Consider the following 42,310-nt stretch of genomic DNA (forward strand, 5'->3'; position numbering starts at 1 on the left):
ATAATATCACGTAATGATTTCTTAGTTAATACCTCATTGATATATCCAGCTGCTTCAGGTACTACTTCGTTAAATAATACTCTACCAGCAGTTGTTTGAATAATTTTATAAACTAATTCACCGTTTTCATTAAAGTCTTTTGCTCTAATTTTCACTCTAGCATTCAACTCTAATTTTCCTTCATTTAAAGCGATATTTACCTCTTCAGCAGAATAGAAAGTTAAACCTTCACCTAAAATTTTGTGCTCAGGAGTTGATAAACGCTCTTTAGTCATATAGTAAAGACCAAGAACCATGTCCTGAGAAGGAACCGTGATAGGCGCACCATTTGCAGGGTTTAAGATATTATGAGAAGCCAACATTAATAATTGTGCTTCTAAAATAGCTTCTGGTCCTAGTGGTAAGTGAACCGCCATCTGGTCACCATCGAAATCGGCATTAAACGCCGTACATGTCAATGGGTGTAACTGAATCGCTTTTCCTTCAATTAATTTAGGTTGGAATGCTTGAATACCTAAACGGTGTAATGTAGGAGCACGGTTAAGTAATACAGGGTGACCTTTAATTACATTTTCAAGGATATCCCATACTACAGGCTCTTTTTTATCGATAATTTTCTTAGCCGACTTAACTGTTTTTACAATTCCTCTTTCGATTAACTTACGAATAACGAATGGTTTGTAAAGTTCAGCCGCCATATCTTTTGGCAAACCACACTCATACATTTTCATTTCTGGTCCAACGACAATTACCGAACGAGCAGAATAATCCACACGTTTACCTAATAAGTTTTGACGGAAACGTCCTTGTTTACCTTTTAATGAATCTGATAATGATTTTAATGGTCTGTTAGATTCTGTTTTAACTGCAGAAGCTTTACGCGTGTTATCAAATAATGAATCTACAGATTCTTGTAACATACGTTTTTCGTTTCTTAAGATTACTTCTGGAGCTTTAATCTCCATTAATCTTTTTAAACGGTTGTTACGAATGATAACTCTTCTGTATAAATCATTTAAATCTGAAGTTGCGAAACGACCTCCATCAAGTGGCACTAACGGACGTAATTCTGGTGGAATGACTGGAATTACTTTTAAAATCATCCACTCTGGACGGTTTTCTCTGTTTAAGTTAGATTCACGGAATGATTCTACAACATTTAAACGTTTTAATGCTTCAGTCTTACGTTGTTTAGATGTTTCGTTATTAGCAGCGTGACGTAATTCGTATGATAATTCATCTAAATTAGTACGAGCTAATAAGTCCATAATACATTCAGCACCCATTTTAGCGATGAATTTATTAGGATCATTATCATCTAAATATTGATTTTCCATTGGAAGTGTATCTAAAATATTCAAATACTCTTCTTCTGTAAGGAAATCTAATTTTTGTAAAGATTCGCCATCAGCATTTTTAGCAATACCTGGTTGAATTACTACGTATCTTTCGTAGTAAATAATCATATCTAATTTCTTAGATGGTAATCCTAAAATATATCCGATTTTGTTTGGTAATGAACGGAAATACCAAATGTGAGCGATTGGCACAACAAGGTTGATGTGTCCAACTCTATCTCTACGAACTTTTTTCTCCGTTACTTCAACACCACATCGGTCACAAACGATTCCTTTGTAGCGGATTCTTTTATACTTACCACACGCACACTCGTAATCTTTAACTGGACCGAAAATTCGCTCACAGAAAAGACCATCTCTTTCTGGTTTGTGGGTACGATAGTTGATTGTTTCAGGTTTTAAAACCTCACCTCTAGATTCTGCCAAAATAGACTCTGGAGAAGCTAATCCTATCGTGATTTTATCAAATCTTTTGATGGTATTTTTATCTTTTAATCTTGTCATGATATGAATACTTTCGATTTATGAAAAGCGTTGTAAAGGGAGCAACCAAGGTTACTCCCGGATAAATTTATTCTTCTAATCTGATGTCTAATCCAAGACCTTTTAATTCATGCATTAATACATTGAACGATTCAGGTAATCCTGGTTCTGGCATAGTTTCACCTTTTACGATAGCTTCGTAAGTTTTAGCTCTACCAATTACGTCATCCGATTTAACAGTTAAGATTTCTCTTAGCGTACTTGATGCACCATATGCTTCAAGAGCCCAAACCTCCATCTCTCCAAAACGCTGACCTCCGAACTGAGCTTTACCTCCTAATGGTTGTTGCGTAATTAAAGAGTAAGGACCAATAGAACGAGCGTGCATTTTATCGTCTACCATGTGACCTAATTTCAACATATAGATAACTCCTACTGTTGCTGGTTGGTGGAAACGCTCTCCAGTTCCTCCGTCATATAAATACGTATGACCGAATCTTGGAATACCTGCTTCGTCTGTTAAGGCATTAATTTGATCTAAAGTAGCACCATCAAAAATTGGAGTAGCAAACTTCTTACCTAATTTTTGACCAGCCCATCCTAATACCGTTTCATAAATCTGACCGATGTTCATACGAGATGGTACCCCTAGTGGATTCAATACGATATCTACTGGTGTTCCGTCTTCTAAGAATGGCATATCTTCATGACGAACGATTTTAGCAACAATACCTTTGTTACCGTGACGTCCTGCCATTTTATCACCTACTTTTAATTTACGTTTCTTAGCGATGTAAACTTTAGCAAGTTTTAAAATTCCAGAAGGTAATTCATCTCCAACTGTAATAGTAAATTTCTCTCTTCTTAACCAACCTTGTAAATCGTTTAATTTGATTTTGTAGTTGTGAATTAAGTCGTTCACCATTGCATTAGTATGCTCATCTGTTGTCCACTGACCTTTAGTTAAGTGAGCAAAATCTTCTACTCCTTGTAACATCTTTTTAGTGAATTTTTTACCTTTTGGTAATACTTCTTCACCTAAATCGTTCATTACACCTTGAGAAGTCTTACCATCGATGATAACAAATAATTTTTCAATTAACTTGTCTTTTAAGTCGTTGTACTTAACTTCAAATTCAGTTTCTAATTTATCAACGTCTTCTTTATCTTTAGAACGTTTTCTCTTATCTTTTACTGCTTTCGCAAATAATTTTTTATCTAAAACCACACCGTGTAAAGATGGAGACGCTTTTAATGAAGCATCTTTTACATCACCTGCTTTATCACCGAAGATAGCTCTTAAAAGTTTTTCTTCTGGAGTAGGATCTGATTCACCTTTTGGGGTAATTTTTCCAATTAGAATATCGCCAGGTTTCACCTCTGCACCAATTCTAATCATACCGTTTTCATCTAAATCTTTAGTAGCTTCTTCAGAAACGTTTGGAATATCATTAGTTAATTCTTCGTTACCTAATTTAGTATCACGAACTTCTAATGTATAATCATCAATATGTAATGATGTAAAAATATCATCACGAACTACTTTTTCAGAGATTACGATTGCATCCTCGAAGTTGTAACCTTTCCATGGCATAAACGCCACTTTTAAGTTTCTACCAATTGCTAATTCTCCGTTTTGAGTAGCATAACCTTCACATAATACTTGACCTTTAGTAACTCTGTCACCTTTTCTAACGATAGGCTTTAAGTTAATACAAGTACTTTGATTGGTTTTTCTATATTTGATTAACTGATATGTTTTCTCATCTGTATCAAAGCTTACCATACGCTCTTCTTCAGTTCTGTCATATTTGATGGTAATCATATTAGCATCAACATACTCTACAGTTCCGCTACCTTCAGCGTTGATTAATACTCTTGAATCAGAAGCAACTTGTCTTTCTAAACCAGTACCTACGATTGGAGCCTCAGGACGTAATAATGGAACGGCCTGACGCATCATGTTAGATCCCATCAACGCACGGTTCGCATCATCATGCTCTAAGAAAGGAATCAATGAAGCTGAAATCGAAGCAATCTGATTTGGAGCAACATCTGTATAATGAACAACTGTTGGTTCTACTACTGGGAAGTCACCTTCCTCACGAGCAATAACTTTATCAGCCGTAATTTTTCCGTTAGCATCCATTTCAATGTTTGCTTGCGCAATCATTTTACCTTCTTCTTCCTCTGCACTTAAGTAAATAGGTTCAGAAACTAAATCAACTTGTCCGTTTACAACTTTACGGTAAGGAGTTTCGATGAAACCCATTCCGTTAACTTTTGCATATACCCCTAAAGATGAAATCAAACCAATGTTTGGTCCCTCTGGAGTTTCAATTGGACAAAGTCTTCCGTAGTGTGTATAGTGAACGTCACGAACCTCGAAACCAGCTCTTTCTCTAGATAAACCTCCAGGTCCAAGGGCAGATAAACGACGTTTGTGTGTAATCTCTGCTAATGGGTTTGTTTGGTCCATAAACTGAGATAACTGGTTTGTTCCAAAGAATGAGTTAATTACCGATGATAATGTTTTAGCATTAATCAAATCGATAGGTGTAAACACCTCGTTATCACGAACGTTCATTCTCTCACGGATAGTTCTAGCCATACGAGCTAAACCTACTCCGAACTGAGCAGATAATTGCTCACCAACAGTTCTAACACGACGGTTTGATAAGTGGTCGATATCATCAATCTCAGCTTTAGAGTTGATTAATTCGATCAAATATTTAACAATTGTAATAATATCTTCTTTAGTTAAAACTTGTTTTTCCATAGGAATATCAAGATTTAACTTTTTGTTCATTCTGTAACGACCTACTTCACCTAAGTTATAACGTTGGTCAGAGAAGAATAATTTATCTATAATACCACGAGCCGTTTCCTCATCAGGCGGTTCCGCGTTACGTAATTGTCTGTAAATGTGTTCAACAGCCTCTTTTTCAGAGTTTGTTGGGTCTTTTTGTAACGTATTGTGAATAATTGTATAATCAGCCGCATTGTTATCCTCTTTATGTAAAAGGATAGTTTTTACGTCTGCTTCAATTATTTCTTCGATATTATCTTTGTCAAGAATTGTATCACGATCTAAGATAATTTCGTTACGCTCAATAGAAACCACTTCACCAGTATCCTCATCCACGAAGTCTTCATGCCATGTATTCAATACACGTGCAGCAAGTCTTCTTCCCGCATATTTCTTGATACCAGTTTTAGATACTTTAATTTCTTCTGCTAAGTCGAAAATTTCTAAGATATCTTTATCTCTTTCAAATCCGATCGCTCTAAATAAAGTAGTTACAGGTAATTTTTTCTTTCTATCGATATACGCATACATTACGTTGTTGATATCGGTAGCGAATTCAATCCAAGAACCTTTAAAAGGAATAATTCTGGCAGAATATAATTTAGTTCCATTTGCATGGAAAGACTGTCCAAAGAATACACCTGGAGATCTGTGTAACTGCGATACAACTACACGCTCAGCACCATTGATAACGAATGTTCCGCTAGGTGTCATATATGGTATTGTTCCTAAATACACATCTTGAACGATTGTTTCAAAATCCTCGTGTTCAGGGTCAGTACAATATAATTTTAATCTAGCTTTAAGAGGCACACTATAAGTTAAACCTCTATCAATACACTCTTCAATAGTATATCTAGGTGGATCAATAAAATAATCTAGAAACTCTAATACGAATTGGTTTCTCGTATCAGTAATTGGAAAATTTTCCATGAAGGTATTATACAGCCCTTCGTTGCCTCTTTCGTCAGATTTCGTTTCCAATTGGAAGAAATCTTTAAACGATTTCACTTGAATATCTAGAAAATCTGGATATTGTGGAATGTTTTTTGTCGAAGCAAAATTTAATCTTTCAGTCTGATTTGTTATCATCAATGGACAAAATTTTGATTTAAAAAAAGTAATTTTTTGTGTAAAAACACTGCTTTTTAATACTTCCTTTTATTTAGTAATCGATACATCTTTAAAAATAAACCAGGAAAGATTGTTTATTTTTTTTCTTCGTTATTGATTACTTTAAAACGTATAAAAAATACATTTATTTAATATACGCAAAATGGTTTAGGTCTTTGAGAACACTCTCAAGACCTAAACCTAGCTTATTTATGAGTATAAATTATTTTAACTCAACTACAGCTCCTGCTTCTTCTAAAGCTTTCTTAAGACCTTCAGCCTCATCTTTAGAAACTCCTTCTTTAACATTTGTAGGAGCAGCATCAACTAAATCTTTAGCTTCTTTAAGACCTAAACCAGTTAATTCTTTAACCGCTTTAACAACTCCTAATTTAGAAGCACCAGCATCTTTTAATACTACAGTGAATTCAGTTTGCTCAGCAGCAGCACCAGCATCTCCTCCACCTGCAGCAACTACTACAGCTGCAGCAGCAGGCTCGATACCATACTCATCTTTTAATATTGTTGCTAATTCGTTAACTTCTTTAACTGTTAAGTTAACTAATTGTTCTGCGAATTGTTTCAAATCTGCCATTTTTTCTATCTTTTAAAATGTTTTGTAAAAATATAATTTATTAAGTGCGTACGTATTATTCTGCTCCTTCTTCCTTGTTAGGTTGATTTTGTAAAGCAGCAAGAACTCGTTTTGCAGGAGACTGTAATAAACCGATAATCTCTGCGATAACTTCTTCTTTAGATTTGATAGCTACTAAGCTGTCTAATAAGTTGTCACCTATAAAAATCTCTTGGTTAATATAAGCTCCTTTAAAGATTGGTTTTTCACCTTTCTTACGGAATTCTTTAATAATTTTTGCTGGTCCATTAGCTGTATCAGCAATAAACATAGAAGTGTTTCCTTTAAGAACTGATGCTAAATCACCATAGTCGTTATCAGAAGCTTCCATTGCTTTTTCTAACAATGTGTTCTTAACAACTTCTAATTTAATACCAGCTTTAAAACAAGCTCTTCTTAAGTTTGAAGTAGTATCTGCATCTAGTCCTGAAATGTCTGCTAAATAAACAACATTTACATCCGCTAACTGTGCAGTTAAATCTTCAATAGCGATTGATTTTTCTTCTCTAGTCATACTAAAAATTTTTAACTACCAATTATACCGCTTTAGGATCTAAAGCAATAGCAGGACTTTGAGTACTTGATATATGTATAGACTTAATATAAGTACCTTTAGCTGCAGTTGGTTTTAATTTGATTAATGTTTGAACGATTTCGTGTGCATTGTCATAGATTTTATCAGCATCAAAAGATACTCTACCTATTCCAGCGTGAACGATACCTGTTTTATCAACTTTAAAGTCGATTTTACCAGCTTTCACTTCTTGCACCGCTTTAGCAACATCCATTGTTACAGTACCTGTTTTAGGGTTAGGCATTAAACCTCTTGGACCTAAAACACGTCCTAATGGACCTAATTTACCCATAACAGCCGGCATAGTGATGATTACATCAACATCTGTCCAACCGTCTTTGATTTTTTGTAAATAGTCGTCTAAACCTACGTGGTCCGCACCAGCGGCTTTAGCTTCAGCTTCTTTATCTGGAGTAACTAATGCTAATACTCTTACATCTTTACCAGTTCCGTGAGGTAATGTTACAACCCCTCTTACCATTTGATTCGCTTTTCTTGGATCTACACCCAACTTAACTGCGATATCAACAGACTCATCAAATTTTGCAGAAGCAACTTCTTTAATTAATGCAGAAGCATCTCTTAAAGAATAAAGTTTGTTCTTCTCAATTTTTGCTGCAGCCTCTTTTTGCTTTTTTGTCAATTTTGCCATTGTCTAATTTCTTTTTAGAGATTAAAAAGGAGCATTTCCTGTTACTGTTATACCCATAGATCTAGCTGTTCCAGCAATCATACTCATCGCTTTTTCGATTTCGAAAGCGTTTAAGTCTGCCATTTTGTCTTCAGCGATAGTTCTAATTTGATCCCAAGTAACGTTTGCTACTTTTTTACGGTTAGGTTGCCCTGAACCAGACTTTAATTTTGCCGCTTCTAATAATTGAATTGCAGCAGGTGGCGTTTTAACAACAAAGTCAAAAGACTTGTCTTTATACACAGTAATTTGTACTGGTAAAACTTTGCCAGGTTTATCTTGTGTTCTTGCATTAAATTGCTTACAGAACTCCATGATGTTAACCCCAGCAGCCCCCAAAGCAGGTCCAACCGGTGGCGATGGATTCGCAGCACCTCCCTTAACTTGTAGTTTAACTACTTTACTAACTTCTTTTGCCATTTTTAAAAAAATTTAGCACATCTATCAATTGGAAGCGATTGATGTGATTTATATATGTAACGAAATTTATACTTTTTCAACTTGCATAAAACTTAATTCTAAAGGCGTTTTTCTTCCGAAAATCTTCACCATTACTTCAAGTTTACGCTTTTCTTCATTTACTTTTTCAATAGTACCATTGAAACCATTGAATGGACCATCTACAACTTTAACTGTTTCACCAACAGCATAAGGAATAGCGACATTATCTACTTTTACAGACAACTCATCCACTTTACCCAACATTCTGTTTACTTCAGATTGTCTTAAAGGGACAGGATCTCCTCCTTTAGTTTCACCTAAGAAACCAATAACACCAGGAATTGACTTAATAATATGAGGAATCTCTCCTGTTAAGTTAGCTTCAATCATTACATAACCAGGAAAATAAACTTTATCCTTAGCAATTTTCTTTCCATCTCTAACTTGAACAACTTTCTCTGTTGGAACTAAAACTTGAGAAACATAATCAGCCATACCGAGCCTAGCTGTTTCAGTCTCAATGTAGGCCTTAACCTTATTCTCTTGACCACTTACAGCACGAACTACATACCATTTATTTACATTATTATCAGCCATTTGTGAGTTTTATTTTAATATATTAAAAAAACCAGCAATTGCTTTACCAAATAATGTATCAACACCCCATGTTAATAGGGCAAAAATGATTGAAAAAACTGCTACAATAATAGTCAAACGTTGAACTTCTGACCACAAAGGCCAAGTCACATTAGCTTTCAATTCATGAAATGATTCTGATATGTAATTAACTACTTTTGTCATCTTAATTTTTATTTGCACGGGCGGAGGGATTCGAACCCCCATCAATGGTTTTGGAGACCACTATACTAGCCCTTGTACTACGCCCGTTTGTTAAAAAACCAGCAGCGAACTGCTGGTTTAATTATTATTTGACTTATAATTAGTCTAAAATTTCAGTTACCTGACCAGCACCTACTGTTCTACCACCCTCACGGATAGCGAAACGTAAACCTACTGATAAAGCGATAGGACTCAATAATTGAACATCAATTGTTAAGTTATCACCTGGCATAACCATCTCTACACCAGCTGGTAAAGAAATTGTACCCGTTACGTCAGTTGTACGAACGTAGAACTGTGGACGATAGTTATTGTGGAATGGAGTGTGACGTCCACCTTCTTCTTTTTTCAAGATATATACCTCAGCTTTGAAGTGAGCGTGTGGTTTAACAGATCCTGGTTTAATGATAACCATTCCTCTTTTGATATCTTCTTTAGCGATACCTCTTAATAATAAACCTACGTTATCTCCAGCTTCACCTCTATCAAGGATTTTACGGAACATCTCAACTCCTGTAATTGTAGAAGTTAATTTGTCAGCTCCCATACCAATGATTTCAACAGCATCACCTGTATTAGCAACTCCAGTTTCGATACGACCTGTAGCAACAGTTCCACGACCTGTAATTGTAAATACGTCCTCAACTGGCATCAAGAATGGTTTATCAACATCACGAGCAGGTAATTCAATCCAGTTATCAACAGCATCCATTAAAGCTAATACTGTATCAACCCATTTTGGCTCACCATTTAAAGCTCCTAAAGCAGAACCTTGAATAACAGGACCATTATCACCATCATATTGATAGAAAGATAATAAATCTCTGATTTCCATTTCTACTAATTCTAATAATTCAGCATCATCAACCATATCCACTTTGTTCATGAATACAACCATTCTAGGCACACCTACTTGACGACCTAAAAGGATGTGCTCTCTTGTTTGTGGCATAGGACCATCTGTAGCAGCAACTACTAAGATAGCACCGTCCATTTGAGCAGCACCTGTAACCATGTTCTTAACGTAATCCGCGTGACCTGGACAGTCAACGTGAGCGTAATGACGGTTAGCTGTAGAATATTCTACGTGAGATGTATTAATAGTAATACCTCTTTCTTTTTCTTCTGGAGCATTATCAATTTGATCAAATGATTTTGCTTCTGATAAACCAGCATCAGCTAATACTTTAGTAATTGCAGCTGTTAATGTAGTTTTACCGTGGTCAACGTGTCCGATAGTTCCAATATTTAAATGGGGCTTCGAACGATCAAAGGTTTCTTTTGCCATGATTTAATAATTTAATCTTAGTTATATATTAGTGTTCAAAAAATAAACTTTCTTAAGAGCCAATGACGGGAATTGAACCCGTGACCTCTTCCTTACCAAGGAAGCACTCTACCCCTGAGCTACACCGGCTTTTGTGAGTTCAGAAGTTAGAATTCAGAATTCAGAAATTTCTAAATTCATTTTTCTAAATTCTAATTTTCAATGTGGGGAGAGCAGGATTCGAACCTGCGAAGACGTAGTCAGCGGATTTACAGTCCGCCCTCGTTGGCCGCTTGAGTATCTCCCCAAACCTTTTATATTAAGCAACTTAAAACTTTGAGCCGATGGAGGGACTCGAACCCACGACCTGCTGATTACAAATCAGCTGCTCTAGCCAGCTGAGCTACACCGGCAACTTAAATATAAAAAGTCCGCTATTTCTAACGGACTGCAAATGTATATAATTTATTTTTGAATCAAAACATTTTTTATGTTTTTTTTATTTTTATGTATTAGCTCTTAATTTTTCCTTTCTTTTTACAATTACTCTTTCTAATGAATCAACTGACAAATCTACTGCTTCCTCAAAACTTTTTGCTGTTTTTTTAACCAAAAAATCATCTCCAGGAACGATGATTTTAATTTCAGCCGTTTTATTTTCTTTATCACTCGTATTTTCAAGCCTTAAAAAAACTTCTGCTGAAACAATTTTATCATAATATTTCTCCAACTTATCCATTCGCTCTTGAATGAAATCTACCAATTTTCTGTCTACATTAAAATTTACTGCTTGCACATTAACTTTCATAATTCTGTTAATTAAAATGGTTATACAATCGAGTTATTTCTTATTTCTAGGATGCGCATCTTGATACACTTTTTTTAATTCAGCCAAACTGCTGTGCGTATATATCTGAGTAGACGATAAACTAGCATGACCTAATAACTCTTTTACGGAATTTAAATCGGCTCCATTGTTTAGCAAATGCGTTGCAAAGGAATGCCTAAGAACGTGGGGACTCTTCTTTTCTTTTTTCGAGACAGCACTAAAGTAATCATTTATTAATCGATACACAAACGATTCGCTCACTTTATGACCAGTTTTAGACAAAATTAACATCTCTTTATCATTAATTTGCTCTAAATTATTTCTTTGGGTTTTATAAATTCTATATAAGTTCAAAGTACAATCTAACATAGGAATAACCCGCTCTTTATTTCTTTTTCCAACAACTCGAATTGATTTTTGAATCTCATTAATACTACTCAGCTTTAAATTAATCAATTCAGCCCTTCTGATTCCGGTAGTATAAAAAAGCTCTAATATGAGTCGATTTCGAATGCCTTCAAAATCATTCATACAGTCATTATCCAAAAAAACATCATTAATTTCTTTTTCCGAAAATGGAATTTGAACCTTTTTTGCAGTCTTTAATGATTTGTGTTTTAGAAGTGGATTTACAGAGATTTGCTTAACTTTTAATAAAAATTTATAAAAAGATTTTAATGCTGATATTTTCCTATTAACAGAAGTAGTTGACATGTTATGTTCCATTAGAACAACTATCCAACTTCTAATATTTGGATAAACAACTTCTTCAAGATTGATAGATTGCTCTTTAAGATACTCTTGAAACGAATTAATATCATCTAAATACGCTCGAACCGTTAAAGGAGAATAATTTTTCTCTTTAACCAAATAATCTTGATATGCTTGTAGATTTGTAGCCATAAAAAAACCGCTAAAAACAAAGTTACACTTTATTATTTAGCGGTTAGTATAGTTTATTCAAAAATATTAACTTTCTAATGAGTCTCTCAATCCTTGAATATAAGCTGCTTTTTGAATTTTAGCTCTGTTTAAAACAGATGGCTTAATGAAAGCTTGACGTGCACGTAACTGACGAACAGTTCCTGTTTTATCAAATTTTCTTTTATAGCGCTTTAATGCTCTATCGATATTTTCTCCGTCTTTAATTGGTATAATTAACATAATATAGACACCTCCTCTCGTTAAGGGTGCAAATGTAGCAATTATTTTTCAATTACAAAACATCTATTTGTCAAACTTTTAAAGAAAAAGATTTTATAAAACAAGAACTCCTATCTATTTAGACAGGAGTTCAACATTATTTACTAAATTTATTTAACCGCTGGTTTGTAATTTTGATTATCAATTATCATTTTTGATAAAATTTCTTTTAAAATTTCAGAAGTTCCTCCACCAATTGGACCTAAACGACTATCTCTCAACAAACGGGCTAATGGATACTCTTCCATATAACCATAACCACCTAACATTTGCAAACAATCATAAATTGCTAAATCTGCAACTTTGGTCGATTTCAATTTTGCCATGGTTGCTTCTTTAACCACATATTCTCCTTTATTTAATCTTGCTACAGCAGCATAATTAAATATTTTACAATGTTCCACTTCTGTTGCATGTTCTACCATTGTATGTCTTAAAGCTTGGAATTTATTAATTGTACTTCCGAAAGCTTCGCGTTGTGACATATATTCAATAGTATATTCAATTGAATATTCTGCTCTTGCATGAGCATTGATTGCCATAATTAAACGTTCTAAAGCAAAATGTTGCATGATATACGGGAAACCTTTTCCTTCTTCACCCATTAAATTTTCTAATGGAATTTCCACATTGTCAAATGCAAGCTCTGCTGTATCTGATGCTCTCCATCCTAATTTATCTAACTTAGTTGCTGAGATACCTGGTGTTTTTGCATCCACCAAAAAGATACTAATTCCTTTATTCCCTAATTCTGGATTAGTTTTAGCTGCTAACACATAGTAATCCGCATAAACACCATTTGTTATAAACGTTTTAGAACCATTTATTATAAATTTATCACCGTTTCTCACAGCAGTTGTTCTCATACCGGCAACATCACTTCCCCCAAATGGCTCTGTGATGCATAATGCTCCAATTTTTTTTCCAGCAATACTTGGCGCTAAATAATCCTTTTTAATTCTTTCATCCCCTTCTGCATTTAAATGTGTCATAGCTAAATAAGCATGCGCCCACATAGCAGCCGCAAAACCAGAAGATTTTACTTTTTGAAGTTCTTCCAAGAAAATAACCGTATAAAATAAATCCAAAGCCATTCCACCATAAGCTTCTGGATAATTCAATCCAAAAAAGCCCATTTCACCGAATTTCTCCCAAATAAAACGCTCAATTGTTCCTGTTTTTTCCCATTTTTCAATGTGAGGCACTACTTCTTTATGTAAAAAATCTCTAAAACTTTGTCTGAATAATTCGTGTTCTTCTGTGAAATACATTGAATTCATAAATCTATAATTATGTAGGTTGTTTTTTGATGATATTTTTAAAAATCCAAATATAAGACGATTATATTTATTTTTTCGTTAGGCATTCCCTTAATTTTTGTTAAATCATCAATATTTTTGATTCCATTATTCATCGTCCTATAAATCACAATTTCCTTTGCTAAATTATAATTGAAATACGGAAATTTTACCAATTCTTTTTGAGACAATTCATTTATGGCGATTTTCTTAATTCCACTTTGAGTCTTTACCAAAAATCTTTTCTCTAAATCTGCTAAAGCCTCAGGGCTAATTCCCCAAATAAATTGAAATTGTTCCATGCTAACAAAGCATCCAAATTTCTCTTTCTCTTGCAAGATTTTGTCCGCTAGTTTTTCACCAATTCCATATACAGCAATTAAATCTTCTCGCGATGCCGTATTAATGTCTTTTTGAACAATCTTTTCTTTTTCTTTAGGTAAAAACTTGTGAAACTTCTCCGAGGTAAAACTTGATTTATTTTTTACCCAATCAGGAAACTTGAAGTAAGGACTCACTTTTACTATAAAATCATTTGAAACCTTAGTAACCTGTTGAAACTCTTCAGCAGAATTTACAAATTTTCCTTTTTTTCGATAAGCATGTAGGCGATCTATTTCCTGAATCGACATTCCTAATTTATACCCTCTATAATCAGTAATGTAATTTGGATTGAACGGATAAATAGTATCCTTTTTGGTAGCTTGTATATTTTTTAAACTATCAATTTCATTTTGAACCGAAAGCCAAGCCTTATCTTCTGAAGTATTGTTAGTAGAAATAAAATTATCTTTTAGAAAAAAATACCCTAATTGAACAATAATAATGATAGCAAACAACAAAAAAATCCCACTTCGGTGTTCTCTTGAAAACAGGAAGTAGGATTTTAGTTTATTCATTTATCTAAATATTATTCTGGTTGACGAACAGTTTCATCATCGTTATCTAAAAAAGAATCCGGTTCTTGTACTGGAGGAGTAGTCAAAACTTTATAGAAAAAATATAATGTTAAAACGATAACGATTCCTTGTGCCAAAATCATTGTAATTAATGCTGCTGAATTCATAATGTAGCCCTCCCTTCTTTAACACGTTTCTTATAAGCAACGTAAACAATTATTGAAATAAATATAAAAAGCGACAATAATAACACCCTACCTATAAACTTATATAAAGTATTATTTGTAAAATCACCTTTAGCAATTGCGTCACCTGGCTTGATAACATCACCTACTTTTACAATTGTTTGTTGATTTAAACTTGCATCAAATTTATATTCTTTTGTATCATTGAATTTTTCAACAAGAACTTGATTTGATACTTTATCAAATTTCTTCCTTTCGTTTTCAAATTCAAATTTGACATAATCAGCTTTTACATCAACAACTTTAGCTGAAATTTTTCCAGAACCTTCAAAATTTTCAGCAAAATAATTATCTGCAAACCATTCTTTATTTCTTGTGTCGTTATTTTGAATTTGATTCGCCCAATCAGGTATACTTGTTACCAATACTGCTCCTAATAATAAAGGTGTTATTATTAAAATAACATATTTAAAGAACTTAGGTAATTTGATATCAGCTCCTTTATTAATTTCTTCCCAGCCTTTATTGATTCCAAAAATATAAGAAAATAATACCGTTTCTAAGAAAGCAAATACAACTAAACTCACAGTTCCTGCCCAATAATCATATTGATCAAAAACACCTTGATTATAAAAAATAACTGTTGGTAAACCCATAATTAATGCTAAGGCTCCAAAAGACCATGCTCCTTTATTTTTAGACCAGCCAAATTCATCAGACATGAATCCCATCCATGGAGTCCCCATAGCTAATGAAGAAGTAATTCCCGCAAAGAATAGAAGTCCAAACCAAAATACGCCAGCTAAAATAGCTAAAACTCCACCCCATTGTTGGAACAAATAAGGCATTGTTTGGAAAGCCATACCAAAACCTGCGTTTTGAATAACCCAGTCTAATCCTAAATATCCTGCAGCAATAGGAATAACAATTAAAGAACCTAAAACCACTTCAACAAATTCATTCATGAATCCAGCAGAAACAGCATTTAACGCAACATCATCTTTTTCTTTTAAATAAGCCGCATAACAATGAATTGTACCCATTCCTACAGAAAGCGTGAAGAAAATTTGTCCTGCAGCTGCTAACCAAACTTTTGGATTAGCCAAAGAGTCAAATTGTGGTGTCCATAAAAAATTTAAACCATCCCATGCATTTGCATTTGGAAAAATATCTGAAGCTCCACTAGTTCCTAAAGTAACACCTCTAACAGCCAAAATAACACCAAATAAAATTAATAATGGCATTCCAATTTTAGCTACTTTTTCGATTCCCCCTAAACCTTTAGATAAAATCCAAGTATTTAACAACAAACAAAGAATGTAAAAAACTACCGCCTCATAAGGAATACCTGTTGTAGACTGAGAAATATCTACATATGAGTTGAAAAATCCTGCTACGTCTGCTTGACTCATTCCATTAAATGTCCCAACTATAGAATGGTAGACATAAGACATAGTCCAAGACTCAATGTAACAATAATAAGCAGCAACTGCAATATTAGTAAATATTCCAAATACCCCTATATACTTCCAGATACGGCCTTTAGCCATAGTATCTAAAATGTAAGGAGTACTGTGATTTCCAAATTTCCCACCAAATCGGCCTGTTGACCATTCAATCAACAATAACGGAATTCCCATTAATAAAAAACATACTAAATAAGGAATAATAAAAGCTCCTCCGCCATTTTGAACTGCCTGAACTGGAAATCTTAAAAAGTTACCTAATCCTACAGCGTTTCCGGCCATGGCCAAGATAAGTCCAACTCGTGAACCCCACGATTCTACTTTTGCTGTCATATAATTTTATTGGTTGTTAAAGGCTCAAAGATAAGAAAAGTATCTAAAATTCAAATAAAAGTTACACTTAATGAAATTTTATAAGTCAAAAACTGAACTTCTTTTAGTTTTTATCATGTCTTTTAACTTTAAAAGAAAAGCTAAAGTAAGATACAATCCAAATCCTAAACCTACTGTTATAAAAGAAATATAGATAAAAAACAAACGCACATTTGTTGCCCTCATACCTAATCTATCAGCGAGACGTGTAGCAACAAAAAAGCCGTGCTTTTCAAAAAAATGCAATAGGTTTTGAACCATTATTTGATATTTTTTTTCAAAAATACGATTATTTTTTAAGAATAAAATATCCAATTGCACAATCTAAGCACTTTTTATAATCGCAATAATTCTTTTTTAACTGCAATAAGGATTGAGATTCATAGACATTTTTAGAACGTATTCCAAAAGCTTCAAACTTTTCAATAATCACATTTTGTTCCGAAGGAATGGTAATTGCTAAATCGATTAATTCCTGTGTGATTTCTTTTTGTTGGCTTCTGCCGTAAGCAAATCGAAGAGGAATAATTGTATTTATAACCAATAAATCAACAAATGACTTAGATAGCCTCTTCATTTTTTTCAAACTTTCTTTATCAAAATTATAATGTGTTTCCCAATATTGACTGACACCTACATTAAAAATTTGATATAATTCATTTATTGAATCACAATTCATGATCAAAGAAAAAAGATTCTTTCGATGAAAATACAAATTAGCCAATTGTGCCAGGCGAATGGTTGGAAAATTATCAGGTCGATGTTTAAAAAACTCTACCGAACCAACCACTTTTTCATTTAGTTGATATTTCTGAACTGAGTAATCATAAGATTTCTGTAACTCTTTTGCATAACTATCTTGAAAATCATAAGAAAGTAAATTCGCTTGCCCTAACAACAAAGCTTCTAGTGAAGCTAGAGAAAAAGATTCTTTTCGAACAACAGAAAACGGAATCGACTTTGCAATTTCATAAAACATTTCACCATTGGTATTCAAACCAAAGTTTTTCGCTAATAAACAAAACAAAACCGCTTCCCAATCGTGATTAGAATCTTCAGCCAATTCAAAAATCAGTTGCGATTTTCTTTCTAAGCGTTCAAAAAACAAACGTTCTTGCCAATTTTTGAAGACAAACTCATCTACATTTTGCAGTTCATTTTCACAATAAATCCAAGATTTCTGACTGATTAACGATTGATATTTATGCAAATCTGAAAGTGAAACATACTCCTTGAGTTCTAATGTCGGAATTTCAGAATTATCTTTTCTAAAAATAGGCACATCATATTCCCAAACCACATGCAAAATCACCGAATCATAATTTGAATCTTTCTCATGATTATGAACATACCAATCTGATGACTTGAGATGAATTTCAACATTTCCAGCCCATTTTTGATTTCCAATAATAAGTTGCGCATTGAAAAAATCAGGTCCAGCAAGTTGTAAATATTGACCCGAATTGAGAATCTGAATCGATTCTCCTTTTGTAGTTTTTAAGTTGGCAATATCAAATTTCTTGAATTGCCAAACGTGGTGCAAAAAATCTTCTTTCATTCTGCATGGCGTATATAATTGAAAAACAAAGGTATAAAAATAAAAAAACCTGCAAAAATAAATTTACAGGTTAATCAAAAACAAATATCCAATTCTTATTTTATTGAACCGATAATATCATATTTGGTAATAATGTGATGTTTACCATTTCCTAAATCAATTAAAACCGCTTGGTTATCTTTATTGATTAGTTTAGAAACTTCTTCAACTGGCGTTCCAATTTTTACAATTGGAAACGGTTTCCCCATTACTTCTCGAATTGGTCGTTCAGCAGTATTTTTATCCGAAATAAAACTTTGGAATAAATCTGATTCATCAACAGAACCTACAAAACCATTTACATCAACTACTGGAATTTGAGAGATTTTATATTTTCTCATTCTTTCAATTGCGTGCGAAACTAATTCTTCTGTACGAACAATCACTAATGGTTTCTCGATATGTTCTTTGATCAAATCTTCTGCTTTGGTAATTTCTTCTTCTAGGAAACCTCTTTCGCGCATCCAATCATCATTAAACATCTTTCCAACATAACGGCTTCCAGAATCGTGAAATAAGACCACAACTACATCTTCTGGACCAAAATGTTCTTTTAACTGCAATAAACCTTTTACAGCGGCTCCAGCAGAGTTTCCAACAAAAATTCCTTCTTCTAAAGCAATTTTTCTTGTATAAACAGCTGCATCTTTATCGGTAACTTTTGTAAATCCATCGATTAATGAAAAGTCAACATTCTTTGGTAAAATATCTTCTCCAATTCCTTCGGTAATGTAAGAATAGATTTCGTTCTCGTCAAAAATTCCTGTTTCGTGGTATTTTTTGAAAACAGAACCATAGGTATCAATTCCCCAAATTTTGATGTTTGGATTTTTCTCTTTTAAATATTTAGCAGTTCCAGAAATTGTTCCACCTGTTCCAACACCTACAACAAAATGAGTAATTTTTCCTTCAGTTTGTTCCCAAATTTCAGGACCTGTTTGTTCGTAATGTGCAATAGCGTTACTTGGATTATCGTATTGATTTACGTACCAAGAATTTGGAATTTCTTCCCCTAATTTTTTTGAAACTGAATAATATGAACGTGGATCGGTTGGTTCTACATCGGTTGGACAAACGATTACTTTTGCTCCAACTGCACGAAGAATATCCGATTTTTCTTTTGATTGTTTATCTGAAATCACAAAAATACATTTGTAACCCTTTACAATTGCAGCTAAAGCTAATCCCATTCCAGTATTACCTGAAGTTCCCTCAATAATAGTTCCTCCTGGTTTTAATCTTCCATCTGCTTCAGCATCTTCAATCATTTTTACGGCCATTCTATCCTTAACGGAATTTCCTGGATTGAATGTTTCTACTTTAGCCAAAACTAAAGCATCCACTTCAGCAGTTACTTTATTTAATTTTACTAAAGGTGTATTCCCAATAGTTTCTAATATATTTTTTGCGTATTTCATCTGAAATTTTGAATTATTTTGCAAAGATAGTGTGAATTTTATAAATAAAAAACCAAGACAAAAGGCTTCTTATTATTTAAAGAAATTCCATTCTAAACCGAAACGAACCATAAAATCTCGATATGGATAATTTGGAGCGGAATAATAATTATAACCCGTAAAAGAAGAATTAAAATGTTCTGCTTTTAGATAAATTCTAGTTTGTTTAATTCTAGCATTTATGAAAAAATCAAACATTGGAAAATTACCAAACTTTGTTTCATTTTGAACATAAAATTCTCCAATTAATGGATTATAATCGTTTCCATAATATTTAGAGAAATATTGAAATGTAACTCCAGTTTGCAAGAACATTGCTTTCTTAAAAACATGATCTGAAAAGTATAAAGTGCTACGTGTAGTAAGTTCTGGAACGTTAACTATATCAGAAGCTTGATCTACTTTTTGGTATAAAACTGTGACATCTAAACCTAATTTCCAAAACTTAATGTCTTTATTAGCATTTACTGAAAAATAATTAATGGTTTTGTCATATTGCATAGGTTTAACAGTAAGTTTAGTTATATCATCAGTTATATTATCAAAATACAAATGATCGTTTAAAACTTTATATTGCACACTAGTATTTAACCATTTTGTAAAGGCAGAAAAAGAAAGTTGGTTAAGTTTTTCATTTTTAAAATTATTTAACCAATTATAATCTACATATCTACTTTGATATAATGTATAATTTAAGTTAGGTAAACTGTTTAATTTTTGATATTTAAATTCAAGTTTAATATTATCATTAGGTGTATAATTAAGCATTGCATGTACATTTGAAATTGACTGATTAGAAATCGTTTGAGCCAATTCAATTTTTGCAGTTAAATTGCTTGTAAAATAAGTATAATTTCCACCTAACATATTTATTCTATCAGAGATAGCATTTGGAACTACAATATTCCCTAAGTTATCATAAACTAAACTGTTATAATAATAATTGTAGTTGTTATCGTCAACATAAAAATTTAAACTTCCAAAATTTTTAGTTTTATAGCCAAGCCCTATTTTATTGTAAAAATTATTAAAACGTGTTTTATTATTAATACTATTTGAAAATGCATCGCCAAAACGAGTGCTTGAACTTGACTGAGTAAATTCAAAAAACTTATATTCAGTATTAAAAGTATGGGTAAAGACTAAACTATTTGGATTGTTCTTATTTAGGAAAAAAGAATGTTCAAGAAACAAACGGTTTCCTTTCAATAGTGAGGTTGCGTCTTTAAAATATACATCAAGTCTATCACGTTGATCATTTGGTGGATTACTTTGCTCGAATAATTTAGTATCAATTATACCTCCATTTTCTTGATTTGAAATATCTTGAGCGGTAAAATGAGCATTTAAAAAATATTGTTTGTTTTTAGTAAAATAACTTGTTGTAAATCTAAAATTACCCGAACTAGATATGTTATTAATGTATTTTCCATTAGATCGCAAACCTTTATAAGCAATAGAAAAATTAAAATTTGGCTTAGTGTTAACTGTTAGAAAAGCATCTAATGACTGACCTTGCTCCATCACCGTTTTATAGTATAACTCTGTTAGCGGTGTAGGAACAGAATAATATTTAATATCAGAAGCTTGTAAATAATTAAAGTGTTTAGCTGAAAATCCAAAACTTGGTAATATACTCTTTTGAATAAGTCCAAAATTTAAAACATTGCAAGTATGCCCTTCATTAGCAAAAGGAATCAATCCAAAAATATCTTTTCTAAGAAAATTATATTTATACTCATTTTTTATTGACAAAGAAGTATCCACATAAGTAGTATCTTTCTCTAAAGAATAAATTTTATAGAGTTTAATAGAAGGCTTTATTTCTTTGCCTTGTTGTAGTCCCTTTTCTAAATCACCCTCATCAACAACTTGTGAAAAAACAAAAGAAGAAAGAAACAAAAATAAAATGGATAAGTAAATCTTCATTACATTAAAATATTAGCAAATGTAATGAGAAAATAGGGAATAAAAAAAGCCCCTAAAAGGGGCTTTTAAAAGAAATACTTTTAATTAGTTAAAAAAATTACCTCTTTGAATATTTTTAACTGGTTTAGTAATATTTACTCTAGGAGCTGCTGCTCTACCAGAAGCAACAAACTGACCGTTTTTAGAGAAAGTAAAAATTCCATTTTCTACAGTTAATGTAGCAACATAAATAAACTCTTGATCATAGTTTGGAGTATTTCCAAAATCAGAATCTACAGCATCAGCAGCATCTTGAACAAAAGTTCCAGCAAAAGGTGAGTTGTATCTAGAGTAATTAATAGTCATTGGAATATTAAAAGTTGGGATACCAACTGAAGCTAGTGTTGCGTCGTCATATACATTCATATATATAGTATAAACACCATCTTCAACATCTCCTAAACTTACAGTGAATTCTTCAGGACAAGCACTGGTTGCGGCAGCATATCCTGTAATGTCATCTCCATTTTCGTCTAAAACATAAACGTCAACATCGTAACCTACATCACATAATCCAAATGGATAACCAGGAATATTTCTATCCCATGCGAACTCTAAAGTTAAATCACCGTAATCAGTAATATTGAAAGACAAATTAGTAGTAGCAACTTTGATATTAGCATCAAATTCACTACCAACTTTTAACACAAAAGTTTCAGTAGCTTCATCTTCGCTATCTCCAATGATCGTAACAGTACCAATTCCAGAAGAACTCCAAGCTGGAATGTAAACTTGGTGGTCATATTCAAAATCTACATCTTCTGTAGCAGTACCAGAAACTAAAGAAACTGTTACATAAGTATCAACTGGTTGCGGAGTAACTAAATTAACAGCAAATTCAATGGTTTTATCATATCCTCCCTCGTTGAAAGTACTCACAGAGTTAACATTCAAATATGGAGATACTGCTGATACAGATGCACTTCCATCATTTACTTCAATAACAGAATCATCTGTTGCATCATCATTACTACATGAAGTAAAAAAAGTACTTCCAGCAAATAATGCGATTAAAGCAAAAATATTTAATTTATTTTTTTTCATAAAAAATCTGTATTAACTCAATTAAACAAATTTTAATTTGTTTAATTGAGTAGTTAAATAATTAGATTATAGTGGCGTTAAAGTTGTTACAAAAGGTCTTTCAACTGTATTACCCGTAAAGAAAATTGAATAATGAACAGTAATAACACCAGTAACAGGGTTTACATTACTCAATGCTTTTTGAGCAGCACTTTGTCTTACTTCATTAGTAAAAGCGCTAGCTAAATTTTGAGTATCTAAACCAATAACGTTACAAACATCACTAAAAGTATAACCAGCTCTAGTACCTGCAGGTAATTGAATAGTATTTGCAGATCCAGGTGCTTGACCAGCACAATAGTAAGGTCCTATATATGAAGAAACATATAAACCATCAGCAATTTGAGTTACTAAATCATTAGCAAAAGTATAAACAGTTCCTGTTTCAGTTCTAACAGTTCTGTTAGAGTAATTACCCGCTAAGAAAGAACCACATGAAACATTTACTTTTGTAGACTTAACATTTAAATGCTCAGTTCTACCGTCAGTTAATTTTGCAACGTACGTTAATAACCAGTAATCACCAATTTCTAATGTAGCATCATCAGCAGGTAATGGCTGTCCTTCAAAAACAACTCCTGATATTAATTCATTATAGTTAAAACTGAAAGTTAAAGATTCATGTTGATTTTCAACAGGAAAATTAACAGATTTAAGCAATACATTGTTTGACTTTAATAAAGTACTACCATCTAAACGAAAATATTGTTTATAAACATCAACAGTTTCGACTTTTTCTCTACCTTGAAACACAGACAAACTTGCAGATAAAGCATCAGTAGGAGCACTACCTTGCGCATAAGTTATTGCAAGTGTCTCAACACTTAATAAACCTCCTACATTTTTATCCCCTGTAAGAGTATCATTGTCATCATCAACACATGAAAACATTCCAAGTGCTAAAAATGAAAATAAAGATAATTTTAATATTTTTTTCATAATCATTTTTTTTTTAGTTCATCCACCAAACATCTGACAACATAGTATCTCCATTACTTAATGTAGCACTAGCAGCTGCATAGTTTACTTGATTGTAATTTTGAGAGTCTGTTGAAAAATAGAATCTACTAGGAATTTGAGCAATTGCAGCATTAGCAACTGGAGATAAAGCTGGATATCCAGTACGTCTCCATTCTGTCCAAGCTTCAATACCTTGACCATATAATGCTATCCACATTTGAGTACCAATTTTTTCTCTAGCCTCAGATTGAGTTGAAAAATCAACACTAGCATTAGAAGTATAAACTGAAGCTGAACCTAAACCATTGAACTGGAAGTTAGCCTCAATAGCGTTTACATAATGTACTTTAGCTTGAGTAACACCACCTGGTATAATACCTTCATTAGCAGCTTCAGCCAAATATAATTGAACTTGAGCATAAGATAAGAAAACTCCAGGTAAAGTTGGGTCTAAATACTTATTTCCAGGAGAAGAGAATCCATTATAATTTCCAGGATTTTCAATACCAGGGATATTACCAACATATTGACCTGCATTATTTGTTTGAGCGTAAATAGGTAATCTAGGATCACTTAATGCATTCATAGTAGACACTAAAACAGAACTTACTTTGTACTCATTTCTGTTTCCATAAACGATTGTTTCGTAAATTGGGTTTGCATCAGGTTGTGAAGCTGTATAAGATAACTCAGCAGAATCACTATTTGAAGACATCAATAAACCAGAAGCTACTAAACTTTGAACGTCTGCAGAAACATTTCTCTTTTTAGAAATTCTCATTAAAGCTTTAAGTTTCAATGAAGCAGCAAACTTTCTCCATTTAGTAACATCTCCACCATAAACTAAGTCAGCTGATGAAGTAAAGTCACCCGTACCTGAAGCAAATAATACTTCTGCTCTATCTAATAAATCTAAAATACCATCATATACCTCTTCTTGAGAATCATGTATTGGTTTAACATTTCCAGGAACAACAGCTTGAGAAAATGGAACTGGTCCATATAAATCAGTTAAAATTTGAAATGCATTCGCTTGTAACACTAAAGAAACACCTTGTAAATTTGTATTTCCAGCCTCACCCGCTAAATCATAAGCTGATTTAGACTCAGCAATAACACCAGCATATAAGTTAGTCCAAACAGCATTCATTAAAGCTCTTCTTGGAATATACTTTTCTTCATCATTGTACTGTACTTTTGACCAATGTTGAGCCCAACATAATCCCATATCACCACCAACCTGCGCATTATACATAGTATTTTGCGTAGCAGTAATAGCAGTTGACAATAGCAAGTTTGGATCAGTTGATGAAGGACTATTTGGAGAGGTATTAATCTCTTCAAAATCCTTATCACAACTAACAGCAACAAATGCCATTGATGCAATAAATAAATAAATTATTCTTTTCATATTTAATTTTATTAAAATTTAACATTAATATTAAATCCGTAAGTTCTTGCCGATGGTAATTGACCAAATTCTTGTCCTTGCTCACCATTAGAATTACTAAATGCAGATTCTGGATCGATATGAGGTGCTTTTTTGTATAATAAAGCTAAATTTCTACCCACAACCGACACTTTGAAATCTTGAATAAAAGTTCCTTTTAACCAGTTTTTAGGTAAAGAATATCCAAAAACAACTTGACGTAATTTTACGTAACTAGCATCAAAAATACCACTTTCAGTAAAGTTAGAATAGTTGTAAGCGAATTGGTTAAATGTTTTAGCGTCAATTACAACATTATTAGCTGTATATCCACCAGCTCCGTCAGAAACAACACCATTACCAACAACTCCAGTCTCACGACCAATTAAAGTCTCATCTAAAGTACCTGCATATCTACCCCACATGTAAGACATAGAGAAGATGTCACCTCCAATTTTAGCATCAACCAATGTGCTTAAATCAAAGTTTTTGTACTTAAATGTAAAATTAGCACCCCCAGTCCAATCTGGAGTAATATTACCCAATGTTACTAACTCTGAGTTATTAACTTTTGGCAAACCATTTTCATAAATAATGTCACCAGATTCAGTTCTTGCATAAGGGAAACCTACAATTGCTCCATATGCTTGACCAGGAATTGCCTGTAACTCCATACCCCATTGACCACCAAGAGTATAAGAATCAGCACCACCTAAACTAGTAACTTCGTTTCTATTTTTTGCAAAGTTTAAATCAATATCAAAAGAGAAATTATCTGTTTTAATAGGAGTTAAACCTAACTGTAACTCAATTCCTTTGTTAGTCATTTCACCAGCATTTTCCCAAGAAGATGTAAATCCTGAAGCTGCTTCAACCTGTAGTGGTAAAATCAAATCAGTAGATGTTTGAGAATAATAAGTTGCTGCTAAACGAACTCTATTTCCATAAGCATTAACATCTACTCCAAACTCAGTACCTATAGTTGACTCAGGCTTGATATTTGGATTCCATTGTGTATTAGGCACAGAAGATTGAGTTCCAAAGTTATTATTTGCTAATGTAAATGTTCTGTTTGTAGAATACTCACCTAATGGACCAGTACCTCCAACTTTAGACCAACCTGCTCTTAATTTAACATAGTTAACTTTAGCATTTTGAAGACCTAAAACTTCAGATAAAATAAAAGATCCTGATACCGCTGGATAGAAGAATGAATTATTTTTTACTGGTAAAACACTTGACCAATCATTTCTTCCTGAGAAATCTAAGAAAGCATAATTTTTATATGATAATTGACCAAAACCAAGTACACTATTAATTCTTTGATCAAAAGAATCACTATCAATAGATGGAGTAGTTCCAGATTTAACATTTGATAAAGTAAACAATCCAGGTAACTCTAAACCTCCTGTTAATTCTCCAACAACTGTATTTCTAACTCTTTTTAAAGTATTCATACCTCCGTTTAAAGATAATTTTAAATCAGAAGTTAAATCAGTTTGATACGTTAAAATTGCTTCCGCATTGATTTCTGAATATCTTCTAGCTATTTCAGCATAGTATCCATCTTTGTATTCATTAGAACCTACATCCGCTCTAAGTGTTTCTCTTTGAGAGTAGTGATCTAAACTTAATTTACCATTGATAGATAATTTATCATTGAATTTGTAATTTAAATAAGTAGACCCAGTTACTCTGTCTTGATCAAAAGTATTTCTATTAGTTTCCAATACCCAGTAAGGGTTATTTTGGAAAACGTTATTCCAGTTTAGTGGAGTTCCTTCAGAAGCTGTTCCTACAGGAGCTAATGGTAAGTTTCTCCAATTTTTTAAATCTGGGAAATTAACGTTTCTTGCAGACCAAATGAACTGTTGAACAACGTTGGATGAACTGTAACCTACAGGAGGCAAGTTATTACTTTTGTTGTTAAAGAAAGTTACATTTGCACCTGCAGTTAATTTTTCACCTAATTTCATGTTTCCGTTGAAACCAACGTTGAATTTTTTGAAATCAGTAAAAGGAATCATACCTTTTTCATCAGAATTACCAATAGATAATCTGAAGTTGTTATTTTCTCCACCGCTAATTAATGTAATACTGTTAGACTGAGCTACACCTGTATCATAGAAATTTTTCACGTTATTAGGATGAGAAATCCATGGAGTTGGCATACCTCCATATTTATAAGAATCCCATTGTACAAAAGATAAACCTCTGTCTAAAGCAGGACCCCAACTTTCATCAACTCCGTCATTGTATCCACCTCCAGCACCATCAACGAATTGAAAGAAATCAGAAGTAGCTCCTTGACCATAAGAGTTTTGATAATTTGGCAACAATAATGGATTAGAGAAAGTAATGTTTGAGTTGAAAGAAACTTCAAATTTATCTTTCTTTTTACCTGATTTAGTAGTAATTAAGATAACCCCTTTACTAGCACGGATACCGTATAAAGCAGCAGCAGTAGGCCCTTTTAACACAGTAACTGACTCAATATCATCAGGATTAATACTCGCTGCACCATTAGGTAAATCTCTACCTCCACCTGAACCAGCATTACCATAGTTTGTGTTATCAAATGGAACACCATCAATAACAAACAAAGCTTGGTTGTTACCCGTAATAGAAGAAGCCCCTCTCAATACAATTCTTGAAGAAGAACCTACAGCTCCAGAAGAGTTAGTAACTTGAACCCCTGCGATTTTACCAGAAAGAGCATTAACGATGTTAGACTCTCTAGCTTCTGTCATAGAAGATCCTTTTACAGACTGAGCTGCATACGTTACCGCTTTTTCTTCTTTTTTAATACCTAAAGCCGTAACAATTACTTCTTTACCTTCAACAACATCGTCTTTTAAAGACACATTGTAAGAACTTGCAGCAGCAATAGTAATTCTAACAGCTTTTTTTCCAGTGTAAGAAATTACTAAAACTTCTCCTTGTTTAGCTTTGATAGTATAATTACCATCAAAATCTGTCGTAGTACCACGAGTTGTTCCATCAACAACAACGTTAGCACCTGCAATTGGGCCTAGTTCGTCAGAAACCACACCCGTAACAGTTTTCTCTTGCGCGAACGAAAACTGCATTGTAAACGCTACTAAAAGCGTAAAAATCCATTTGAACTTCGATCTCATATTAAATTTATTTGAGTTAGTTATTCCGCAAACTTCTTAATTATTTCTTAAATAAACAAATAATACTTCGGAATATTACTAATTTATTTTTGTTAAAGTTTTAGTTTTAAAAAAACATTTTACGGAAGATTCTCTTATCAAAGATGAAAATTTCGTAAAAAGGTTGCGCCTAAAGTTGTATTTTTGTCAAAAAAAAGAATGTTAAGCAAAAGTTACAGTAATTTAATATTAGAATGCGGAACAGATGAAGCAGGAAGAGGATGTTTGGCTGGACCCGTAACAGCTGCCGCAGCAATAAGCCCCCTAACCCCCGAAGGGGGAATTACCAACGATGCTGTAAAAAGACTTTTTGAAGAGCTAAACGATTCTAAACAACTTTCTGATAAAAAAAGGTTTGAGTTGCGCCCACTTATTGAACAAACTTCAATTTCTTTTGCCGTTACTCATATTTTTCCAAATGAAATTGACGAAATAAACATATTAAATGCTTCACTGAAAGCAATGCAAGAATCTGTTTTAAAATTAAATCAAAAACCTGAATACATAATAGTAGATGGAAATCGGCCATTAAATGGAAAATTAGGAATGAAACAAAAAACAGGAAAGATTTTTACAATAGCAGAAATTGAACTTTTAAAATCAATTCCAACTACTAATATAATTAAAGGCGATAGTAAATTTTTAAGTATTGCTGCCGCATCTGTTTTAGCAAAAACGTACAGGGATGAATATATGGATAAAATTCATGAAGAGTTCCCCATGTATAATTGGAAAAAAAACAAAGGTTACCCAACAAAAGACCACAGAGAGGCTATTAAGAAATATGGTCCGTGCAAATATCACCGAATGAGTTTTAGATTATTGCCAGAGCAATTGAGTTTGGAATTTTAAACACTAACTAATACCATTTTTAATATTCATTTCATACACTATCTATACTTTATCTATGCTATATCTATGGAGTATCTATACTTAAACTATACTATTTCCGCTTCGAATAGATTTTGAAAATGTTTAAGAATTTTATTCTTTACTTCTTGCTCATCTACATTTCTATTTAATTCAACATGCATTGAAGTAACCGCTTTTCCTTTTATTCCACATGGAATAATATTATCGAAGTATCCTAAATCAGCATTAACATTTAGTGCGAAGCCATGCATGGTTACCCATCTAGAAGCACGAACTCCCATAGCACAAATTTTTCTTGCGAATGGTGTTCCTACATCAAACCAAACTCCGGTTTCTCCTTCGCTACGAGTTGCTTGTAAACCGTATTCTGCTAATGTTAAAATTATAGCTTCTTCTAAAAGACGTAAGTATTTATGAATGTCGGTGAAAAAGTTTTCTAAATCTAAAATAGGATAACCCACAATTTGTCCTGGTCCGTGGTAGGTAATATCGCCTCCTCTATTGATCTTGTAAAAAGTGGCTCCTTTTGCTTCCAATTGTTTTTCGGAAAGTAATAAATTTGTGATGTCACCACTTTTTCCTAGTGTATAAACATGTGGATGTTCTACATAGAGTAGAAAGTTAGGAGTTGGAAGTTGGGAGTTGGATTGTCTGTTTTTAATTTTAATATCCACAATTTCTTTGAATAATGCTTCTTGATAATCCCAAGTGTCTTTGTAATCTTTGTTTCCTAAATCTTGAAGTTGGACTTTTTTATTCATAGTGAACGAAATTGTGTTTTGAAAAGTGAAGCAAAGATACGAATAGTTTACTAATTAGCCCTGACAGGAGTGACATCCTTTTTGAAAAAAAGATATAACGGATGGCAGGAATATGGAAAGCAAAAAAGCCCGAACCATTCGCTCTTAAAAAAAGTATTCAGTGTTCAGTTGAAAGTTGGCAGTTTTTTAATTTATAGTTACATTTGCACGCTTAAATACAATATTATGCAACTTTCGGAACAAGAAATCATTAGAAGAGACAAATTAAACGCTTTACGCGAACTTGGAATTAACCCTTATCCAGCGGATTTATTTCCGGTGAATCACACTTCAAAGCAGGTAAAGGAAAATTTTGAAGAAGGTAAGAAGGTTATTTTGGCTGGACGTTTAATGAGTGTTCGTGATCAAGGAAAAGCTTCGTTTGCTGAATTACAAGATAGCGATGGAAGAATTCAGTTGTATTTTAATCGTGATATGCTTTGCCAAGGTGAAGACAAAACACTTTACAATCAAGTTTTCAAAAAATTAACCGATTTAGGTGACTTTATTGGAATTGAAGGTGAATTATTCATGACAAAAGTAGGCGCTATGTGTGTTCGTGTGGATCATTTCAAAATGTTGAGCAAAACATTAAAACCGCTTCCGTTACCAAAAACTGACGAAGAAGGCCATGTATTTGACGCATTTACCGACCCAGAATTGCGTTACCGTATGCGTTACGTGGATTTAGTGGTAAACCCACATGTGAAAGAAGTTTTCATGAAAAGAACAAAATTGTTCACCGCTATGCGAACTTTTTTCAATGAAGCAGGTTATATGGAAGTGGAAACTCCGGTTTTACAATCGATTCCAGGTGGAGCAGCTGCTAGACCTTTCATTACACACCATAACAGTTTAGACATTCCTTTATACATGCGAATTGCTAACGAATTATATTTAAAAAGATTAATCGTTGGTGGATTTGACGGAGTTTACGAATTTTCGAAAAACTTCCGTAACGAAGGAATGGACAGAACTCACAATCCAGAATTTACCGCAATGGAAATTTATGTAGCTTACAAAGACTACAACTGGATGATGGAAATGACTGAAAATTTATTAGAATATTGTGCTACTCAAGTAAACGGAACAACTGAAGCTACTTTTGGAGAACATAAAGTAAACTTTAAAGCGCCTTATGCAAGAGTAACCATGACGGATGCTATTAAACAATTCACAGGTTTTGACATTACTGGAAAATCGGAAGATGAATTGCGTGAAGCTGCAAAATCTATGGGAATCGAAGTGAACGACACCATGGGTAAAGGAAAATTAATTGATGAAATTTTTGGTGAGAAATGTGAAGGCAACTTCATTCAGCCAACGTTCATTACTGATTATCCAAAAGAAATGTCACCTTTATGTAAATCGCATCGCAATAATCCTGAATTGACAGAGCGTTTTGAGTTGATGGTTTGTGGAAAAGAAATTGCAAATGCGTATTCGGAATTAAATGACCCAATTGACCAAAGAGAGCGTTTTGAAAACCAAATGGCTTTAGCCGCAAAAGGTGATGATGAAGCGAACGGAATTATCGACGAAGATTTCTTAAGAGCTTTAGAATACGGAATGCCACCTACATCTGGTTTAGGAATTGGAATGGACCGTTTAATTATGTTCTTAACGAACAATCAATCCATTCAAGAAGTATTATTCTTCCCGCAAATGCGCCCTGAGAAAAAAGGTCCAGAATTAACAGAAGACGAAAAACATATCATTGAAATTTTAAAAGCTAACGAAGGAATTTCGATTGGTGATTTAAAAACTAAAACAGAATTAAGCGGAAAAAAATGGGATGCTGCCAGTAAAGGATTAAGCAAACATGGCTTAATGCGAGTAGTAGTTGATGGCGAAAATAAAATTGCTGAGTACTTAGGAAAATAATTTTTAACCTTTAAATATTTGAAGCGGAACTTTTTTAAAAAAGTTTCGCTTTTTTTTATTATCAATTAAACCTTTTTATTTTTTCAAGGTCTTATCATCAAACAATTAAAAAAACGAAAAGATGAAAAAATTAATTTTAGCAATTGCTTTAGTGACGACGACATTAACTTTTGCGCAAAACAGAAAACAAGAAAGAGAAAAGTTAACTCCAGAACAACAAACCGAACTTCAAGTCAAAAGAATGACATTAGATTTAGATTTGGATGCCAAGCAGCAAAAAGATGTAAAGGCCCTTTTGCTAGAGCAGGCTAAAAAAAGAACAACGAAAGTTGAAGAAATGAAATCAAAGCGAGAAAATGGAGAAAAACCAACTGCTGATGAAAAGTATTCAATTAAAAATGAGATGCTTAACAATCAAATTGAAATGAAAGCCAAAATGGAAAAAATATTAACTCCTGAACAATATAAAAAATGGGAAGAAAAGCGCGCTGCTAAAAAAGAAAAAGTTGAAGAACGAATGCAAAAAAGAAAAAGAACATCACAAGCTAACTAAATATTTTCTGTATTCTTTTGTTTTAATCTCAAATTTAATTTAGATTTGACGAACCAAAATAAAAATTTACAATTATGAAAAAAATATTTTTTTCTTTATTATTACTATTTTCTTTCAGTACAATTGCATTTGCACAAGAAGGGAAATCAAATGATAATGACCCTAAAACTTTAGCAAAATCAGAATTAAGTGCATTGGTAAAAGAAATTCCTTTAGAAAGTTCGCTTGAAAATGGAATCTTCAGTTTACTTGTATATAAGCATCAAGCCTTATCTAAAGCTACTACAGAAAAAGAGAGAAATCAAATTTATGAAACCATAAAAAGTAAACTTGAAGGAACTTTTTCACCTGATGTGTTTAGAAAACTTAAAAACAATAAAGCTCTTTACGAGAATTTAATTAAATAAAAAAAGTCCCAAGATTGGGACTTTTTTTTATAATTCTTTAGCTGTATCTGCTATAGCATTTATCGTAAAATCTAAATCTTCATAAGACAGTGCATCTGTTATAAACCAAGTTTCATAAGCAGAAGGTGCGATATAAACTCCACGTTTCAATAATCCGTGAAAAAAAAGCTTAAAAGTTTCGTTATCACCATTTTTAGCAGTATTAAAATCATAAACAGGGTTAGCATCAAAATGAACTGAAATCATTGATCCTACTCTATTTATTGTAAACATCACATTGGCTTCTTTTAAGACTCTTCTAATCCCATTCTCTAAATAAGCTGTTTTTTCTTCTAATCTAGAAAAAATGGTTTCATCTTCATTTAAAACTTTTAGCATTTCATAGCCAGCAGCCATGGCTAATGGATTTCCAGATAAAGTTCCTGCTTGATATACAGGACCAAGTGGTGCCAAATAATTCATAATTTCCTCTCTTGCAGCAAAAGCTCCTACAGGCAATCCTCCACCTATTACTTTTCCAAAACATACAATATCTGCTTGAATGTCGAATAATTGTTGTGCTCCACCTTTTGCTAATCGAAATCCGGTCATTACTTCATCAAAAATAAGCAACGCTCCATTAGCAGTACAAACATCTCTAAGCGCTTCTAGAAATCCTTTTACTGGAGGAATACATCCCATATTACCAGCAACAGGCTCAATAATAATCGCTGCAATTTGATTTTCGTTAGCTTTAAAAAGAGCTTTAACATTATCAATATCATTGTAAGCGGCTAATAATGTATCTTTAGCCGTGCCTTCTGTAACTCCGGGAGAATTAGGCACACCAAATGTACTCAAACCACTTCCCGCTGCGATTAAAAAAGAATCTGAGTGTCCATGATAGCAACCCGAAAATTTAATAATCTTATCTCGTTTTGTATAACCACGTGCTAAACGAATGGCACTCATACAAGCTTCTGTACCCGAATTTACAAAACGAATTTTATCGATATTTGGAACCATCGAAACTGCTAATTTTGCAATTTGTGTTTCTAACTCTGTAGGCATTCCAAATGATGTTCCTTTTTTTGCTTTTTCAACCACTGCATTAACTACTGGCTCGTAAGCATGACCTAAAATCATTGGTCCCCATGAGTTAATATAATCAATTAAACGGTTTCCATCTTCATCATACAAATAAGCTCCCTTAGCTTCTTTCACAAAAATCGGAGTACCTCCCACTCCTTTGAAAGCTCTAACTGGTGAATTAACACCTCCTGGAATTACTTTGCTAGCTTCAACAAATAATTCACTACTTCTTTTATATAGCATTATTTAATTTTAATTTGTTGTCCGATTGAAATAGTAGTATCAGACATATTATTTAACTTTTTTAAATCGTCTACTGTAAGATTAAATTTTTTTGACAATGCATACAAGGTGTCTCCTTGCTGAACGGTATAATAGTCGCCACCTTGAGCTGCTACAACTTCTTTTTTAGTAGGTTTAAAATCGCGACTCAGCACTTGATTATCATATTTATACAATTCAAAACGCTCAATTAATCCAATTAATTTATCGGGGTATTTAACATCCGTAGCATATCCTGCTGCTTTTAAACCTCTTGCCCAAGATTCGTAATCTCCTTTGTCTAATTTGAACAAATTTGCATATCGTGTTCTAGAAGTTAAAAACAAAGAATGATCTCTGTAAGATTCTGAAGGATGTTCGTATTTTCTGAAACATTCTTGCTCTGCATCATCATCATGACGAACACTATCTCCCGTCCATCCTGTGTGGCATTTTATCCCAAAATGATTGTTGGCAGATTGTGCTAACTTGCCTTTTCCTGCTCCCGATTCTAAAATTCCTTGAGCCAAAGTAATACTTGCTGGAATTCCATGATTTTTCATGTTATTCATAGCGATTTCTTTAAAGTTTTCAACGTAATTTTGAATCTCTTCGGCATACGTTTTAATGTTTGAAGTTGCTTCTAAAGAAACTTGAGCATTATTATCTGAAGTTTTTGAATTGGGATTTTTAGTAAGTCCTTTTGTAGCAGTTGATTTTGAATGTACAACTGGTTTCTTTTTAGTTGTTCTAACAACAGGATTAGTACTTTTACAACTTATTACTAAGAGTGCTAAAATAAAAATGACGAATTTACTTTTCATTTGTTTGTGTTTCTATACCATTTAAATTTATCGAAATTACCCTCATTATACCCCCTCATAAATCAAACAATAATTATGATGACAGACAGGAGCATACTTTTTTTTAGAAATCATTAAGCCATTAAAAAAGCTTACATTTCATCATAACAGATTATTTCTCTATTCTTTTTTTGTAGCGCCAAATTCATTCCTTTAACGCCTTGTAAACCACCCGAATGAATCATAAGAATCTTAGCATTAGGTGGAAAAAAATCTTTCTCAATCAAGTCCATTACGCCATATACCATCTTTCCTGTATATATGGGATCGAGAGGGATTTTTGTTTGCTTGTAAAATGCATTTATAAACTGAATTAATTCGCAATTTACTTTTCCATATCCACCAAAATGATAATCATCGTTGATAATCCAATTTGATTTGGTTACAAAATTACGAATAACATCAGATAAAAAAGCACCTTTTAGAGAAGAAAATCCAATAAGTTGTTGGTTTTCTGTAGAAGAATTCACAAGACCTGAGAAAGTTCCGCCAGTTCCTGTAGAACAAACCACATGAGTAAAAAAAGTTTTATCTTCAACCGTTAAAATTTCTTCGCATCCTTTAATTGCTAAAAAATTTGTACCTCCTTCAGGAATTAAGTAAAAATTTCCAAAAATGGTCTGTAATTTTTCTTTAAAATTAGTGTTTTCTTTTTCACGATAGTCCGACCTAGAAACAAAATAAAACTTCATTCCTAATTCTTGTGCTTTTATTAAAGTAGGGTTTTCATGAATTTTATACTCTATTTCTTCTCCCCTTATTACACCAATAGTTGAAAACCCAAATTCAGCACCCGCTCCAGCAACTGCTAAAATATGATTTGAAAAAGCTCCACCAAAAGTTAACAAAGTAGAATGACCCAATCGTTTAGCTTCTTGAATATTATATTTGAGTTTTCTAAATTTATTTCCAGAAATGATTGGATGTAACAAATCTTCTCTTTTAATAAAGAGCTCTATATTATTTGGAAAAGATAATGGTATTTTTTGATTAATTGAGTGCATAAAAAAAGCAGCTAGTTAAAGCTGCTTTCAAATATACAACAATGTGTGTTATTTATTTATTGTAAATTGATATTTTCTTTGAAATGCCATAAAGTCGAAAAACATGTTGAGAACTTAAGTTACCAAAAAGCGCCATAATTCTCTGCATTTAATACAACTCTCTTATGAAAGCCTAGAACGTTCTTGAGTTCGTTTTTTTTCTTTTTTTGCTAAAAAATGGACTTGACGAGTTTTTCAATTCGACCTGTCGAGTTTTACAATTCGACCTGTCGAGTTGAAAATTTTAACCTGACAATTTTTTACGTTTAATTTTGGAGCTTAAATGAAGACCATTTGTTTTAAAAAGCTATTTAATTTAGAAAAAAAAACATAAAAAAACTCTAAAAAATGGGGCTAATTACCCGTTTTTGAATTAAATTGCTTTCGAAAGCCTTGAATAGTTACAGCCAATTGTGTCGAAATAATGAGGTATAAATAATCTTATTTATAAAAAACTTCTTTTTATGAATATTTTATATGTCACAAAAATACATATTAATAAGTACTGTTTAACACCATTTTTTTATTAAATTTGAAGAATTCAATGCTATTAAAATGATTGATAAAAAGAAATTATCAGAACGCGATATTTGTACAAAATTTATAACACCTGCTATTCAAAATGCAGGATGGAACTTACAATCTCAAGTGCTTGAAGAAGTGACTTTTACTGATGGTAAAATTTATGTTCGTGGTAAATTGACTGCTCGTGGTGAACGAAAAAGAGCGGATTATTTATTGTACTATCAGGACAATCCAATTGCTATTATTGAGGCAAAAGATAACAAGCATTCGGTTCGTGCAGGTATTCAACAGGCGCTTAACTATGCTAGAATATTAGATATTCCAAGTGTGTTTAGTAGTAATGGTGATGGTTTTGTATATCATGATAGAACCGTAAATGATGATTCTATTGAAACCGAATTAGCTTTGGAAGACTTTCCTTCTCCAGAAGTATTATGGATGAAGTACAAACACTATAAAGGTATAGTTACTGAACAAGGCGAAAAGATTGCTTTACAAAAATACTTTTCGGATGGTTCGGGAAGAAAACCACGATATTATCAACAAATTGCAATAAACAGAACTGTTGAAGCCATAGCAAACGGACAAAATAGAATTTTGTTAGTCATGGCAACAGGTACTGGAAAAACGTATACGGCTTTTCAAATTATTCATCGATTATGGAAAAGTGGTGCTAAGAAGAGAATTTTATTTCTTGCCGATAGAACTGCTTTGATTGACCAAACCAAACGTGGGGATTTCAAACATTTTAAAGATAAAATGACGGTGGTTAAAAACCGTATGATTGATAAAAGTTATGAAATTTATTTGGCTTTATATCAAGGTTTATCGGGTGCGGATGAAGATGCTAATGCTTACAAACAGTTTTCACCTGATTTTTTTGATTTAATAATTATTGATGAGTGTCACAGAGGAAGTGCCAAAGAAGATAGTGCTTGGCGTGAAATACTTACATATTTCAAAAATGCTACACACGTTGGTTTGACTGCTACACCAAAGGAAACTAAAGAGACTAGTAATACCGAATATTTTGGCGATCCAGTGTACACGTATTCTTTAAAACAAGGAATTGACGATGGATTCTTGGCTCCTTACAAAGTTATTCGTGTGGCTTTGAATGTAGATGCAGAAGGATATCGACCTGAACAAGGTAAAACCGATAAAGAAGGTAACGAAGTAGAGGATAGAATTTACAATAGAAAAGATTTTGATAGAAGTTTAGTCATTGACGAACGAACGGATACTGTTGCTAAAAAAGTAACCGAATATCTAAAAGGTTTTGACCGTTTTGCTAAAACAATTATCTTCTGTGTAGATATTGACCATGCCGAACGTATGCGAAATGCCATTGCTCGCCATAATGCTGATTTAGTTGCGGAAAATTATAAGTATGTGATGCAAATTACAGGCGATAATGAAGAAGGTAAACGGGAATTAGACAACTTTATTAACCCTGAAGAAAAATATCCTGTGGTTGCTACGACCTCTGAATTAATGACCACAGGTGTTGATGCGCAAACTTGTAAAGTAATTGTACTTGATGCCAACATTAATTCCATGACGAAATTCAAACAAATTGTAGGTCGTGGTACGCGTATCAATGAAGAGTTTAATAAGTTGTATTTTACGATTCTTGATTTTAGAAATGCTACGGATAATTTTGCTGACCCTGAGTTTGATGGACATCCGTTACGTGTTAAACCCATTACAGAAGACCTTGATTTAGAAACGATAATTGACGAAGAAGAAACAGAAGTTACACCCATTATTGATGAAGTTTCAGGAGATGAAATTATAATGGCTCCTGCGGTAGTTAGAGAACCATCAAGCACAGACGAATATCAAAAAAGACCGAAACAATATGTGAACGGGGTTGATGTTTCTATTCTAGTGAGTAGAGAATTGTATTTTGATAATGAAGGCAAACCTATTACAACTAGTTTAAAAGATTACACGAAAAGTATCATACAGAAAAAGTTTGCTTCTTTGGATGATTTCTTATTGACTTGGAACCAAGCCGATAAAAAAGAAGCTATTATTAAAGAGTTGCAAGAACAAGGCGTAATGGTAGAAGCTTTGTATGATGCGGTTGATAAGCAAGTAGATTTGTTTGATTTGATTTGCCACGTAGCGTACGACCAACCACCATTGACTAGAAAAGAACGTGCTAACAATGTAAAAAAACGCAACTACTTTACGAAATATGGCGAACAAGCGCGTAAAGTTTTAGAAACACTATTAGATAAATATGCAGATGAAGGTGTTGAAAATATAGAAAGTATAGAAGTGTTGCGTGTAAAACCTTTTGATGAGTATGGTTCTCCTATTGAGATTATAAGCCATTTTGGGAACAAACAACATTATCTAGAAGCGGTAAAAGATTTAGAAAACGAATTGTATAGAAAAGTGTAATGTCAATTACTTATTCTCAGATATATATTCATATAGTTTTTGCTGTTAAAGGCAGAAAATCTTTTATTCAACAAAGTTGGGAGGAAGAATTATATAAGTATATAACTGGTATTGTGCAAAATAAAGGGCAAAAAATGTTAGCCATTAATGGCATGTCCGACCATATTCATATACTAATCGGAATGAAACCTTCCTGTAATTTATCGGATTTGGTTAGAGAAATAAAAAAATCTTCTAATGGTTTTATTAATGAAAAGAAATTTTGTCAATTTAAGTTTGAATGGCAAGAAGGATATGGTGCATTTTCATATAGTCATTCAGCGTTAGATAATGTCATTTCTTATATTGCAAATCAAAAAGAGCATCATCGTAAAAAATCATTCCAAGAAGAATATATAGATTTTTTAAAGAAATTTGAAGTTGAATATAAAGAAGAATATTTATTTGAATGGATTGAATAAATTAGACCCCAAAGGGGTCATATGTTTATAGAATAATATGCGACATGTAGGTTTGACCCCGATGGGGTCGTATATTACAAACAACAACAATTTCTATAAACATATAATCCCGAAGGGATTCTAAATGAAATAAATTAACAATAAAATAAAATGAGTAACATATCCTCCATCCTAAAATCCATACAAACCATCATGTGGCAAGACACGGGTCTTAACGGTGATGCCCAACGCATAGAACAACTCGGTTGGATGTTGTTTTTAAAAATATTTTCCGATAAAGACAAAGAATTAGAATTACTCGACGACAATTATACGTCGCCTATACCTGATGAATTTCATTGGGTAAAGGAAAAAGGCAATTGGGCAGGCGATGACGAAGGAATGACAGGTGACGAATTGCTAGAGTTTGTAGATAGAAAATTGTTTCCTGCGTTGCGTAATATTGACGTAAGTTCTGGCAATCGCCGTGCTTTGATTGTACGTGAAGTTTTTGAAGGGAACAACAACTACATGAAAAGCGGTATCAACATTCGTAAGGTGTTGAACAAGTTGAATGAAATAGATTTTAATATTGCCAAAGACCGTCATGCGTTTGGGGAATTGTATGAGACCATTTTAAAAGGCTTACAAAGTGCCGGTAAAAGTGGGGAATTTTACACGCCTCGTGCCATTACGAGTTTTATTACCGAAATGATTAACCCACAATTGGGCGAAAAAATATTGGACCCTGCTTGTGGAACCGGTGGTTATTTGACTTGTGCTATTGAACATTTAAAAGAACAAGCCAACAGCGTAGAAGACCGCAAAAGCATTGCCGAAAATGTCATAGGTTGGGAATACAAACCGCTACCGTATTTGTTAGCTACGACCAACTTGATTTTGCACGATATGGAAGTGCCAAACATTCGTTTTGGCGATGCCTTAGACCAACCGCTTTCTAACTTTACGGAAAAGCACCGTGTAAACGCTATTTTAGCTAACCCACCCTTTGGAGGGATTGTAGCCAATAACAACGAAAACAACTTTCCGCAGAATTATAGAACCAAAGAAAGTGCCGATTTGTTCCTGATTTTAATGATTCATTTATTAAAACAAGGCGGAAGAGCAGGAATTGTATTACCTGATGGCTCGTTAACTGGTGATGGTGTAAAACAACGCGTACGCCAAAAATTATTGGAAGAATGTAATTTACACACCATTATTCGTTTGCCTAACTCTGTGTTTCAACCGTATGCTACAGTAGCGACCAATTTGTTGTTTTTTACCAAAGGCACACCAACCAAAGAAGTGTGGTATTATGAACACCGTTTGCCTGAAGGACAAAAAGCCTACAACAAAACCAAACCGATACAGCCGGCAGCCTTTAACCCAATTAAAACGTGGTGGAACGACCGTAAGGAAAGTGATATTGCTTGGAAAGTTGACATCCAAACCATCATAGACCGCAACTACGATTTAGACATTAAAAACCCAACCAAGCAAGAAGAAGCTCACGAATACAGTAGTATGGAATTAATGGAACTATTACATACTTCTTTTGAGAAAAGCAATGCCTTGTTGAACCAATTAAAAGAAGCGGTAAAGTAATGAGTTGGCAAAAAGTAAAATTAGGGCAATTTCTCAAAAATCGTAAAGGACGTTATAAGCCAAAAGATCCTGCTATTCAAGGTTTAAAGCGAATTGAAAAAATTGATTTTTCAGGAACAATTTATTTATCTGATAAAGTATCGAATACAGATATGATATTAGTTAAAAAAGGAGATTTGGTAATTTCTGGTATCAATGTTGAAAAAGGAGCAATGAATATTTATCAAGGTGAAGAAGATGTAGTTGCTACAATTCATTATTCTTCATATGAATTTGATGAAAAGCAAATTGATATTGATTTTTTAACCAATTTTTTAAAAAGTTTAGAGTTTAAAAAAGCTTTAAAAGAACAAGTTCCAGGTGGTATAAAAACGGAAATTAAACCAAAACATATTCTTCCTTTAGAAGTTGAAATACCAACTGATATTGAAGAACAAAGAAAGGTTGTTAAGAAGTTAAATGAAAATAATTCAATAATTGAAGATGTTTCATCCGAACTCACCCACCAACTCGACCTAATAAAACAATTGCGTCAGGCATTTTTGCGTGAAGCGATGCAGGGAAAACTCCTCACGCCTGTCACTTCGAGCGGAGTCGAGAAGCAAGAAACAGGACATGACTTGTTAGCCAAAATAAAAGCCGAGAAAGCCCAATTAATAGCAGAGAAAAAACTCAAAAAAGAAAAAGAGTTACCACCAATTACAAATGATGAAATTCCTTTTGAAATTCCGGAGCATTGGGCTTGGTGTAGGTTGGGGGAGATTTCAAATTTTATTTCAGGAACTAATTTTAACAGTAGTGATTTTAAAAAAGGGGAAGGTGTTAAATGTATAAAAATAACCAATGCTGGGGTTGGAGAGCTTATTGAAACTGATGATGTTTTGCCATATAATTTTATTGAGAAATATTCAAATTATATTGTTTATCAAGGTGATTTAATTCTTGCCTTAACACGTCCATACATAGCAGAAGGTTTGAAAATCAGTAAATGTAATAATGTTTACAATAATTCTTTATTAAATCAACGTGTCGCTTTAATAAGAAATTATCCGGCTATCTCAAATGAATATATTTATAAATATTTACGCTCCGATTATGTCTTAAATAAATATAAATCAATGTTTGAGGGTAAAGGGCAGCAACCGAATTTAAAAAAAGAGGATGTTACAGAATTATTATTCCCACTTCCACCGCTACACGAGCAAGAACAAATTGTGGCTAAGTTAGCCGAGTTAATGGCGTTTTGTGATGGGTTGGAGCAGAGTATTAAGGAAAGTCAAGGGTATAATGAAAAGTTGTTGCAACAGGTGCTTAGGGAGGCGTTGCAGCCGCAGTGACAAGTCGCGTCTTGTCCATTATGTCGTTTTGAGAAGGTCGAAACAAAATAAATAGCAATGGGTTTTAACCCGTTGGGATATAATGAAAAGTTGTTGCAACA

General features: G+C 33.1%; 35 protein-coding genes, 4 tRNA genes and 1 pseudogene. 8 read left to right on the forward strand and 32 right to left on the reverse strand.

The features are described 5' to 3' along the window. The 28 genes and pseudogenes from Q0075_RS02050 to Q0075_RS02185 form a co-directional block, all read right to left on the reverse strand. Positions 1-1,862, reverse strand: a pseudogene (locus Q0075_RS02050) (DNA-directed RNA polymerase subunit beta'); the annotation flags it as partial. A gap of 67 nt (positions 1,863-1,929) precedes the next feature. Then, positions 1,930-5,742: a DNA-directed RNA polymerase subunit beta gene (gene rpoB / locus Q0075_RS02055; protein WP_297868075.1), complete on the reverse strand. Its 3,813-nt coding sequence runs from the start codon at positions 5,740-5,742 to the stop codon at positions 1,930-1,932. Positions 5,743-5,986: 244 nt separating this feature from the next. After that, positions 5,987-6,358, reverse strand: coding sequence for a 50S ribosomal protein L7/L12 (gene rplL, locus Q0075_RS02060; protein ID WP_026724869.1), 372 nt, complete (start codon positions 6,356-6,358; stop codon positions 5,987-5,989). A 55-nt stretch (positions 6,359-6,413) separates the two neighbouring features. Beyond that, complete coding sequence (gene rplJ, locus Q0075_RS02065; RefSeq protein WP_297868076.1) at positions 6,414-6,911, reverse strand: 50S ribosomal protein L10; 498 nt, start codon at positions 6,909-6,911, stop codon at positions 6,414-6,416. 22 nt (positions 6,912-6,933) lie between these two features. Next, a complete protein-coding gene (gene rplA, locus Q0075_RS02070; RefSeq protein WP_073580534.1) occupies positions 6,934-7,623 on the reverse strand; it encodes a 50S ribosomal protein L1 in 690 nt (229 codons plus the stop codon). Positions 7,624-7,644: 21 nt separating this feature from the next. Then, on the reverse strand, positions 7,645-8,082 hold the full coding sequence (rplK, locus tag Q0075_RS02075) for a 50S ribosomal protein L11 (protein ID WP_026724872.1): 438 nt from the start codon (positions 8,080-8,082) through the stop codon (positions 7,645-7,647). 66 nt (positions 8,083-8,148) lie between these two features. Further along, positions 8,149-8,700: a transcription termination/antitermination protein NusG gene (gene nusG, locus Q0075_RS02080; protein WP_297868077.1), complete on the reverse strand. Its 552-nt coding sequence runs from the start codon at positions 8,698-8,700 to the stop codon at positions 8,149-8,151. Between the two features lie 9 nt (positions 8,701-8,709). Then, on the reverse strand, positions 8,710-8,904 hold the full coding sequence (gene secE / locus Q0075_RS02085) for a preprotein translocase subunit SecE (protein WP_297868078.1): 195 nt from the start codon (positions 8,902-8,904) through the stop codon (positions 8,710-8,712). A gap of 15 nt (positions 8,905-8,919) precedes the next feature. After that, a tRNA-Trp gene (locus Q0075_RS02090) sits at positions 8,920-8,991 on the reverse strand. A 52-nt stretch (positions 8,992-9,043) separates the two neighbouring features. Further along, a complete protein-coding gene (gene tuf / locus Q0075_RS02095) occupies positions 9,044-10,231 on the reverse strand; it encodes an elongation factor Tu (RefSeq protein ID WP_297868079.1) in 1,188 nt (395 codons plus the stop codon). Positions 10,232-10,288: 57 nt separating this feature from the next. Then, positions 10,289-10,360, reverse strand: a tRNA-Thr gene (locus tag Q0075_RS02100). Positions 10,361-10,435: 75 nt separating this feature from the next. Next, a tRNA-Tyr gene (locus Q0075_RS02105) sits at positions 10,436-10,517 on the reverse strand. Positions 10,518-10,549: 32 nt separating this feature from the next. Next, positions 10,550-10,623, reverse strand: a tRNA-Thr gene (locus Q0075_RS02110). A 92-nt stretch (positions 10,624-10,715) separates the two neighbouring features. Next, a complete protein-coding gene (raiA, locus tag Q0075_RS02115; protein WP_297868080.1) occupies positions 10,716-11,018 on the reverse strand; it encodes a ribosome-associated translation inhibitor RaiA in 303 nt (100 codons plus the stop codon). 33 nt (positions 11,019-11,051) lie between these two features. Next, the gene (locus Q0075_RS02120) at positions 11,052-11,942 is read right to left on the reverse strand and encodes a tyrosine-type recombinase/integrase (protein ID WP_297868081.1); all 891 of its coding nucleotides are present in this window, start codon (positions 11,940-11,942) and stop codon (positions 11,052-11,054) included. A 66-nt stretch (positions 11,943-12,008) separates the two neighbouring features. Continuing rightward, positions 12,009-12,203, reverse strand: coding sequence for a 30S ribosomal protein S21 (rpsU, locus tag Q0075_RS02125; protein ID WP_291107653.1), 195 nt, complete (start codon positions 12,201-12,203; stop codon positions 12,009-12,011). A 149-nt stretch (positions 12,204-12,352) separates the two neighbouring features. Further along, the gene (locus Q0075_RS02130; protein ID WP_297868082.1) at positions 12,353-13,522 is read right to left on the reverse strand and encodes an acyl-CoA dehydrogenase family protein; all 1,170 of its coding nucleotides are present in this window, start codon (positions 13,520-13,522) and stop codon (positions 12,353-12,355) included. Between the two features lie 38 nt (positions 13,523-13,560). Further along, positions 13,561-14,439, reverse strand: coding sequence for a helix-hairpin-helix domain-containing protein (locus Q0075_RS02135; RefSeq protein ID WP_297868083.1), 879 nt, complete (start codon positions 14,437-14,439; stop codon positions 13,561-13,563). 11 nt (positions 14,440-14,450) lie between these two features. Continuing rightward, positions 14,451-14,606, reverse strand: a complete 156-nt coding sequence (locus tag Q0075_RS02140) for a hypothetical protein (RefSeq protein WP_297868084.1) — start codon at positions 14,604-14,606, stop codon at positions 14,451-14,453. Continuing rightward, a complete protein-coding gene (locus tag Q0075_RS02145) occupies positions 14,603-16,423 on the reverse strand; it encodes a sodium-dependent transporter (RefSeq protein ID WP_297868085.1) in 1,821 nt (606 codons plus the stop codon). The genes Q0075_RS02140 and Q0075_RS02145 overlap by 4 nt, the downstream gene beginning before the upstream one ends. A 78-nt stretch (positions 16,424-16,501) precedes the next feature. Next, on the reverse strand, positions 16,502-16,723 hold the full coding sequence (locus Q0075_RS02150) for a PspC domain-containing protein (protein WP_111567651.1): 222 nt from the start codon (positions 16,721-16,723) through the stop codon (positions 16,502-16,504). Between the two features lie 28 nt (positions 16,724-16,751). Beyond that, entirely contained in the window at positions 16,752-18,020 is a 1,269-nt protein-coding gene (locus Q0075_RS02155) for a DUF2851 family protein (RefSeq protein WP_297868086.1), read from the reverse strand. A 95-nt stretch (positions 18,021-18,115) separates the two neighbouring features. After that, positions 18,116-19,477 carry a pyridoxal-phosphate dependent enzyme gene (locus Q0075_RS02160; RefSeq protein WP_297868087.1) on the reverse strand — a complete coding sequence of 454 codons (1,362 nt, stop codon included), beginning with the start codon at positions 19,475-19,477 and terminating at the stop codon, positions 18,116-18,118. 72 nt (positions 19,478-19,549) lie between these two features. After that, positions 19,550-21,445 (reverse strand): putative porin, encoded by a 1,896-nt coding sequence (locus Q0075_RS02165; protein WP_297868088.1) that lies wholly within the window; start codon positions 21,443-21,445, stop codon positions 19,550-19,552. A gap of 84 nt (positions 21,446-21,529) precedes the next feature. Next, positions 21,530-22,528, reverse strand: a complete 999-nt coding sequence (locus tag Q0075_RS02170) for a hypothetical protein (RefSeq protein WP_297868089.1) — start codon at positions 22,526-22,528, stop codon at positions 21,530-21,532. Positions 22,529-22,594: 66 nt separating this feature from the next. Further along, positions 22,595-23,506, reverse strand: coding sequence for a hypothetical protein (locus Q0075_RS02175; protein WP_297868090.1), 912 nt, complete (start codon positions 23,504-23,506; stop codon positions 22,595-22,597). 13 nt (positions 23,507-23,519) lie between these two features. Beyond that, positions 23,520-24,938, reverse strand: a complete 1,419-nt coding sequence (locus Q0075_RS02180) for a SusD/RagB family nutrient-binding outer membrane lipoprotein (protein WP_297868091.1) — start codon at positions 24,936-24,938, stop codon at positions 23,520-23,522. A gap of 11 nt (positions 24,939-24,949) precedes the next feature. Further along, positions 24,950-28,093: a SusC/RagA family TonB-linked outer membrane protein gene (locus Q0075_RS02185; RefSeq protein WP_297868092.1), complete on the reverse strand. Its 3,144-nt coding sequence runs from the start codon at positions 28,091-28,093 to the stop codon at positions 24,950-24,952. Between the two features lie 198 nt (positions 28,094-28,291). Between Q0075_RS02185 and Q0075_RS02190 the strand changes: the two genes are divergently transcribed. Further along, positions 28,292-28,984, forward strand: coding sequence for a ribonuclease HII (locus Q0075_RS02190; protein WP_297868101.1), 693 nt, complete (start codon positions 28,292-28,294; stop codon positions 28,982-28,984). An 86-nt stretch (positions 28,985-29,070) separates the two neighbouring features. Here the strand turns inward: Q0075_RS02190 and lipB are convergent, their stop codons facing one another. Further along, entirely contained in the window at positions 29,071-29,766 is a 696-nt protein-coding gene (gene lipB / locus Q0075_RS02195; protein ID WP_291107614.1) for a lipoyl(octanoyl) transferase LipB, read from the reverse strand. A 225-nt stretch (positions 29,767-29,991) separates the two neighbouring features. Between lipB and lysS the strand changes: the two genes are divergently transcribed. The 3 genes from lysS (at position 29,992) to Q0075_RS02210 (ending at position 32,649) form a co-directional block, all read left to right on the forward strand. Next, positions 29,992-31,689, forward strand: coding sequence for a lysine--tRNA ligase (lysS, locus tag Q0075_RS02200; protein WP_297868093.1), 1,698 nt, complete (start codon positions 29,992-29,994; stop codon positions 31,687-31,689). A gap of 121 nt (positions 31,690-31,810) precedes the next feature. Then, positions 31,811-32,242, forward strand: a complete 432-nt coding sequence (locus Q0075_RS02205; RefSeq protein WP_297868094.1) for a hypothetical protein — start codon at positions 31,811-31,813, stop codon at positions 32,240-32,242. A 74-nt stretch (positions 32,243-32,316) separates the two neighbouring features. Then, on the forward strand, positions 32,317-32,649 hold the full coding sequence (locus Q0075_RS02210) for a hypothetical protein (protein ID WP_297868095.1): 333 nt from the start codon (positions 32,317-32,319) through the stop codon (positions 32,647-32,649). 27 nt (positions 32,650-32,676) lie between these two features. On the opposite strand, the gene hemL is transcribed toward Q0075_RS02210, so the two are convergent. From hemL to Q0075_RS02225, 3 genes are all read right to left on the reverse strand, one after another. Then, entirely contained in the window at positions 32,677-33,963 is a 1,287-nt protein-coding gene (hemL, locus tag Q0075_RS02215; protein WP_297868096.1) for a glutamate-1-semialdehyde 2,1-aminomutase, read from the reverse strand. Continuing rightward, entirely contained in the window at positions 33,963-34,805 is an 843-nt protein-coding gene (locus Q0075_RS02220) for a glucosaminidase domain-containing protein (protein WP_291108533.1), read from the reverse strand. The genes hemL and Q0075_RS02220 overlap by 1 nt, the downstream gene beginning before the upstream one ends. 131 nt (positions 34,806-34,936) lie before the next feature. Next, positions 34,937-35,848 (reverse strand): pyridoxal-phosphate dependent enzyme, encoded by a 912-nt coding sequence (locus tag Q0075_RS02225; protein WP_291108531.1) that lies wholly within the window; start codon positions 35,846-35,848, stop codon positions 34,937-34,939. 597 nt (positions 35,849-36,445) lie between these two features. On the opposite strand from Q0075_RS02225, the gene hsdR reads away from it, so the two are divergent. From hsdR to Q0075_RS02245, 4 genes are all read left to right on the forward strand, one after another. Continuing rightward, positions 36,446-38,824 (forward strand): EcoAI/FtnUII family type I restriction enzme subunit R, encoded by a 2,379-nt coding sequence (hsdR, locus tag Q0075_RS02230; protein WP_366798054.1) that lies wholly within the window; start codon positions 36,446-36,448, stop codon positions 38,822-38,824. Then, positions 38,824-39,285: an IS200/IS605 family transposase gene (tnpA, locus tag Q0075_RS02235; protein ID WP_297868098.1), complete on the forward strand. Its 462-nt coding sequence runs from the start codon at positions 38,824-38,826 to the stop codon at positions 39,283-39,285. Before hsdR ends, tnpA begins: the two co-directional genes overlap by 1 nt. Positions 39,286-39,435: 150 nt before the next feature. Next, positions 39,436-40,872 (forward strand): N-6 DNA methylase, encoded by a 1,437-nt coding sequence (locus tag Q0075_RS02240; protein ID WP_297868099.1) that lies wholly within the window; start codon positions 39,436-39,438, stop codon positions 40,870-40,872. Then, the gene (locus Q0075_RS02245) at positions 40,872-42,209 is read left to right on the forward strand and encodes a restriction endonuclease subunit S (protein ID WP_297868100.1); all 1,338 of its coding nucleotides are present in this window, start codon (positions 40,872-40,874) and stop codon (positions 42,207-42,209) included. The genes Q0075_RS02240 and Q0075_RS02245 overlap by 1 nt, the downstream gene beginning before the upstream one ends. The last annotated feature ends 101 nt before the right edge of the window (positions 42,210-42,310 follow it).

This window comes from uncultured Flavobacterium sp., assembly GCF_937967675.1.
Lineage (GTDB): Bacteria > Bacteroidota > Bacteroidia > Flavobacteriales > Flavobacteriaceae > Flavobacterium.

What these genes read in the sequence shown, in the direction of transcription:
- Q0075_RS02130 (WP_297868082.1), bottom strand. Translation starts at nt 13,522, where the DNA reads ATGAATTCAATGTATTTCACAGAAGAACACGAATTATTCAGACAAAGT.
- Q0075_RS02120 (WP_297868081.1), bottom strand. Translation starts at nt 11,942, where the DNA reads ATGGCTACAAATCTACAAGCATATCAAGATTATTTGGTTAAAGAGAAA.
- Q0075_RS02140 (WP_297868084.1), bottom strand. Translation starts at nt 14,606, where the DNA reads ATGAATTCAGCAGCATTAATTACAATGATTTTGGCACAAGGAATCGTT.
- tnpA (WP_297868098.1), top strand. Translation starts at nt 38,824, where the DNA reads ATGTCAATTACTTATTCTCAGATATATATTCATATAGTTTTTGCTGTT.
- Q0075_RS02185 (WP_297868092.1), bottom strand. Translation starts at nt 28,093, where the DNA reads ATGAGATCGAAGTTCAAATGGATTTTTACGCTTTTAGTAGCGTTTACA.
- Q0075_RS02225 (WP_291108531.1), bottom strand. Translation starts at nt 35,848, where the DNA reads ATGCACTCAATTAATCAAAAAATACCATTATCTTTTCCAAATAATATA.
- Q0075_RS02160 (WP_297868087.1), bottom strand. Translation starts at nt 19,477, where the DNA reads ATGAAATACGCAAAAAATATATTAGAAACTATTGGGAATACACCTTTA.
- Q0075_RS02135 (WP_297868083.1), bottom strand. Translation starts at nt 14,439, where the DNA reads ATGAATAAACTAAAATCCTACTTCCTGTTTTCAAGAGAACACCGAAGT.
- Q0075_RS02170 (WP_297868089.1), bottom strand. Translation starts at nt 22,528, where the DNA reads ATGAAAAAAAATAAATTAAATATTTTTGCTTTAATCGCATTATTTGCT.
- lipB (WP_291107614.1), bottom strand. Translation starts at nt 29,766, where the DNA reads ATGAATAAAAAAGTCCAACTTCAAGATTTAGGAAACAAAGATTACAAA.
- Q0075_RS02245 (WP_297868100.1), top strand. Translation starts at nt 40,872, where the DNA reads ATGAGTTGGCAAAAAGTAAAATTAGGGCAATTTCTCAAAAATCGTAAA.
- tuf (WP_297868079.1), bottom strand. Translation starts at nt 10,231, where the DNA reads ATGGCAAAAGAAACCTTTGATCGTTCGAAGCCCCATTTAAATATTGGA.
- nusG (WP_297868077.1), bottom strand. Translation starts at nt 8,700, where the DNA reads ATGGCTGATAATAATGTAAATAAATGGTATGTAGTTCGTGCTGTAAGT.
- rplJ (WP_297868076.1), bottom strand. Translation starts at nt 6,911, where the DNA reads ATGACTAGAGAAGAAAAATCAATCGCTATTGAAGATTTAACTGCACAG.
- Q0075_RS02220 (WP_291108533.1), bottom strand. Translation starts at nt 34,805, where the DNA reads ATGAAAAGTAAATTCGTCATTTTTATTTTAGCACTCTTAGTAATAAGT.
- rplK (WP_026724872.1), bottom strand. Translation starts at nt 8,082, where the DNA reads ATGGCAAAAGAAGTTAGTAAAGTAGTTAAACTACAAGTTAAGGGAGGT.
- rpsU (WP_291107653.1), bottom strand. Translation starts at nt 12,203, where the DNA reads ATGTTAATTATACCAATTAAAGACGGAGAAAATATCGATAGAGCATTA.
- hemL (WP_297868096.1), bottom strand. Translation starts at nt 33,963, where the DNA reads ATGCTATATAAAAGAAGTAGTGAATTATTTGTTGAAGCTAGCAAAGTA.
- Q0075_RS02155 (WP_297868086.1), bottom strand. Translation starts at nt 18,020, where the DNA reads ATGAAAGAAGATTTTTTGCACCACGTTTGGCAATTCAAGAAATTTGAT.
- lysS (WP_297868093.1), top strand. Translation starts at nt 29,992, where the DNA reads ATGCAACTTTCGGAACAAGAAATCATTAGAAGAGACAAATTAAACGCT.
- Q0075_RS02210 (WP_297868095.1), top strand. Translation starts at nt 32,317, where the DNA reads ATGAAAAAAATATTTTTTTCTTTATTATTACTATTTTCTTTCAGTACA.
- rplL (WP_026724869.1), bottom strand. Translation starts at nt 6,358, where the DNA reads ATGGCAGATTTGAAACAATTCGCAGAACAATTAGTTAACTTAACAGTT.
- secE (WP_297868078.1), bottom strand. Translation starts at nt 8,904, where the DNA reads ATGACAAAAGTAGTTAATTACATATCAGAATCATTTCATGAATTGAAA.
- Q0075_RS02150 (WP_111567651.1), bottom strand. Translation starts at nt 16,723, where the DNA reads ATGGTTCAAAACCTATTGCATTTTTTTGAAAAGCACGGCTTTTTTGTT.
- Q0075_RS02205 (WP_297868094.1), top strand. Translation starts at nt 31,811, where the DNA reads ATGAAAAAATTAATTTTAGCAATTGCTTTAGTGACGACGACATTAACT.
- Q0075_RS02180 (WP_297868091.1), bottom strand. Translation starts at nt 24,938, where the DNA reads ATGAAAAGAATAATTTATTTATTTATTGCATCAATGGCATTTGTTGCT.
- Q0075_RS02165 (WP_297868088.1), bottom strand. Translation starts at nt 21,445, where the DNA reads ATGAAGATTTACTTATCCATTTTATTTTTGTTTCTTTCTTCTTTTGTT.
- Q0075_RS02240 (WP_297868099.1), top strand. Translation starts at nt 39,436, where the DNA reads ATGAGTAACATATCCTCCATCCTAAAATCCATACAAACCATCATGTGG.
- rpoB (WP_297868075.1), bottom strand. Translation starts at nt 5,742, where the DNA reads ATGATAACAAATCAGACTGAAAGATTAAATTTTGCTTCGACAAAAAAC.
- Q0075_RS02175 (WP_297868090.1), bottom strand. Translation starts at nt 23,506, where the DNA reads ATGAAAAAAATATTAAAATTATCTTTATTTTCATTTTTAGCACTTGGA.
- raiA (WP_297868080.1), bottom strand. Translation starts at nt 11,018, where the DNA reads ATGAAAGTTAATGTGCAAGCAGTAAATTTTAATGTAGACAGAAAATTG.
- rplA (WP_073580534.1), bottom strand. Translation starts at nt 7,623, where the DNA reads ATGGCAAAATTGACAAAAAAGCAAAAAGAGGCTGCAGCAAAAATTGAG.
- Q0075_RS02190 (WP_297868101.1), top strand. Translation starts at nt 28,292, where the DNA reads ATGTTAAGCAAAAGTTACAGTAATTTAATATTAGAATGCGGAACAGAT.
- Q0075_RS02145 (WP_297868085.1), bottom strand. Translation starts at nt 16,423, where the DNA reads ATGACAGCAAAAGTAGAATCGTGGGGTTCACGAGTTGGACTTATCTTG.